The sequence below is a fragment of the Borborobacter xinjiangensis genome (assembly GCF_047739745.1).
In the GTDB taxonomy this organism is placed as follows: Bacteria; Pseudomonadota; Alphaproteobacteria; order Rhizobiales; family Rhizobiaceae; genus Pseudaminobacter.
Genome location: NZ_JBLLVA010000018.1, coordinates 57,672 through 102,118 on the forward strand (window position 1 = coordinate 57,672; position 44,447 = coordinate 102,118).

The window sequence follows — 44,447 nt, forward strand, 5'->3', positions numbered from 1 at the left end:
CGGTGTTATCGTTTGCGTTGTCCTGATCCGCCTGCGGCGCCGCGGCCACGGGCTTCTCAGCATCTATCGGAAAGAACGTGTAGGAGAGCGTGATGGTCTCGACATTCTTCAGCTCCGGGACGTCGACGACATCCGGGTCGACGTAAAAGATCACCGGCATGTCGAGCGTCTCGCCCGGCTTAAGCGTCGTATCGGTGAAGCAGAAGCACTCCACCTTGTTGAAATAGGCACCGGCGATTGCCGGCGTCACGTTGAAGGTCGCGCGTCCGGCCGTCGGCTTGTCGGAAACGTTTGTGGCTGCGTAGTGCGCCTGGGCGGTCTCGCCGATCCGGATCGTGATGTCGCGCTGAACCGGCTCGAAATTCCAAGCCAGACCGCCTGATGTGTTGGCATCGAAGCGGATGGTGATCTTCTTGTCGAGCACCCGGTCCGAATACTGCTCGACGCGTTGCGTGGTGCCGCCATAGCCGGTGATCTGACAGAACATCGCATAGAGCGGCACCGCAGCGTAGGCCATGCCGATCATGCCGCTCAAAAACGCCAGGCAGATGGCGGCGATCAGCTTGTTCGACCTCTGCGTCTTCGCGTCGAGATTCATCTGTTTCATGTCACCCATCACAGCGCCCTGTCCAGAATGGCAGGGCCGAACTTGATGATCGTCGCGATGTAGAAGATGATCACGAGCAGCGCGAGGCCGATGCCTATGGCAATCGACCGGCTGCGGCGCGCCTTCCTCTGCCTTTCGGTCAAGGTGATCAAATCGTCGTCCTCGGGCATAGGCTAAACCCCGGGCGCCGCGAGCACGCGCTCGACGACACTGTCAGCCAGATAGGCGGCGAAAATGACAAACAGATAGAGCAGCGAATAGCCGAACAGCGCCTTGGCCGGCTTCATCACGCGATCACTATCAGGCATGACAAGGACCTTCCACGCATACCAGATGAAGCCAAGGCCCAGCGCCAAGGCGACGATGCCGTAGCCGGCCGTGGTGAAGCCAAATGCCCAGGGAAGCACGCCAACGGGCGCAATCAGCAGCGTGTAGGCGAATATCTGCTTCCTGGTAGACGCCTCGCCCGCGACATTCGGCATCATCGGTATGCCGGCGCGGCCATATTCGTCCGCCTTGAACAGCGCCAGCGCCCAGAAATGCGGTGGGGTCCAAAGGAAAATGATCAGGAACAGGATGACGCTTTCCAGGCTGACCGTTCCGGTAGCCGCGGCCCAGCCGATCACCGGTGGAAAGGCGCCAGCGGCACCGCCGATGACGATGTTCTGCGGTGTCGAGCGTTTCAGCCAGATCGTGTAGATGACGGCATAAAAGAAGATGGTGAAGGCAAGCAGCGCGGCCGACAGCCAGTTGACGATGACGCCGAGCGTCATCACCGAAAGCGCTGAAAGCACAAGGCCGAAGCCCAGCGCCTCGCCGGGCAGAACACGCCCCGCCGGCACGGGGCGGTTCACGGTCCGCTTCATGACGGCATCGATGTCGGCGTCATACCACATGTTGAGCGCGCCTGACGCGCCGGCGCCGATGGCGATCGCCAGAATGGCCACGATGGCGATGAACGGATTGAGCGAGTGGGGTGCCGCGACCAGGCCGACGAAGGCGGTGAACACGACAAGCGACATCACGCGCGGCTTCAGCAGCGCGATGTAGTCGCCAGCAGTCGCTTCCGACATGCGCAAACGGCGATCCACCGAAATGCTCTCGTCAATCAGGGCCATGCCTACACAGTCCACTTTTAATCTTGGCGAAAGCCGCCGACAACCGGCGGCTTCCACTGTTTCCAGCCGTCACTTGATGCGCGGCAACTGCTCCCACTGGTGGAACGGCGGCGGCGAAGGCAGCTGCCATTCCAGCGTCGTGGCGCCCTCGCCCCACGGGCTCGCCCCGGCGACGCGCTTCTTCGAGAAAGCCTCAAGCACGCCGAAAAGGAAGACCAGCACGGCAAAAGCGGAGAGATACGACCCGTAGGAGGACACCATGTTCCAGCCTGCATAAGCATCCGGGTAGTCGATGTAACGCCGCGGCATGCCGGCAAGACCGAGGAAATGCTGCGGGAAGAACACCAGATTGACGCCGATGAACATCAGCCAGAAGTGGGTGTTGGCGATCATCGGCGAATACATGTAGCCGGTCATCTTCGGGAACCAATAGTACCAGGCCGCGAAGATGGCGAAGACCGCGCCGAGCGACAGCACGTAGTGGAAGTGTGCCACGACATAGTAGGTGTCGTGCATCGAACGGTCGAGACCTGCGTTGGCAAGCTGAACGCCGGTGACGCCGCCAACGGTGAACAGGAAGATGAAGCCGATCGCCCAAAGCATCGGCGGCTTCATCGAGATCGAACCGCCCCACATGGTGGCGATCCAGGAGAACACCTTAACGCCGGTCGGAACCGCGATCACCATCGTGGCGAACACGAAGTAGCGCTGCGTGCCGAGCGACAGGCCGGTCGTGTACATGTGGTGCGCCCAAACCACGAAGCCGACGACGCCGATCGCCACCATGGCGTAGGCCATGCCGAGATAACCGAAGATCGGCTTGCGCGAGAAGGTCGCGACAATGTGGCTGATGATGCCGAAGCCCGGCAGGATGAGGATATAGACCTCGGGATGACCGAAGAACCAGAACAGGTGCTGGAACAGGATCGGGTCGCCGCCAGCCTCAGGCGCGAAGAACGCCGTGCCGAAGTTGCGGTCGGTCAGAAGCATGGTGATCGCACCAGCAAGGACCGGCAGGGTGAGCAGCAGCAGGAAGGCCGTGATCAGCACCGACCAGGCAAACAGCGGCATCTTGTGCAGCGTCATGCCAGGAGCGCGCATGTTGAAGATAGTGGTGATGAAGTTGATCGCGCCAAGGATCGACGAAGCGCCGGCGATATGCACCGAAAGGATCGCCAGATCCATGGCCGGGCCAGGCTGACCCATCGTCGCGAAGGGCGGATACATCGTCCAGCCGCCGCCGATGCCCCATCCACCGGCGGGACCGGGAACGAAGAACGACATCAAAAGAAGAATGAATGCCGGCGGCAGGAGCCAGAAGGAGATGTTGTTCATGCGCGGGAACGCCATGTCCGGCGCACCGATCATGATCGGCACCATCCAGTTGGCGAAACCGCCGATCAGCGCCGGCATGACCATGAAGAAGATCATGATCAGGCCGTGCATGGTCGTGAACACGTTGAACATATGCTTGCCGGCATCGAGCGCGGCATCCGCCTCAACGCCGTAAACCATGGCGGCAAGCCCATGGAAAACCTGGATGCCGGGCTCCGCCAGCTCCCAGCGCATCATCACCGACAAAAACCCACCAATGATGCCCGCGAAAATCGCGAATATCAGGTAGAGCGTGCCGATATCCTTGTGGTTGGTCGAGTAGACCCAGCGAACCCAGCCCGTAACCGGCTTGTGGTCGTGGTCGTCATGAACCGCAGCGCCTGCCATGTTCCGCTCCATTCCTAAATTATATATGCCCGGCTCAATTGCCTGCGGCGGCAACCTTGCTGGCGCCCTCGATTTCAGCCATCAGCGCCCTGTTGGCGCCAGTCAGATCCGACTTGGCCGCAGCCAGCCAGGTATCATATTGAGATTGCGCAACGACGCGGATCGCGATCGGCATGAAGGCATGGTCCTTGCCGCACAATTCCGAGCACTGGCCGTAGTAAAGACCTTCCTTGTCCGCCTTGAACCAGATCTCGTTGATGCGGCCCGGCACGGCATCGGTCTTGATGCCGAAGGCAGGCATGGCGAAGGCATGAATGACATCGCTTGCAGTTACCAGCACGCGGACCACCGTGCTCACCGGCACCACGATCTCGTTGTCAACCGCCAGCAGCCGCGGATAGGCGGCGACATCCTCCTTGCCGGCCTCGGCGCGATCCTCATCGGCCAGCATCGCCGAGTTGAACGAAAGCGGCTCGTCAATCTGGTATTCATAGTCCCAATTCCACTGGTTGGCGGTCGCCTTCAGCGTCAGCTTGGGTTCTTCCGGCGGCGAATACTGCGCCGTCAGCAATTGGAACGACGGAACCGCGAGAAACAGCAGGATCACGACCGGACCGACCGTCCAGATCACCTCGATCAGCGTATGGTGGCTGGTGCGGGATGGATTGGGGTTGGCGCTCGCGCGGAACTTGACGATGCAATAGGCGAGCAGCGCAAGCACCAGAAGCGTAATCGCGGTGATGAACCAAAGCGAATAGCGCTCGAACCAGATTATCTGCTCCATGATGCCGGTGGCCGCCGGCTGAAATGACAACTGCCAGGGCGTCGGCTGCGCCGCATACGCACCTGCAGAGGCGAAAAAGGCTGCCGCGGCACCAACACTTGCAAGGATTCTTCTCATCACCCTCTTGTCTCCCAATTCCGCGCTTATGGTCCGGCACGGATATTCGATCGCACCAAGACGGGAATCCCGGTGGCTCTGGCGCAGGTCAAACCACACTCTACTGCGAACCGCAAGAAAGGAGCACCGCAACCCATGCGGCATTTTTGCGCGCAACCGTCGGATGTCGAATATTTCCCGTCGACCATCCACGCAGAACATGTGCACGCACCGTCAATTGGGCTCACAGCCGCAATTCAGGCGAATTTCACTTGGAAAATCGGTCAAACTGCCGCAATTGGCTGGTTCGGCCGCGATCTTGTCTTATAAAATCTGTTAGAATCTGTCGTCGCGGCCCGGATTTTCCGCGATTCGCAATGGAGCCATTATGAAATCTCGGTTTTCGAGAGCACTGGTCGGAATAGCCTTGTGCGGCGCGATGTACGGCCTTGTCGCCACCGCCGGCGCGCAGCAGCAACCGCAGCCGGCTCAACAGCCGCAGCAGACACAGCAGCCGCAACAGCCACAAAGCGGAGCCGTTCGCTCAACCCATGGCGCGTGGTCGATCGTCTGCGACACGCCCGCCGGGGCGACGGCCGAGCAATGCGTGATGATGCAGAACGTGATCGCCGAAGACCGGCCGGAAATGGGCCTTTCGGTGGTGGTCCTGCGCACCGCCGACAACAAGGCCGAAATTCTGCGCGTCCTGGCTCCGCTCGGGGTGCTTTTGCCCAACGGGCTTGGGCTGAATGTCGACGGCAAGGATATCGGGCGCGCCTATTTCGTGCGCTGTTTCGGCGACGGCTGCTATGCCGAGGTCATTCTGGAAAAGCCGTTGCTCGACACGTTGAAGGGCGGCAAGTCGGCGACATTCATTGTCTTCCAGACGCCTGAGGAAGGCATCGGCATCCCGGTCGATCTTGAGGGGTTCGATGAAGGCTTCGCTGCCCTGAACTGACGCTGGCGCATTGCCGAAGCCGATCATAGCTCCTACATCGGGAAGCAGATTTCTCGAAACAGGCGGTGCCGCCATGAACAGCCTTCTCGGTCAATTCGACGCATCCGAAGAGCGTATCCGCGAAATCGTCGCGGACGCCATCAAGGGTGCGGACGACGGCGAACTCTATCTCGAATACAGCGAAGGCGAATCGCTGATGTTCGACAATGGCCGGCTGAAGACCGCCAATTTCAGCACCGACCAAGGGTTTGGCCTGCGCGCCGTGGCCGGCGAAGCAAGCGGCTATGCCCATTCCAGCGAGTTGTCGGAAACGGCGCTGCTGCGTGCGGCCGATGCTGTCGCGGCGGTGAAGGGCGGATATTCCGGCACGCTTGCCGCCGCGCCCGCCCGCACCAACCGGCATCTCTATAATGACGAAAACCCGATCGCCTCACCCTCCTTCGAGGCGAAGGCCAAGCTGCTCCAGGAGATTGATGCCTGGATTCGCGCCGAGGACCCGCGCGTGCGCCAGGTGACGGCGTCGCTTGCCTCGTCCTGGCAGCATGTGGAAATCCTTCGCGCCGATGGCCAGATCGTTCGCGACATCCGCCCATTGGTGCGAATGAACGTCGCGGTCGTGGTCGGCGACGGCGACCGACAGGAAACCGGCTCCTACGGCATGGGCGGTCGCAAGGGCTTCGGCGAATTCCTGGTCGAAGACAGCTGGAAACATGCGGCCGGCGAAGCACTGCGCCAGGCGCTGGTCAACCTCCAGGCCGTTCCGGCGCCCGCCGGCACCTTCGACATCGTTCTTTCCAGCGGCTGGCCGGGCGTGATGCTGCATGAAGCTGTCGGCCACGGGCTGGAAGGCGACTTCAACCGCAAGAAGACATCGGCCTTCGCCGGGCTGATGGGAAGCCAGGTTGCGGCGAAGGGTGTCACCGTTGTCGACGACGGCACGATCGCCGAGCGGCGCGGCTCCCTGACCATCGACGATGAAGGTACGCCGACCAATCGCAATGTGCTGATCGAGGACGGCAAGCTCGTCGGTTACATGCAGGACCGGCAGAATGCGCGGCTGATGGGCATGAAGGCCACCGGCAATGGACGGCGTCAGTCCTATGCGCACCAGCCGATGCCGCGCATGACCAACACCTATATGACCAGCGGCGATTTGGAGCCGGCCGAGATCATCGCTTCGGTGAAAAACGGCATTTATGCAGTTTCCTTCGGCGGCGGGCAGGTCGATATCACCTCCGGCAAATTCGTCTTCGGCTGCACGGAAGCCTACATGATTGAGGACGGCAAGGTGACGCAGCCAATCAAGGGCGCAATGCTGATCGGCAACGGACCGGATGCGATGCATCGTGTGACAATGGTCGGCAACGACATGCAGCTCGACACCGGCATCGGCATGTGCGGCAAGGCCGGCCAAGGCGTGCCGGTCGGCGTCGGCCAGCCGCATCTGCGCATGAACCAGATGACGGTCGGCGGCACGCAGGTGTAGCCCCGCTCACCTTCTGCGGCGCGGTTTCTCCAGCAGAGCCACCGCCTCGACATGTGGCGACCACAGGAATTGGTCGATCGGGGTGACGCTTTTCAGCGTATAGCCGCCGTCGATCAGGATGCGCAGGTCGCGGGCAAGCGTTGCCGGATTGCAGGAAACCGCAGCCACCAGCGGCACGTCCGACTTCGCGATCTGCACGCACTGGTCTTCCGCGCCGGCGCGCGGCGGATCGAAAACCACGCCGTCAAACGCGTTGAGTTCCTTGAATCTCACCGGACGCCGAAACAGGTCGCGCTTCTCGGTGGTGACCCGCTTCAGACCGGAGGCAAATCGAAAACCGCGGTCGAGCGCCGCAAGTGCCGCGCCGTCACCTTCCACCGCATGCACCTCCGCCTTGGCAGCAAGGCGGAGTGTGAACGCGCCAGACCCCGCAAAGAGGTCGAGCACCTTCTTCGCGCGTCTCAGGTGGTCACTCACCAGTTGCGCCATCACGGCTTCAGCCGAGGCGACCGCCTGAAGGAAGGCACCGGAGGGCGGTTCGACCGCCACGTCGCCGAACAGCACCATCGGCTTTTTCGGTTCGACGATGATCTCGCCATCCACCGTCACGCGCGCCAAGCCCTCGCGGATGGCAAAATCAGAAATCGCCATCCGGGCTTTCTCCTCGATCTTGCCCGAACCCTGAATGGCTACATCGAGGCCGGAGGCAGTGTGCGTGACCGTCAGATGGAAGGGCTGAGCAGTATTGCAGGCCAAGCTCGCAACTGCTTTGAGCTTGCTCAACGCACTGACGATCTCGGGAACGGCGATCGGGCATTCCTCGATATCAATGATGTGATGCGACAAGGCGCGATTGTAGCCGAGCAGCATTCGCGCCTCGGTGCGGCGGGCCGACAACACGACGCGGCGGCGCGAATGCGGCAGGCACGGCACCGTGGCTGAAATCTCGGCCTCGATGCCGCGCGCCTTCAGCGCATGCACGAGCTTGTCGCGCTTCCAGTCCAGATAGGCTTGCGTTTCCAGATGCTGGAGCGCGCAGCCGCCACATTCGGTGAAATGACGGCAGGGCGGATCAACGCGCAGCGGTGACGGCTCGAGAATGGCCATCGCCGTGGCGCGATCCTTTTGGCGGGCGGCCGTCACCAACTCGCCGGGCAAGGTAAAGGGGATGAACACCGGCCCCTCGGTTGTATCGGCAACGCCGTCGCCCTGGGCGCCAAGCCGTGCAATTCGTAGGCGTGTCGTCACTTGTCTTTGATCCCTGCCAGGAGAAATTCCCGATTGCCGTCGCCGCCCTCGATCGGCGAAGGGCAAAGACCGAGCGGTCGCCAGCCCGGTATCGTGGCAAGCCACTCCTGCAACGCCTCGGCAATGCGGGGGCCATCTGCCGGGTCCTTCAAAAGCCCGCCCTTGCCGATCGCCTGGCGTCCCGCCTCGAACTGCGGCTTGACCAGAAAAACACCGCGCGCACCCGCTTCCGCCAGGATCAGAGCCGGCGGCAGGGCGAGCCTCAGCGAAATGAAGCTGACGTCGCTGACGATGAGATGCAGCGCGCGTTCTTCCAGATGCGCGGCAGTCAAGTCGCGGGCGTTCAGGCCTTCGATGCAGCGCACGCGCGGATCGGTCCGCATGCTGTCGTGCATCTGACCATGGCCGACATCGATGGCCGTGACATGCGCGGCACCCCGTTCCAGCAGCACCTGTGTAAAGCCGCCGGTCGACGCGCCGATATCCAGCGCGTTGCAGCCCGCCACATCGATGCCGAACCGATCGAGACCGGCGATCAACTTCAGGGCCGCGCGCGAAACGTAGCCTTGTGCCGGATCGTCGACGGCTATGCTTGCGGCAGCGGAGACGCCCTGCCCGGCTTTCGTCGCCACCACGCCGTCGACGCGAACGGTACCGCGCTCGATAGCGTCACGCGCCCGCGACCGGCTTGCAAAATGGCCGCGGCCGACGAGTGCTTCATCGAGCCTGAGGCGTGTGCCTGTTGCGGGTTTGGCGTTCATCGGTCTTCATTGGCGAAAGCCTCGAACGAAGGCAAGCTTGCTCGATCCAGCGGATCAGAAAATGATGATGCGCGACACCTCGCGTTCCGCCATTGGCATCTGGCGATGACTGGACTGGAAAGACTTCTCGACAGCATTCGAACCGTTGGAAGCGGATTCGGGCAGGATCACGAATTCGGGTTGGCGCTCGTAGGAGAACGCGCCGCGTATGTCTCCTATCCTCTGCGCGACGATCGCCATTACCGCTCTTTCAAGCTTGACGTCGTATCGCGGTCCGGCGACGGCCGGCGCCATAAGCGTCGCCAGAACCGCCGCTCCTACAAGTGGCGTTTTCATCGTTTTTGCTCCCTGCCTGGAGCATTGCTAGCGCACTGCGGCTAAAAATCGCCCAAGAGACAGGGTAAGCAAAGGCCGAAACGGCAGCGTAAACAGATAGTTATGCGTGGGCAGCCTGGCTGGTATGGCCAAGCGCCGCAAAGACGGTGCGCACGATGCCGGCGGCGTCAAGGCCAGCGTCGGCATACATCTTCTCCGGCTTGGCATGGTCGGTGAAGGCATCCGGCAGCACCAGCGGCCGTATTTTCAATCCGGCATCGAGCAGGCCCTGCTCAGCCAGGAACTGGAGCACGTGGCTGGCAAAACCGCCGACAGCGCCCTCCTCGACCGTCACCAGAACCTCATGCGACGTGGCAAGCCGCCGCACCATATCCTCATCGAGAGGCTTGGCGAAGCGGGCGTCGGCCACCGTTGTGGAAAGGCCGGCGGCATTCAGTTCCTCCGCGGCCAGCAGACAATCCTGGAGACGTGTGCCGAAGGACAAAAGCGCCACCTTGGTGCCTTCGCGCAAGATGCGGCCCTTGCCGATCTCGAGAACCGAGCCACGCTCGGGCATGTCGACGCCGACGCCATTGCCACGCGGATAACGAAAGGAGATCGGACCTTCGTCATAGGCGGCGGCGGTGCGCACCATGTGGCGCAGTTCCGCCTCGTCGGCAGCCGCCATCACGACGAAATCCGGCAGTGTGGCCAGAAAGGTCGTATCGAACGCGCCACAATGCGTCGGGCCATCGGCACCGACAAAGCCGGCGCGATCGATGGGAAAACGAACCGGCAATTTCTGGATCGCGACGTCATGCACGACCTGGTCATAGGCGCGCTGCAAGAAGGTGGAATAGATCGCAGCGAACGGCTTCAGCCCTTCCGACGCAAGGCCGGCGGCGAAGGTCACCGCATGCTGCTCGGCGATAGCCACATCGAATGTTCGCGCCGGAAACGCCTTGCCGAACAGGTCGAGACCGGTGCCGGAGGGCATCGCGGCGGTAATGGCGACAATGCGCTCGTCCTCGCGCGCCTCCTGTATGAGGCTTTCGGCGAACACCTTGGTGTAGCTCGGCGCGTTGGCCGGCGCCTTGGCCTGCGCGCCGGTGATGACGTCGAATTTGTTGACGCCATGATATTTGTCGGGCGCTGCCTCGGCCGGCGGATAACCCTTGCCCTTCTGGGTCACGACATGGATCAGCACCGGGCCATTTGCGTTGTCGCGCACGTTTCTCAGAACCGGAACGAGATGTTCGAGATTGTGGCCGTCGATCGGGCCGATATGGAAGAAGCCCATCTCCTCGAACAGGGTGCCGCCGGTCACATAGCCGCGCGCATGCTCGACTGCACGGGTGATGGCGCGATCGACGCGGGCACCCAGATAGGAGGTGAGTTTCTTGCCGAAGTCGCGAAAGCCCTGATACGTCTTGCCGGAAGCAAGCCGCGCCAGGTAAGCGCTCATCGCGCCCGACGGCGGGGCGATCGACATGTCGTTGTCGTTGAGGATCACGATCAGCCGCGCGTCCAGCGCACCGGCATTGTTCAGCGCCTCATAAGCCATGCCGGCCGACATGGCGCCGTCACCGATGACGGCAATCACATTGTTCTTGCCGCCGGCGAGATCGCGCGCCACCGCCATTCCCAGGCCCGCCGAGATCGAGGTCGAAGAATGGGCCGTGCCGAAGGGATCGTATTCGCTTTCGGCGCGCTTGGTGAAGCCCGACAGGCCCCCTTCCATGCGCAGCGTCCGGATCTGGCCACGGCGTCCCGTCAATATCTTGTGGGGATAGGCCTGGTGGCCGACATCCCAGATGAGGCGGTCGCCCGGCGTGTCAAATACGTAGTGGAGAGCGACCGTCAGTTCGATGACGCCGAGCCCAGCGCCGAGATGGCCGCCGGTATGCGACACGACATCGATCAGTTCGGCACGAAGCTCGGAAGCCAGCTGCGGCAAGTCGCTTTCCGGCAGCAGTTTCAAATCGGCCGGTGTAGTAACCTTGTCGAGAAGCGGTGTTGAGGGCGGCAATGTCACGTAATCAGCCTGTCTGCACCATGATGCGCTCGGAAATAGAGCCTAAGCCGGAGAAAGTAAACGCGCGTCTATGCCGCGCATTCTTGAGGTTCAACTGCCGGGCAAAGGTATGAATTCCGTCTCGTCTCCCGGCACGATGTCGAAGCGGCCGGTTTTCCACTCCTCCTTCGCCTGTTCGATGCGTTCTTTCGAAGAAGAGACGAAGTTCCACCAGATATGACGCGGCGACCCGAGCGAGGCGCCGCCGAACAGCATGAAATGAGCGCCATTGTCGGCCGAAACGACGATCTCGTCGCCGGGCCTGAACACCAGCAGCCGATCGGAGGGAAAGCGGTCACCGGAGATAGTGACGGTGCCCTCAAGAACATAGATTGCCCGCTCCTCGGCATCCGCCGGAATGCGGATACGTGCCCCAGGGTCGAGCCGGACATCGACATAGAGCGTGTCATGATAGGTCGTGACCGGTGCGCGATGACCCTCGAAGCTGCCGATCACCACGCGGCCCCTGACGCCTTCGGCGCTGAACTCGGGAAGTGCCGCACTTGCCGTATTCTCGAAGACAGGCGCGATCTCTTCCTTGTGATCGGGCAGCGCGATCCAGGTCTGCAGTCCGGAAACCGACATCGGCGCGCCGCGCAGTTCTTCCGGGGTGCGTTCGGAATGGACGATACCGCGCCCAGCCGTCATCAGGTTCACGTCGCCGGGCGAGATCACCATCTCCGTGCCGAGGGAATCGCGGTGCCTGATCTTGCCGTCGAACAGATAGGTGACGGTTGAAAGGCCGATGTGCGGATGCGGGCGAACGTCGAGCGCCTTGCCGGCCCTGAGGATCGCCGGCCCCATTCGGTCGAAGAAGATGAAGGGCCCGACGAGCCGGCGCTTGGCGGTAGGCAGCGCGCGCCGGACCTCGAAGCCGTCAATGTCCTTGGCGTTTGCGATAACCATCAATTCGAGCGCATCGCACGAAAAGGCATCGCCAAGTTCCGGATCGAGTGCGGGAAAAAAGCTCATTTCCGCCTCCTATTGTCGCTCGCCTCAACGGGAAGAAACTGCGCGTCGCCTTCCGGGGCACTCCTACTCGCCGTCGAGCGGCTCTATGCCCGCAGGCTTGCCGTCGCGCGACAGGCGGATTTTCTCCACCTTGTCCTCCGCAGCCTTCAGCAGCCGGTCGCAATGGGTCTTGAGAGCCTCGCCGCGCTCATAGATGCGGATCGACTGGTCGAGCGGCACGTCGCCGCGCTCCAAATCGTCGACAATGCGCTCGAGCGCCTCCAGCGCCTGCTCGAAGCTCATGGCCTTGATATCGTCTGGCGGCTCGGTGGGTTCGGTGGCCATGGCCTATCCTTTCATCAGTCGCTTTATGTGGGCAGCCACGGAAAACGACAGTCCTTGCAGATCGTAGCCGCCTTCAAGCAGGCTGACGAGGCGATTGCCGCAATGGCGCGCGGCACGATCCATCAATTGCCCCGTCGCCCAGTCGAAATCTTCCTCGCTGAGATTGATTTCGGCGAGCGGATCGCGGTGATGGGCGTCGAAGCCGGCCGAAATAAGGATGAGGTCCGGCGCGAATTCGTCGATCGCCGGCAGCACGCGCGCGCGCATGGCTTCGCGAAACAAATCGCTGCCCGACTGCGGCGACAACGGCGCGTTGACGATATTTCCGACACCTCGTTCACTTTTGGCGCCGGTTCCCGGATAGAGCGGCATCTGGTGCGTCGAGCAGTACAATACCGACGGATCCTCCCAGAAGATGTCCTGGGTGCCGTTGCCGTGGTGGACATCCCAATCGACTATGGCGACGCGATCGACGCCGTGCTTCTTCTGTGCATGGCGCGCGGCGATAGCGGCATTGTTGAACAGGCAAAAACCCATCGCCGTGGTCTTTTCGGCGTGATGGCCAGGCGGCCGTGCGGCGACGAAGACGTTATCGGCTTTGCCGGAAAATACGTCGTCGACCGCCGCGTTCGCGGCCCCGATCGCCGTCAGCGCCGCCTGCCAGCTTTTCGGACTGACCGTGGTATCGGCATCGATGCCGCCGATACCCTCCTCGGGGATCACGGAGCGGACACGCTCTACATGACTTTCGGGATGAGCGTAGAGGATGGTCGCCTCGTCGCCCTCCGGCGCCTCGACACGGTCGAGCGTGGCGAAAGCCTCGTCTTCCAGCACCCGCGCGATCGCTCGTAGCCGGTCCGGCCGCTCCGGATGGCCGGGCGGCGTCAGATGCTCAAGATAGATTGGATGCGAATAAAGTCGTGTGACCATGTCTCGATATAGGCGCGCCAAACCGTTTTGACCATGCTCGGCGAAAAGCTCCGTAGACGTTCAACAGAGTTTAGACGGTTGATCGACGGCGGCGCTTCAGAGAATCTCGGTCTTCGAGATCCTTATGCCGAAGCCTTCAAGGCCGATATAGTGGCGCTCGCGCGAGGCGATCAGATCTATCGACGAGATGCCGAGGTCCTTGAGGATTTGGGCGCCGAGGCCGATCTGGCGCCACTCCTCGTCGCGCCGGCGCGCCTCTTCGTGGTCCTCGTGCTCGATCGAGGGGCGGTTGCGCCCCTGACCGGCGACCCCGACCGATCCTTCGCGCAGATAGACGATGACCCCGCGTTTGCGCTCGGCGAGTGTCTTCACGATGCGCGAAAGGCCGTCGCCGGTGCCGAAAACATCGGTGACCACGTCCTCGGTGTGAAAGCGCACCGGCACCTCCTCGCCATCCCGGATGTCGCCGAAAACGATGGCGAGATGGTGCATGACGTCCCAAGGAAGCGTGTAGGTGAAAGCCTTGGCCTTGCCGCCCGGCGTTTCGATGTCGAAACAATCGACGCGTTGGACCAGTGTTTCCTGACGCTGGCGATAGGCGATCAGATCGGCGACCGACACCTGCTTCAGCCCGTTCTGTTCGGCAAAGGCCTGAACCTGCGGGCCGCGCATCACCGTACCGTCATCGTTGACCAGTTCGGAAATGACGCCGACCGGCGGCAGGCCGGCCAGCTTGCATAGATCGACCGCCGCTTCCGTATGGCCCGAACGCATCAGCACGCCGCCCTCGCGCGCGATCAGCGGAAAAATGTGGCCCGGCCGTACGAAATCGGCTCCGCCGACATTGCTGTTGGCAAGATTGCGCACGGTCAATGTGCGATCGTCGGCCGAGATGCCGGTGGTGGTGCCGTGCTTGAAATCGACACTGACGGTAAAGGCCGTCGTATGCGCCGAATCATTGTCGGCGACCATCGGCGTGAGATTCAACCGCTTGGCGTCATCTCGCGTCATCGGCGTGCAGACGATGCCCGAGGTGTGGCGAATGATGAACGCCATCTTCTCGGGCGTGCAATAAACGGCAGCGACGATCAGATCGCCTTCATTTTCACGCCCGTCGTCGTCCATGACCACGACGATCTCGCCACGTTCGAAGGCGCGCAGGGCTTCGACAATCTTTTTCTGGTCGTAGGACATTTGTGCAGTTTATCCGATGGCTGGAAATTAGCGAGTAGGAGATGGAGGGCGAATAGCCTGCTCGCCCTTCATCTTCCGGTCTGGCCGCGATGACGCAGATAGTGATCGGCAATCGCACAGGCAACCATGGCTTCGCCGATGGGCACCGCGCGAATTCCGACGCAAGGGTCATGACGCCCCTTGGTCATCACGTCGACGTCGTTTCCATCGACATCGATCGACTTGCGCGGCGTGAGAATCGATGAGGTCGGCTTGACGGCGAAGCGTGCGACAATCGGCTGCCCGGTCGAGATGCCGCCGAGGATGCCGCCAGCATGATTGGCCAGGAAAACCGGTTTGCCGTCATTGCCGATGCGCATCTCATCGGCATTCTCTTCGCCGGTGATGCGCGCCGCCTCGAAGCCGTTGCCGATCTCCACGCCCTTGACAGCGTTGATCGACATCAGATTGGAGGCGATGTCCTGATCGAGCTTGGCGTAGATCGGCGCACCGAGCCCGGCCGGCACGCCCTCGGCGACGATCTCGACGACGGCACCGACCGATGAACCCGCTTTGCGGATGCCGTCCAGATAGTCGGCAAAAATCTTTACCGACTCGGGATCGGGCGTGAAGAACGGGTTTTGCGGATCATCGACGAAATTCCAGTTCCAGCGCGCCCGGTCAATCTCCTTGACGCCGATCGAAATGAGGGCACCGCGCACCACCATGCCCGGCACCACCTTTCTCGCCAGAGCGCCGGCGGCAACGCGGGCGGCCGTCTCGCGCGCCGAGGAGCGGCCACCGCCGCGATGGTCGCGAAGGCCGTATTTCACGTCGTAGGTGTAGTCGGCATGGCCCGGCCGATATTGCCGGGCGATCTCGCCATAATCCTTCGACCGCTGGTCGACATTCTCGATCATCATCGAAACCGGCGTTCCGGTGGTGATCATTGTCTTGCCGTCGTCCTCCAGAACGAATCCCGACAGCACCTTGACGGCGTCAGGCTCGCGGCGCTGGGTGACGAAGCGCGACTGGCCGGGCCGGCGCCGGTCCAGTTCATGCTGGATTTCGGCCGTGGTGAAGCGAATGCCCGGCGGGCAGCCATCCACCACGCAGCCGAGGGCCGCGCCGTGGCTTTCGCCCCAGGTGGTGACCCGAAAAAGGTGCCCGAACGTGTTGTGCGACATGGAAAATCGGTCCCGTCCGGCGACTGGCCGGTTCAGCCTTGCATTCTAGCGGGCGTTCTATTGGCGTTTTTCGCAGTGGTCAAACGCAGGCTTCGCCGTTTTAGTTTTGACATATTCCTTGGGATATTGCTCTGTCTCACCCACGTGCAAATCTTTCGCCCGCCTGCCCGCGCGGCATGCAAGGAAGAGGATGACCATGCGTACCCTGATCGGCGCCGTTGCCGCTGTTTTTATGATTTCCACCGCTGCCTTCGCCGCTGAGGCGGAGGGACAGATCAAGACCATCGACCGGGACAATCTGACGATAACCCTGGACGACGGCAAATCCTACAAATTGCCCGGTGAGTTCGATGTCAATGCGCTGAAAGAAGGGATGGAGGTGCTGCTCGCCTATGACGAGGTCGACGGCGTGAACCTCATCACCGATATGGAATTACCTCAGTAAAGCGTAACCCAATGTCTTGAAGTCTGGTGATAACTCGCCCCGCCGAGGCAGATGCCCGACAGGGTAGAGTTAGCAGCAGACCTCAAAGCCAGGTCAGCTTCCCACCTTCCAGCCTCAGCACACGATTCTGCCAGATCTCGAGTGCGGCCGCCTCACGGGGCGGCATGTCGTCGACCAGTCTGAAGACGGTGCGGATGACGCCGCCATGGGTGACGCATACCGTCGGCCTCTCCAGTGTCTCGAACCAAGGCCGCACGCGCTCAAGCAGCATTTGATAGCTTTCGCCGGCCGCACCCGGTGGCACGAAGGCCCATTTGTCGCGCGAGCGGGCCGCGGTCGAGCCCATTTGCCGCGCCTCCAGCTCGGCTAAGGTATAGCCCTGCCAATCGCCGAAATGCACTTCGACCAGCCGCGCATCGGTGCTGTAGGCTTTCGGCTCCAGGCCCATGGCAGCGCGAATGCGCTCCATGGTTTCGCGGGTGCGACGCATGGGGCTGGCGATAAAGTCGAAATCGGCGGGGCGCTCGATCAGTTCGGCAAGACGGCGTCCGTTGCGGTCGGCCTGAGCGCGACCGCGCTCGGTCATGTCGGTATCGGCCTGCCCCTGGAGGCGCCGTTCGGCGTTCCAGCCGGTCTCGCCGTGGCGCACGAAATAGACGAGAGGGGACATGGCGGTGCTACGCCCTCCAACAACGAATATGAGAGCCGGTCGGCCGGTTCAGTCCTTGACGGTCGTGATGTCCGGCGCATCCACGGCTTTCATGCCAACGACATGATAGCCCGCATCGACATGGTGAACCTCGCCGGTGACCCCGCGCGACAGGTCGGAGAGCAGGTAAAGGCCGGAATCGCCAACTTCTTCCGGCGTCACGGTGCGCTTCAGCGGCGAATTGTATTCGTTCCATTTGAGGATGTAGCGGAAATCGCCGATGCCCGAGGCGGCCAGCGTCTTGATAGGCCCGGCCGAAATCGCGTTGACGCGGATGTTCTTGGCCCCGAGATCGACCGCCAGGTAGCGAACGCTGGCCTCGAGCGCTGCCTTGGCCACGCCCATGACATTGTAATGCGGCATCACCTTTTCGGCGCCGTAATAGGTCAGTGTCAGCAGCGAGCCGCCATCCGCCATCAGCGCCTCGGCGCGCTTGGCGATGGTGGTGAAGGAATAGACGGAAATGTCCATGGTGCGCAGGAAGTTGTCGCGCGTGGTCTCGACATAGCGGCCGTCGAGCTCGTCCTTGTCGGAAAACGCTATGGCATGAACGAGGAAATCGAGCTTGCCCCATTTGGCCGCGACATTTTCGAAGACCGCATCCAGCGTCTCGGGCTCGGTCACGTCGCAATGGCCGACGACATGCGCACCAAGTTCGGCGGCGAGCGGTTCGACGCGCTTCTTGAACGCTTCGCCCTGATAGGTGAGCGCTATCTCGGCACCCTGGTCGGCGCAAGCCTTGGCAATGCCCCAGGCGATCGACCGGTTGTTGGCCACGCCCAGAATAAGACCGCGCTTGCCGGCCATCAGCCCTTGTCCAACCGTCATTCGATCGCTCCGCACCTCATGAAAATCGAACATGCCTATCGCATAGGCACCCGACGGCTTCAAGCTTTCATGGTCCACCATGGTGCCGGCACGAAGCCACGCGACGTCGTCACTTCGCGCGCTTCCTCATCAGGCTCTCCAGCTCGGGGTCGCCGCCTTCCGGCAGCATCACGCGCACATGAACGTAAAGGTCGGCGTGACCGCCGGTCTTTTCCGGCAAGCCCCTGCCCTTCAACCGCAGCACCTTGTCGGAGCTCGACCACGCGGGGACATTGACCGCCAGCCGGCCGGTCGGCGTCTCAACCGCCACCTTGGCGCCAAGCACCGCATCGGAAAGCGACACCGGCAGATCGGTGTGCAGATCGCGGCCCTCGATGCGGTAGCGCGGATGACGCTTGAAGCGGATTTTCACCAGCGCGTCACCCGGCCCACCGAGCCCCTGTTCGCCCTGGCCCTTGAGGCGAATGGTCTGGCCGTCCTCGACATAGGCCGGCAGCTTTACCGCTATCTTGCGCCCGTCGGGAAACATCGCCGTCACCTTGGCGGCGGTTGCGATTTCCTCGACGCTGACATCCAGCGTGGCGCTGAGATCGGCACCGGCAGGCGCGCGCTGAGCGTTCGCGCCGCCGCGCGAAAAAGCCTGCCCGAACAATTCGCTGAAGATATCGCTGTCGGCGAACGGGTCGCCGCCCGGCGCACCGGTGCGGAACTCAAAGCGCGTGCCGCCCGCGCCCTGACCGGGCCCCTGACGACGAAATCCGGCGAACGGATCGGCGCCGGGACGCCCCCCGAAATCGTTGAACCCCTGGAACTTCTGCTTGCCTTCGGCGTCGATCTCGCCGCGATCGAAGGCGCCACGGCTCTTTTCGTCGCCGAGTATCTCATAGGCCTGATTGGCCGCTGCGAACTGATCCTTCGCGTTCGGATCATCGGGATTCTGGTCCGGATGATATTTCTTGGCGAGCTTACGGTACGCCGACTTTATCTCCTTGGCCGATGCGGTCTTGGCAACGCCCAACACTTCATAAGGATCGCGCATGCTTATGCCTGCCCGGATTTTTCGGATATCAAATCAGCTTCCTATATGCGCATGGCTAGGAAGAAATTCCAGAGACGCTGAAAAGTCCCGGTAGAGTCATATCAAGAGGCCGACTGGAACGCCAGCATTCGCCATGCGCCGGAGCCGACCGAGCAGATTTCGCCATGATAAAGACCGACGCCATCATAGCTTTCGCGCGAGGCGCTGAATTTACGGCAAATCTTGCCGGTGTCCTTGTGCTCGATGAGATTGCTGATGGCGCCGCGCGAACCGGTATCGGCATTGGCCCATGGCAGTGGGCCGGAGAGATTGTCAAGGTCAGCCGAAGAGACCGCATTCCGGATCGTGGCTTCGTCGGACATCTGCTCGGCATCCACGCTTCTTTGCTGGCTGGCAGGCACATTGCTGGTCACCAGCGTGCGGTCGACCTCAGCCTTTTCCAGGCTGAACCCACCGAAAGCGCAGGCAGAAAGCGACAACGAGACCGCAAGCAGCGGCACTGATTTCAGGCAAGCTGACCGGAAAAGGCGCGGCAAACTTTCTCTCCACGCTTGCGCAAGGCGCGACAATAGGCAATCTCCTGCCAGAAGCATCACATAGAGTGGAACTATGACCGAAACAGCGTTAACAAGCGGTGACTTTACCACGAGTCGCGAACCGTTCGCGCTCTTTGCAGCATGGCTTGAAGACGCTGGCAAGAGCGAACCGAACGATCCGAACGCCGTGGCTCTCGCCACAGTCGACAGCGACGGGCTGCCGGATGTACGCATGGTGCTGCTCAAGGGGTTCGACGAGCACGGTTTCGTCTTCTATACCAACTTCGAAAGCGCCAAGGGACAGGAAATCCTGTCCACCATGAAAGCGGCGATGTGCTTTCACTGGAAATCGCTGCGGCGGCAGGTGCGTGTGCGCGGACCGGTGGAAATCGTCAGCGACAGCGAGGCTGATGCCTATTATGCAACCCGGCCCCGCGGCAGCCGCATCGGCGCATGGGCTTCGAAGCAATCGCGCCCGCTTGAAAGCCGCTTTGCGCTCGAAAAGGCCGTCGCCGAATATACGGCACGCTACGCAATCGGCGACATTCCGCGCCCGGCCCACTGGTCGGGCTTCCGCATCGTGCCCCAGTCGATCGAGTTCTGGCACGACCGGCCTTTCCGGCTGCATGATCGACTGGTCTTCACACGCGCGGCTGACGGAAACTGGGAAAAGACACGCCTTTATCCCTGATCGGCAATATTAGATTTTCCTGAACTATAGTTTTCCGCCACCATAGTCGCCGGCATGTTCGATATCGTCCGGCGCCTGATGGCGGCAGGTTTCGTTCGATCGATTTCCGCTTCGTCAAGCTTACCAAAAGTTAATGTTGGCGTTCAGCTTCGGTTCATTGACACATTGCGAAGGTGGGATCAGTCGAATCCAACCCAAGAGGAAGACCGATGAAAAAGATTGTTTCGACCATCTGTGCGGCGGCGATGACGCTGACGGCCGTTGCTGCCACTGCGGTGCCTGTTCAGGCCGCCACGATGCCGCGCGTCAGCCTCGAAACCGGCACCTCGGATGTACAGGAGATCAGGCACAGGCGCGGCTATTACACCCGTGGCGGCTATCATTACTACAACGGTCATCGAGGCCACCGCCACCACAGGCCGGGTTGGCGCCGTCACAATGGCTGGTGGTTCCCGCCCGCGGCATTCATCACCGGTGCGATCATCGGCGGCGCGATCGCCAATCGCCCTGCGCCCGTCTATCGCGCGCCACGCTACGGCAATGCTCATGTCCAGTGGTGTTACAACCGCTACCGGTCGTACCGGGCTTATGACAACACCTACCAGCCCTACAACGGCCCGCGCCAGCAGTGCTACTCGCCCTATCGGTGAGAACTGGCCGGATGAAGAAAAACCCCGCTGGAGCATCAGGCCCAGCGGGGTTTTTTCAGCTCTTCTTGCGATCCATGAAAGCGGTGAAGGCGGCGCGCGCTTCGTCCGACTTGAGCCTTGCCTTGAAATGCTCTCCCTCGTGCCTGATCCGGGCGAGGATTTCGTCACGCGGGCCGCGCATCAGCTCACGCGCGATCTTCAGCGCCTCCGGCGGCTTGTCGGCGATCCTCGCCGCGGCAGCCAGCACTTCCGTTTCGAGTTGATCTTCCTCGACAACCGCATGGATCAGTCCGGCATCACGCGCCTGTCTCGCAGTCAAGCCCTCTCCCAGCGCCAGAAGCGCGAATGCGCGCTGATAGCCCAGGATCGCCGGGGCAAGCAGGCTGGAGCCGGCTTCCGGCACCAGGCCGAGATCGACAAAGGGTGTTCTGAAGACGGTGCTCGGCGTGGCGAAGGTCAGGTCGCAGTGCAGGTTGAGCGTGGTTCCGATGCCGACTGCAATGCCGTCGACCCCCGAGACCAGCGGCTTTTCGGCCTTCGCCAGCGCGGCCAGGAAATCCCAAACCTCTGAGCCGCTTTCACCGCCCATGGCCACCTCCATGAAGTCGGTGAGATCGTTTCCGGCGGAAAACGCCCCCGGAACGCCGAGGAAAACGTGAACGCGTATTTCCGGATCGGCATCGCCGACGGCAAGCGCCTCGGCCATCGCCGCATACATGGCGCGCGTTATGGCGTTGCGCTTGTCGCGCCTGTTCAGGCGGATGATCTGGACGGCACCCCGGCGCTCGACAATGATATGCTCAGTCATGGTCATAACCTCCGATGCGGTGGTCAGGCTGAAATAAGCGTCCTGCCGGCGGCTGCCAGGCTGGTCGCGCCGATCAGCACCCGATCCTTTAACGCCCGCGTTTCGCCAAGCAGGTTTTCGGCGAAGAAGCGGCAGAGCGCGGTGCGCGCCTCGTTTTCCTCCGCCAGCGCACCGCGCACCAGATAGGCGCCGCCGGCGGCGAGCGCGAACAGGCGCAGATAGGGTGTCGCGCCCGCCAACGCTTCATCCGTGCGGCCCTCCTCCAGCAGTTTTTGCAGGAAACCCGTCGCCTCGGTCAGATCGTCCAGCGCGTTGCCGACGGCGTTCGCGGTCTTGCCGAAGCCCGGACGATTGGAGGTGCGCAGCTTGCCAGTCGTCTGCGTCAGTTCGGCGATATAGCCGAAAACGTGTTCACCGCCGCCTTGCGGCAGTTTTCGTGTCACAAGGTCGATGGCCTGTATGCCATTGGTGCCTTCGTAGATCGGCGCGATGCGCGCGTCGCGGTAAAGGGCAGCCGCACCGGTCTCCTCGATGAAGCCCATGCCGCCGTGAACCTGCAGGCCGATCGAGGCGACTTCGACGCCGATATCGGTCGAGAATGCCTTTGCAACAGGGGTGAGCAGATTGGCGCGCTCCTGCCAATGCACTTGCTCCTCGCCTTCGGCCGCGCGGGCGCGATCGGTGGCAGCGGCGCAGCAATAGCTGATGGCGCGCGCCACCTGCGTGAGCGCCTTCATCGTCAGCAGGTTACGCTGCACGTCGGGGTGATAAACGATCGGAGCCATGCCTTCGCCCTGGTAGGCGGCAGCCTTGCCCTGGCGGCGTTCGTTGGCAAAGGCAAGTGCCTTCTGGTAGGCGGTCTCTGCAATGGCCACGCCCTGCATGCCAACGGCCAGCCGGGCATTGTTCATCATGGTGAACATGCAGGCGAGCCCGCGATTTTCCTCGCCGATCAGCCAACCGACGGCGCCGGCCTCCTGACCCTCGACGGCGCCATCGCCGAAGATCATCGTGCAGGTCGGCGAAGCGTGGATGCCGAGCTTTTCTTCCAGCCCGGAACAGAAAACGTCGTTGCGGCGACCGAGCGAGCCGTCTGCATCGACGAGAAATTTCGGCACCAGGAAAAGCGAAATGCCGCGGGTGCCGGGAGGCGCGTCCGGCAAACGCGCCAGCACCAGGTGCACGATATTGTCGGTAAAATCATGCTCGCCATAAGTGATGAAAATCTTCTGGCCGAAAAGCCGGTAAGTTCCGTCGCCCGCGCGCTCGGCGCGGGTGCGCAGAGCGGCAAGGTCTGAACCTGCCTGCGGCTCGGTCAGGTTCATCGTGCCCATCCACTCGCCGGAGACGAGCTTTTCCAGAAACCTCGCCTTCAGCTCCGTGGTGGCGTGCTTTTCGAGCGCCTCGACAGCACCCATGGTGAGCGTCGGACCGAGCGCAAAGGCCATCGATCCGGAATTCCACATTTCGAGAGCTGCGACGCCAAGCATAGCCGGCAGGGCTTGCCCGCCATATTCTTCCGGTCCTTGCAGCGCATTCCAGCCGCCTTCGACCCAGCGCCGATAAAGCTCCTTCCAGCCGGGCGGGGTCGTTACCGCTCCGTCCTTCAGCACGGCGCCATGCTCGTCGCCGATCTTGTGCAGCGGCGCTACCTCTTCGGAAGCGAAACGCCCGGCCTCCTGCAGGATCGCGTCGGCAAGATCCTCGCTCAAGTCTCCAAGAACGCCTTTTTCGATTGCGGACTTCAGGCCGGCCACATGCTTGAGCGTGAACGAAATTTCCTCGACAGGTGCGCGATACATGGCAAACGGCTCCTCAATCGACGGCCCGGTCAGGCTACATCGCAGCCTATCCGGAATCTGATCCCGACGGCTAGTTCGTTTTGACGTTAACGTCAAATTTGTTTGCGCTTTTTCTAAATCACCATCTTGACCAGGCAGCACTTCATTAACCATGAAGCGGCAGGATAAGCCGGAACCTTGGGAGCTTGCCATCTTGTCGAACTGGAGCCGTCGTCTCGGTCGCGCTGCCCTGTGGGCGATCGGCCTGGCTTTTGCTGCACAGCTTGCGCCCGTTGCCATGGCTTCGGATTTTTCAGAGCCATGGAAGAACCCTGAGCGCGCGCTGGTCGTGGACGCCTATGAGTACAATCCGATCGACTGGCGCAAGCTTGCCGAAGACAAGCGCATCGTCGGCTTCATCAACAAGGCTTCGGACGGCCTGCCTCCCGCCTACTCATGCAGCGGCAACGAGACCGAGGTGAAGCTGTGCAGCGCGTTGTGGAAGCGTCACGCCGTTGCCCGCGAGCTCTACCACACCAGGAAGACAGTGGCGAAGGCGCTCGGCTTGCAGTGGGGCGCCTACCACCTTGCCCGGCCCGGCAATCCGATCGATCAAGCCAACAATTTCATCGATTTTGCCGAACCCGAACCCGACGACCTCCTGGCGATCGACATCGAGGAGAACGATCCGGAAAAATGGATGTCGCTGGAGGATGCCGAGGAATTCGTGCGCCATGTGCATCGCCGCATCGGCCGCTTCCCGATCCTCTACACCAACGGCACGACTGCGCAGCACATTGCCGACAATCGCGAGAAATATCCGCTGTTGTCGCGCCTGCCGCTCTGGTACGCCCGCTACAAGCCCGAGATCGGCATCCATTTTCCGAAAGGCAACTGGCAAAGCTATGCGCTGTGGCAGTTTTCGGCACAGGCGAACTGCAATGAGCGCAGTTGCCCCTATCGCGTGCCGGGAACGCCAAACGATATCGACGTCAATGTCGCGCCCATGAGCGCCGCCGAGCTTCGCAAGGCCTGGCCATTTGGCGGACTGCTGGACGTGCCGATCGAAATGATCGCGAAGGTGCCGGTACCGGTCACGCGTGAGGCCGGACTGGCAGGCGAGGTAACGCTGGCCTATGCCTCGGTGCAGGCGGCAAGCCCGATCGTGGCGCTGGAAAACATGTTCCAGGTGCGCGGCCAGCCCTATCCCGAACGCTACGGCTATGCCGCAACCGAAGACAAGGCGGCGTCGCTGTTGCAGCGCGTTGGCGGGTATCTTGCCTCGCTGCGCCAGACTGTGGTTGCCTGGGCGTTTGGCGATCCCGACGCGCCGGCAGGACTGGACCCGATCGCCACGGCGACCATTCCGGCGCGGGCAGAGATACCTTAAACAGAGCGGTGTACCGTCCAGGCTACTTCTTGGCCGGCACGACCTCGCCGTCTTCCTTTACAAAGTGACCGATGTCGCCATTGCTCAAGATATCGAGCACCTTTTCGGACGGACGCGCCAGCACCGCGCCTTTGTCGGTCACGACAATCGGGCGCTCGATCAGGATCGGATGAGCGATCATGAAATCGATAAGTTCGTCATCACTCCATTTCGGGTCGTCCAGCCCCAGTTCGTCATAGGGCGTGCCGCGACGGCGCAGAAGGGCGCGCGGCGACATCTTCAGCAGGCCAAGCAGTTCAACCAGCCTTTCCCGCGATGGCGGCGTCTTCAGGTACTCGACGACTTCAGGCTCCTCGCCCGAGGCCCTGATCATCGCCAGCGTGTTGCGCGAGGTGCCGCAATTGGGATTGTGGTAGATGGTGACGCTCATTCTTTGCGCTCCCGTTCGACGGCGCGATAGCCGATGTCGCGCCGGCAAAAACCTTCCGGCCAATCGAGCCGGTCGACGGTTTCATAAGCCTTCGCCTGCGCTTCGCCAACCGTCTTGCCCATGGCTGTGACATTGAGCACCCGCCCGCCATTCGCGATGATCACGCCTTCGCGCTCGGCAGTGCCGGCATGAAAAATTTCGACGCCTTCGCCGGCCTTGTCCAGCCCCGTGATCACCGAGCCCTTTTGCGGCGCGTCGGGATAACCCTTGGCGGCCATTACCACCGTCAGCGCCGCCTCGTCGCGCCAGCGGGCCGACATATGCGCAAGCTGACTATCGGCGGCAGCGTTCAGCAGCACCAGTATATCGTCCTTCAAGCGCATCATCAGCACCTGGCATTCGGGATCGCCAAATCGGACATTGTACTCGATCAGTTCGGGGCCCTTTGCTGTCAGGATCAGCCCGGCATAAAGCACGCCGGAGAAGGGCGCGCCCATTTCGCGCATGCCGCGCATCGTCGGCTCGATGATCTCGCGCATCGTCCGCTCGATCAGGTCCTCAGTCATCACCGGTGCGGGCGAATAGGCTCCCATTCCGCCTGTGTTCGGACCGGTGTCGCCCTCCCCGACGCGCTTGTGGTCCTGTGCGGTGCCGAACGGCAGCGCCGTGACGCCGTCGCAGAGACAAAAGAAACTTGCCTCCTCGCCGGTCAGGAATTTCTCGATCACCACCTCTGCACCCGCTCCGCCAAAGGCACCTTCAAAGCAGGCGTCCACGGCCGTCAGGGCCTCCTCGATGGTCATCGCCACGGTGACGCCCTTGCCGGCGGCGAGCCCGTCGGCCTTTACGACGATCGGTGCGCCCGCTTCGCGGATATAGGCGGCGGCCTCCCCAGCGCTGGTGAATCGCGCATAAGCCGCGGTCGGAATTCCATATTTCCGGCAAAGGTCCTTGGTGAACCCTTTCGAGCCTTCGAGCTGGGCGGCCCTGGCCGATGGTCCGAACACGCGAATGCCGGCCGCGCGAAGATCGTCGGCAATGCCGGCAACCAACGGCGCTTCCGGTCCGACGACGACAAGGTCGATCGCCTTCTCACGGCAAAAAGCGGTCACCGCCTGATGATCGGTGACTTCGAGCCCAACCAGTTCCGCCTCCCTGGCGATGCCCGGATTGCCGGGCGCGGCATAAAGCCGGGTCAGCATCGGCGAAGCCGCGATCTTCCAGGCCAATGCATGTTCCCGGCCACCCGAGCCGATCAGAAGAACGTTCATGCTTCGCTCCGAGCCCTTTGAAAGTCGATGCCGCCTTCCGGTATGGCGCGACGGCGAGCGGGTCAACCGCGCAGCGCGATTATCAAGGACAATTCGCAATCTTGACGCCCGCCGCGCCTGCTGTCACGTGAAGCCATGGAAAACATTCAGTCGAAAGAGGCGCAAGGCCGCGTCGCCGACGCGCCGAGCAGACACTGGGTCTACCGCGCCCTGCCGCGCAAGATCTGGCCTTATGCACAGCTTGCCCGCTGGGATCGCCCCATCGGCTGGATGCTGCTCTTATGGCCATGCTGGTGGTCGCTGGCGCTGGCGGCAAGCGCCTATGCGCGGCCGGACGATTCACTCTTTTCGCTGCTGCCGGAGCCGTCGAACCTGCTTCTGCTTCTGATCGGGGCAATCGCCATGCGCGGCGCAGGGTGCACCTATAACGACATCGTCGACGAAAAGATCGACGCCGAAGTGGAGCGCACCCGCTCGCGGCCGTTGCCTTCGGGACAGGTCACGCGCCGCCAAGCGTGGCTGTTCCTTCTGCTGCAAGCGCTGGCGGGTCTTGTCGTGCTCCTGCAGTTCAACGACTTCGCAATCCTGCTCGGCTTCTGCTCGCTTGTGACGGTGGCAGTCTATCCCTTCATGAAGAGAGTCACCGACTGGCCGCAACTCTTTCTGGGATTTGCCTTTTCGTGGGGCGCGCTGATGGGCTGGGCGATCGAGTTCGCCGATCTCGATGGGCCGGCGATCATGCTCTACATCGGGTCGATCATGTGGGTGATCGGCTATGACACCATCTACGCCCATCAGGACAAGGAAGACGACGCGCTTGTCGGCGTGCGCTCGACAGCGCGCCTGTTCGGCGAGAACACCAAGGCTTGGCTTACCGGCCTCTATGCCGGCGCGCTGGTCTGCTTTGCGGTGGCCTTCGCCGCCGCCGAAGCACCGATGCCGGCGCTGGCGGGGCTTCTGGCAGCCGGAGCACATATGGCGCGCCAGATCCGCGTGCTCGACATCGACGACCCCGACCAGTGCCTCGTTCTGTTCAAGTCGAACGCAACCGTCGGCTGGCTGATTTTCCTCGGCCTTATCGGTGGCGGCGTCTGGGTGGCTTTGAAGCCGCTGCTTTAGTTTATTGCCGCGCGACAATCTCCTCGCCGCCGACCACGAGCCGCAGCCCCATATCGCCGGATTTGCGACGTACGAGGAAGCGGGGCCGGCGCAGCTTCGTACCCCGTCCCTTGCGGCGCTCATGGGAAGGCCGGCTCTTTATCGCCGCGCCAAGCGAATCCTCCAACGTGCGGGCGACGCCGTCGGCCTCGATCAGCAGCATCGGCAGGCGGTAGGCATCCGCCCATGTGCGCCAGTCGGCGGCGATGTCCTCAAGATCGTCGGCAACCAGCAGCGGCACCGACAGCATCGGGTCGCTGTGCAATAGTTCGAGCGTCACCGTGACGTTGCACCGATCGTCCTCGATCGCCCGCGCGGCGACGCCGAGAAATGCATTGGCGGGAAGCAGAACCGTGGCCGGAAGACCGCTTTTCGGCAGGATGCGCCTGATCACGGCACCTCGCCGGTCGATGGTGAAAGTTGCGTCGCCGAAATCGTCGCGGGTGGCGTAGCTGACCATCTGCGGCAAGCGGAAAGGGTCGAGACGCATGTTGCGTCCCGCCCAGACTGGCATCAGTCCGGTGCTCATGTTCGGGCCTTCTTCCTGTTACTCCTGAGAGCCGGTTTTCCGGTCTCTCCGAACCGGTTTTTCCGGTTTCGCTATGGGAAGAAGCCTAGCGCCCGCTCCTTACCGGCGCGCTTAAGAAAGTCGGTTAAATTTTGCTGATCTATCACATGGTTATCGGAATCCGACCTGCCACAAGATGTTGTAAACCTGTCTGAAGGAGGGGTGAATTTTGGGAGAATGAAGCCCCTCACCCGGCCTCCACTTCGCTCGGCCATCCTCTCCCCAGTGGGGGAAGGTGGCGCGAAGCGCCGGATGCTAAATCATCTTGCCAGGGTTCATGATGCCGGCCGGGTCAAAGGCGCGCTTTACGCGGCGCATCAGGTCGATGGCGACAGGCGGCGCGGTGGCGATGAGTTCCTCGCGTTTCATCTGGCCGATGCCGTGCTCGGCCGAGATCGAGCCATCCAGTTCGCGCACGATATCGTGGACGGCCTTGTTCATCGGCCCGTAGAGGTCCAGAAATGCGCCGCTATCAGCTCCGGACGGCTGCGAGACGTTGTAGTGCAAATTGCCATCGCCCATATGGCCGAAACAGGCAACGCGGGCCTCGGGGCTGACCGTGGCCACAGCCGCGGCAGCGCGCTCGATGAATAGCGGGATCGACGCGACCGGCACGGAGACATCATGCTTGATCGACGCGCCTTCCGGCTTTTGAGCCTCAGGCAGGCTTTCGCGAAGCCGCCAAAGCGCCGCCGCCTGCGCGAGGCTTGCCGCAATCACCGCATCGCCGACAACGCCCTGTTCGACGCCGGCGGCAAGCACTTCTTCCATCAGGCTTCTGGCGTCCTCGGCCGAGCGGCCGGACGAAATCTCGATCAGCACGTGCCAGGGCCACTCGCCCTGAAGCGGCGGCTGTGCATCTGCCATATGGCGGAAGGCAAATCCAAGCACGGTGCCCGATATCAACTCGAAAGCGGTCAAGCTGGCGCCTGCCTGGTCGCTGGCGCGGGCGAGCAGATCGAGCGCCGCCTTTGGAGACGAGAGGCCGACCCACGCAACGTCTCTGCCTTTCGGCCTGGGAAACAGCTTCAGCACCGCCGCAGTGATGACGCCCAGCGTGCCTTCAGCCCCGACGAACAGGTTCTTCAGGTCGTAGCCGGTATTGTCCTTCTTCAGCTTGCGCAGGTCGTCGAGCACCTCGCCCGTCGGCAGCACCACCTCGACACCAAGGCAAAGCTCGCGCGCATTGCCATAGGCCAGCACCCCGGTGCCACCGGCATTGGTCGAGAGGTTGCCGCCGATTTCGCAGGAGCCTTGCGCGCCGAGCGACAGCGGAAACAGCCGATCTGCCCGATCCGCCGCCACCTGCAGGCTCTCCAGCACGACGCCGGCCTCGGCGATGACGGTATTCGACAGCAGATCGATTTCGCGGATGCGGTTGAGGCGAGACAGCGACAACACGATCTGGCGCCCGGAGCGGTCCGGAACCTGTCCGCCGACCAACCCGGTATTGCCGCCCTGCGGCACGATCGGCGTTCGTGTTTCGGTGGCGAGCTTCATGATGCGGCTCACCTCATCGACGCTGCCCGGCCGCAGCACCAGCGGCGAAACCCCGGGATAGCGGCCGCGTGGTTCGATAAGATAGGGTGCGATGTCGCTTTCGGCACGAAGCGCATGACGATCCCCGACGATGGCGGCAAAACGGTCGAGCAGCGCGGCGTCGAGAATTGCCGAATTGTCAGTCATGTCAGAACCTTACGTTACGACGTCGATGCCGCTTCTCGGTGCAGCGGCACGCGCTAGGCGATCGTTGATCGCTTCGCCAAGTCCGTCAACCGGTATCGGCTCGACGGCGATCGTCTTGGCACCGCTGCCGTCAAGCGCGCGCAGATGCGAAAAGAGGTTGCTTGCCGCCTCGCGCAGATCTCCGCACGGGGAGAGATTCAGCATCGCGGCCACCTCACCGGCGCCGGGAACGCGCTCGGGACCAAACGCAAGCAGCGCCTCATGCGGCTCGACATGGGCCGCGTTCAGCCGCACCGCGGCATTTGGCGCATAATGGGAAGCCATCATGCCGGGAGCCTGGATGCCGGATTTCGCCCCGCGCAGCAGCGCCATTCCGACCACCTCCTCGATGTCGGCGGCAGGCACGCCGCCCGGACGAAGCAGATGCAGTCTGCCATTCTCTACCTTGACGATGGTCGACTCCAGTCCGACCGAAGTCGCGCCGCCATTGACCACAAGCTTGATGCGCCCGCCGAGATCGGTGGCGACGGCCTCCACCGTGGTCGGGCTGATCCTGCCGGACGAGTTGGCGCTCGGCGCTGCCAGCGGCCGGCCGAAACGGCCGATCAGTTCGGCGCCGAAGCCTTTGGGCATGCGCAGCGCTATCGTGTCCAATCCCGCAGTGACGAGCGGGTGGATGCCGCTTGTCGCGCGATGCGGCAGCACCAGCGTCAAGGGTCCCGGCCAGAAAGCGGCGGCCAACCGGCGCGCCAGCCTATCGAAGACCGCCACCTGCTCGGCCATCGCCATCGTCGCGACATGCGCGATCAGCGGATTGAAGCGCGGCCGGCCCTTGGCTTCGAAAATGCGCAGCACGGCCTCGCCATTGGTCGCGTCACCCGCCAGGCCGTAGACGGTTTCGGTCGGAATGGCGACGACCTCGCCCGCGCCAAGCAGGGCCAGGGCTCGTTCCATCGCCGCGCTACCGTCCAGAATGTCTGCCGCCACCTGTGACCTCTTGCGGGTAAAGTCCTTCGCGCCCGGATATTAGCCGGCGATCCTGGAAAAGTCCGCGACCTGATCGGTTGCGGCGCGAATGCGCGCCAGGAGCGCCAAACGGTTGGCGCGGATCGCCTCGTTCTCGTCATTGACCAGCACATCTTCAAAGAATGAATCAACCGGTTCACGCAGGCTGCTCAGCGCCAGCATGGCGGCGGAAAAGTCTTCGTTCTGAATCGCTTGGCCGGCTTGCTTCTCAGCCTGATTCACCGCCGCATACAGCTTCTCTTCGGCCTTGTCGTTGAACAGCGCCGGATCCACGGCTTCCGCGATGCGGGTCTTCTTCTTTTCCTCGGCGGCGAGAATGTTGGCCGCGCGCTTGGTGCCGGCCAAAAGGTTCTTGCCATCCTCGGTGTCGAGGAATGAGCCAAGGGCTTCGACGCGGCGGACGATCTGCAGGAGGTCGTCGTTGGAAGCTGAGGCAGCGTTACCGAAGGCCCCCTCACCCGGCTCGCTATGCTCGCCACCCTCTCCCCGCTGGGGAGAGGAAGAAGCCGACATCGCCGCCGCGCTCTTCTCCCCCCTGGGGAGAAGATGGCCCGAAGGGCCGGATGAGGGGGCAGTGCCGCTCGCCAGCACGGCGTCGATCAGGTCATACCGCGCGCCCTGATCGCGCAGATAGACTTTGAGGCGATCGTGGAAGAAGGAGAGGAGGTCAAACCGGAATGCCGGCGAGGTCGACCGATCGGCTTTAGCGCCTTCCCTACAAGGCGATGACAGCGCCGAGATGGCAAATGCCATCAGGCCGAGAAGTTCCGATCTCACCCGATTCTCAACCAAAATCCGGATCACACCCAGCGCCGCCCTTCTTAGGGCAAAGGGGTCCTTGGAGCCGGTGGGCTTCTCGTCGATGGCCCAGAAACCAACCAGCGTGTCGAGCTTGTCGGCAAGCGCCACAGCGACCGATACAGCATCGGTCGGCACACGGTCAGACGGGCCTTGCGGCTTGTAGTGCTCCTCAATGGCCGCGGCGACCGAAGGATGCTCGCCCTGCAGAAGAGCATATTTGCGGCCCATCGCGCCTTGCAGTTCAGGGAATTCGCCGACAATCTCGGTCTGCAGGTCGGCCTTGGCAAGCACCGCCGCGCGGTCGGCCAACTCGGGATCGGCACCGACGAGCGGCGCGAGCTCGCGCGCCAGCCGCCGGATGCGCTCCACCCGCTCGCCCTGCGTGCCGAGCTTGGCGTGGAAGGTGACGCCAAGATGATCGAGTCGGGCCATGCGCTGATCGAGCGGCTTTGCGAGGTCGAGGCCGAACTTCTCCGCCGACGCATTCAACTGGTCGAGATCGGGCAGATTGCCCTGGTCGGTCTTCCAGAAATAAAGCGCGTCCGACAGCCGGGCCCGCACTACCTTGCCGTTGCCGATGGCGATTTCGCGGCCGCCGTCCTTTGCCTCGATATTGGCAACCAGAATGAAGCGATTGGAGAGCGCCCCCTTACCCGTCTCGGTGCTGCGCGCCGATCCACCCTCTCCCCGCTGGGGAGAGGAGGAAGCTGACACTGCCGCCTCGCTCTTCTCCCCACCGGGGAGAAGGTGGCCCGAAGGGCCGGATGAGGGGGTCCTTCGCGTGACGAAACATTTCTGGTTGGCGCGGATGGTGAGCCGAATGACCTCTGCGGGAATTTCGAGAAAGTCCTGCTCGAATTCGCCCATCAGCACGACCGGCCACTCGACCAGACCGGCCACTTCCTCCAGCAGCCCCTCGTCCTCGACCAGTTCCAAGCCGTTGGCGAAAGCGAGATTCCTTGCGTCGGCAAGGATGATTTCCTTTCGCCGGTCGGCATCGATAATGACCTTGGCCGCCTCGAGCTTCGAGACGTAGTCGGCAAAGCGGCGCACCCTGAAGGCTTCCGGCGCGTGGAAACGATGGCCGTAAGTGACATTGCCCGAACGAATGCCGTCGACCTCGAAATCGACCACGACCGGTTCTTCCGTCTCCGGCCCGAAGGTGCAGACGATGGATTGCAGCGGCCGCACCCAGCGCAAGCTGCCGGGTTTGGCCGAAGCCGCCCCCCAACGCATCGACTTCGGCCATGGAAAATCGCGGATAACCGCCGGAACGAGTTCCGCAATTATCTCCTCAGCCGCCCTGCCCGGCCTTGAAATGCGGGCGATGTAGAAATCACCCTTCTTGGGATCGGATTGGACCTCTGCCTGGCTGATATCGGTCAGGCCGACCGAGCGCAGGAAGCCGGCAATCGCCTGTTCGGGCGCCTTGGTGCTCGGCCCCTTCTTCTCCTCATTGACGTCCCGGGAGCGCGCTGTGAGGCCGCGCACATCAAGCACCAGCCGGCGCGGCGTCCAATATTCGCGCGCCGCCTCATAGGTCAGCCCGGCTTCGACCAGCCCGTCGGTGACCATCTTTTTCAGATCGCCGGCAGCCTTGCGCTGCATGCGGGCAGGAATTTCCTCGCTGCGAAGTTCAAGCAACAGATCAGGCATTTATGCGGCCTCGCCAGTGAATGCAAAGCCGCCGGCTTCGGTTTGCAGAAACGCCTCGCCGCATTGGCGCGAGAGGTTACGCACGCGCAAAATGTAGCTTTGCCGCTCGGTGACGGAGATTACGCCGCGCGCATCGAGCAGATTGAAGACATGGCTTGCCTTGATGCACTGATCGTAGGCCGGCAGCACCATCTGGTGCGGCTTGCCTTCCGGGCGGTCAGAGCCTGCCTTCAGCAGCGCCTCGCATTCGGCCTCGGCGTCGGCGAAGTGCTTCAAGAGCGCGCCAGTGTCGGCGTGCTCGAAATTGTAGCGCGAATATTCCTGCTCGGCCTGGAGGAACACATCGCCATAGGTGACCTTTTCCGCACCCTCGCGACCGTTGAAATTCAGGTCGTAGACATTGTCCACGCCCTGCACATACATGGCCAGCCGCTCCAGCCCGTAGGTGAGTTCGCCAGCCACCGGCGCGCATTCAATGCCGCAGACCTGCTGAAAATAGGTGAACTGCGAGACCTCCATGCCATCGCACCAGCACTCCCAGCCCAGTCCCCACGCGCCCAACGTCGGGCTTTCCCAGTCGTCCTCGACAAAGCGGATATCGTGCAGCAAGGGGTCGATGCCGATTGCCGCGAGTGAGCCAAGGTAAAGTTCCTGAAGGCCGGGCGGATTGGGTTTCAGGATCACCTGATATTGATAGTAGTGCTGGAGACGGTTGGGATTTTCGCCGTAGCGGCCATCCTTGGGGCGGCGCGAAGGCTGCACATAGGCGGCATTCCAGCTCTTGGGGCCAAGCGCGCGCAAGGTGGTCGCCGGGTGAAACGTACCGGCCCCGACTTCCATGTCATAGGGTTGCAGAACGGCGCAGCCGTAATCGGCCCAGTAGTTGTGCAGCGTCAGGATCAGCCCTTGGAAAGAACGGCTGGGATGCATGTGGGCAGGCAGATTGGCGGGCACGGGCGGAACCTCGGACGGTCGCGGCGGGAAGGTCGCCCGTCCTATTCCGGCATGGAGAAAGCGTCAAGTTTTGCTCTGATCGACAGTCGCCGCCTCGCTCTGCTCGGCGGCAGGGTGATGTGCCGCCAGATCAATCCGAAAGCGCGGGCAGGATCAGTTCCTGTCCGGGCACAATGCGGCCGGGATCGCCCTGAAGCTGCGGATTGAGATTGAGGATTTCCTGATACCGTCCACCATTGCCGAGCACTTCGTCGGCGATGGACCAGAGCGACTGGCCGCGCTGCACCTTGTAGGCTGCCGGCGTCACCGCGACCTTGCCGGCAGGCGCCGGCGCTATCAATTCGCTTTTCTTGTCCGGGTCTGGGGCAGGCGCCGGCTTGACTTCAGGCGCGACCGGCTTGCTCGGCGCTTCGGCAGCGGCCTTGCCCTCGATCGGCGGCAGTCCCTCGGCGAGCTTCTTCTGAACATTGGCCAGAACGTCAGGTTCCGGCTTCATGTCGCGCGCATGGCTCCACTGGAAAGTGGCCTCCAGCTTGCGGCCGACGCGCCAATAGGCATCGCCCAGATGATCGTTCAGCACCGGATCATCAGGCTTCAATGAAACGGCGCGCTCGAGCTCTGTCACCGCTTCCTCGAAGCGGCCGAGGCGGTAATAGGCCCAGCCAAGCGAGTCGACAATGTAGCCGTCGCTCGGCCTGAGCTCGACCGCCTTGCGGATCATGTCCAGACCTTCGTCCAGGTTCATGTTCATGTCGACCCATGAATAGCCGAGATAGTTCAGCACCTGCGGCTGGTCGGGCATGAGTTCCAGCGCCTTGCGGAAATTCGGTTCGGCCTTCGGCCACTCCTTCAGTCGCTCATAGGCGATGCCGCGCTGGTAGAAAATGTTCCACTCAGCCCTGGTCGGTTCCTTCAACCGTTCGGCGGCGCGGTCGTAGACGTCCGCCGCGTTTCGGTACTCCTCTTTCGAGGAATAGACGCCGCCGAGCGCCAGATAGGCGCGCACATCGTCCGGATCCTGGTCCAGGAGCCGCTTGAGATGCTCGACCGCCTCGTCATGACGATCGAGGTCGGCGAGGTTGAGGCCGAGCTGCAGTTCGGAAGCGCGCTTGAGCGGCGAATCGGCCGGAACGCGCTGGTAAAGCGCGATAGCTTCCTCGGCGTTTTCCTGCTGCTCGGCAACCGAGGCGAGCTGCAGCAAAACCGCATCGCTGTCAGGCTTCAACGCCAGCGCAAATTGCAGGTAAATCCGCACGAACGGTTCGCCGCCGCCGCGGCTGAGCGCGCTTGCCAGGTCGAGCAGGATTTCACTCGAGCCGTCGGCTGGATTGGAAATCAGCGGCGAAATCGTCTCATCCTTCGAGATCTTCTCGCGCAAGGCCGCCAGCGCCAGCCTTCCGGAAGCGAATTCGTCGGCCTTGTCGAGGATCGCCAGCGCCTTGTCCTCCTCGCCCTGCATCGCGAGGAAGCGGGCATAGGCTTCGGCGGCGCGCAGCCAGGTCTCGGGCGCTGCACTTCCCGCCGCCACGTTGTCGATCGTTTCGCTATAGAGCTGGTCGGCCACATCCGTCTGGCCCGCCACATCGGCGATCAACGCGCTGTGGTAGGTGGTAAACAGCGTATACCATTCCGGTCCGGACAATTTCTCGAGATAAGCCAGCGCCGCCTTGCCGTCTCCGGCACCCAATTTGGCCCAGGCGGTCATGACCGATGAAATCAGCCGATCGAGATCGGATTCAGCGGCCAGCTTCAAAAGATGCTCGGCGGCCGGGTAATCCTTCTTGCGGATGGTATCGATGGCAAGGGCGACCCGCGAAAACCGCTCGATTTCAGCGACCGACTTCAATTTTTCCGCATAGGGCAGCGATTCGTCGAAACGTCCCTGCGAAATCAGCGCCAGCATGAGGCTTTGCTGCAACTGCTGGTTTTCGGTGTCGAAGGCCAAGGCGCGCTTGTAATAGGCGATGGCACTGTCGAGATCGTTGTCGACCTCGGCCACGCGCGCGGCAAGATAAGCGCCGGAAAACGAGGTGATTTTTACCGGTTCCTCGTTCTGCCTGGCCAGCACCGGCTGCCCTATCACCATCAGTGCCGCCAGCGCCGACACGCTTGCAAGCCAGCCAAGGTTGATACGCCGCATCCTCATCCTTCCCGCCATGCCACGCTGCCGGCGGCGTTGGTCATCAAAGCTATAGTGGGCAGAAGCATGGCCTTTTTACGGTCGCCATTCAATCCGAGGTGCATCACAATGCGGTCAGCGGCGCACGCGACTGCATTCACGTGACGCGGCTGATGCAGAAATCGATGACATCGAGCAGCGCCGCTTTCTGCGGCGTCGCATCGAGCGGCGCCAGCGCATCGCGGGCGATTTCGCCGAAATGGCGGGCGCGGCCGATCGTGTCGGCGATGGCGCTGTGGCGCGTCATCAGGCCGATCGCCTTTTCAAGGGCACCATCGTCAGCATTGTTGTTCTCGATCGCCTGCTTCCAGAATTCGCGCTCGCCAGAGGTACCGCGCCGATAGCTCAGGATGACGGGAAGCGTCACCTTGCCTTCGCGAAAATCGTCGCCGACATTCTTGCCGAGGTCCTGGCTGCTGCCGCCATAGTCGAGCGCGTCGTCTATGAGCTGGAAGGCCAGGCCGAGATTCATGCCATAGGAGCGAAGCGCAGCGCGCGCCGGGCGCGAGGCGCCGGCAATCACCGGCCCCACTTCAGCCGCAGCGGAAAACAGAGCCGCCGTCTTCGCCTTGATGACGGCGAAATGCTCGTCCTCGGTCGTCTCCAGGTTCTTCGCCGCCGCAAGCTGCATCACCTCGCCCTCGGCGATGATCGAGGCAGCCGTGGAGAGAATGTCGAGCGCGTCGAGCGAGCCGACTTCCACCATCAGGCGGAATGCCTGGCCAAGCAGGAAATCGCCTACCAGCACGCTCGCCTGGTTGCCCCAGATCATGCGCGCCGTCTTCTTGCCGCGGCGCATGCCGCTTTCGTCAACGACATCGTCGTGCAACAGCGTGGCGGTGTGCATAAACTCGACGCTGGTCGCCAGCTTGACGTGGCCCTCGCCCTCATAGCCGAACATCTGGGCAGCGGCGAGCGTCAACATCGGGCGCAGCCTCTTGCCGCCCGATGAGATCAGATGGTTGGCGACCTCCGGAATCATCTCGACATCGGAGCCCGCCTTGGACAGGATGAGCTTGTTGACCCTGCCCATATCGTCGGAGGTCAGGCCAATCAGTTCCTTTATAGAAGCGGTATCGCGCTTCGCGTTTTCGATGTTGAGAACGATGCCCACCAACTCTCTCCGTCCCTGGACGCAATCCTCGCCCTGACGCTGATTTAGGGCGCTGGCGCGTCAATCGGCAAGTGGCGAATTGGCGCGCCGAGGACGCCCGGCCGTCGGCGCCTTCTACAGCGTTTACTTCGCGACCACAAACTGCGACTTTGCCGGCATGATCGAACTCATGCGCACCAACGATGTCGTCATTATCTCCTTTGTCGAATCGCTGCTGCGCGATGCCGGCATCGATGTATTGGTGGCCGACCAGAACATGAGCGTGCTCGACGGTTCGGTGGGCATTCTGCCCAGGCGCCTGCTGGTGAGCGACGACGATGCCGACGCTGCCCGTCGTATTCTGGTCGATGCGGGAATCGGCCACGAGATGCGGAAAAAATAGACGAGTTGCATATGACGCCCGCGTCCGAACGAGGTCCGGAACACAGCATAGATGCATTTCACCGTGGCGATTTCTGGCTCGTTCAGCCACGCAACTCCGGTCATCGCGCAGGCATGGACGCGCTTATCCTGGCGGCGGCCGTGCCGACAAGCTTCAGCGGTCGCCTTGCCGATTTCGGCGCGGGTGCGGGTGCGGCCGGGCTGGCTGTCGGCTCGCGCTGCGCCGATGCGCGGATAGTGCTTGTCGAACAGTCGCAAGAAATGGCGCGCTATGCCCAATTGACGATTTCGCATTCTGGGAACGAACATCTCGCTGAGCGCATCTCGATTGTCGAAGCCGACGTGACGCTGGCCGGCAAGGCAAGGACGGCAGCCGGGCTCGCCGACAATTCCTTTGATTTCGTGATCATGAACCCGCCCTTCAACGCAGCCATCGACCGCTCGACGCCCGACCCGCTGCGCAAGCAGGCGCATGTGAAGAATGACGGGCTGTTCGAGAATTGGCTGCGGAGTGCGGCCGCGGTGACCCGGCCGCGCGGCGGCCTTGCCGTCATTTCACGGCCGGAGTCGCTCGCAGAAATTCTGGCCGCCCTGGATGGCCGTTTCGGCTCCGCGCAAATTATGCCCATACACCCCCGCCCCGATCGACCGGCAATCCGCATCGTCCTGCGGGCGCGGCTTGGAGCGCGCGGTGCGCTGACCCTGCACCCGCCGCTTTACTTGCATGATTCGACAGGCAACCGCCTTTGCGCCCGTGCCGAAGCCGTCAGCAATGGCAAAACATCGCTTTTCGGCGACTGACCGCTTCGGCGGCATTGCGGTTTCGGCGCAAATGCCTACATCGGAACCACGCCGCGCGGAGACCCTGACTAAGTGAGACGCCTGCTAAATCGCCTTCTTCCGAAATCAATGCGCTCGCAAGCGGTGACCATACCGGTCATTCGCCTGCACGGGACCATTATGGCGGGAGGCAGCCAGTTCCGGCCGAGCCTTTCGCTTGCCTCGACAGCGGGCGTGATCGAAAAGGCGTTCGCCTTTCCCGACGCGCCGGCCGTCGCCATCTCGATCAATTCGCCCGGCGGTTCGCCGGTGCAGTCGCGCCTGATCTACAAGCGCATCCGCGACCTTGCCGTCGAGAAGAACCGTAAGGTATTCGTCTTCATCGAGGACGTCGCTGCATCCGGCGGCTACATGATCGCTGTCGCCGGCGATGAGATCGTCGCCGATCCGTCGTCGATCGTCGGTTCCATCGGCGTGGTTTCGGCCTCTTTCGGCTTTACCGAGCTGATCAAGAAGATCGGCATAGAGCGGCGCGTCTACACCGCCGGCAAGAACAAGGCGACGCTGGACCCGTTCAAGCCGGAAAAGCCGGAAGACATCGAACGCCTGAAGGCGCTGCAGCTTGAAGTCCATGACACCTTTATCGACCTGGTAAAAGAGCGGCGCGGCGCGCGGCTGAAGGATGATCCCGAGCTGTTCACCGGGCTGTTCTGGACCGGAAAAAAGGGCCTGGAACTCGGCTTGGTCGACACGCTGGGCGACATGCGAACGGTGCTCAAGGACCGTTTCGGCGCGAAGACGCGGCTACACCTGATCACGCCGCCGCGCGGTCTTTTCGGGCGCAAGCTCGGCATTTTCGGCTCTTCCGAGCGGCCCGCTGCCGCCGAGATAGCTGCCGCTGCGGCAGGCGGACTCCTCGACGTGGTCGAGGAGCGGGCGCTGTGGAGCCGCTTTGGCCTTTGAAAACGGCGGGCGTTGCGCCTATTGTGAGATAGACCGAACTGAACGCCTGACCGGCCGTCAACAGTGGAGGACGTGAACATGCCGCAGCTCATTTTCTTCGCGCTGGTCGGTGTCGTGGCCTATTTCGGATACCGCTCTTTCCTCAAGGAAGCAGAGCGCGTGACGGCCAAGATTCGCCGCGCCGAGCAGCAAACGGCGAATGGCGCGACCGGCACGCTGGTCAAGGACCCGGAGACCGGCGAATATCGGCTGGCCAAGGATTGACCATCACGATCTTGAATTCAGCGGCCTGTATCGAAGACGCGCCGGCAAAGATAAATCTCGCGCTGCATGTCACCGGGCAGCGTCAGGACGGCTATCATCTCATCGAAAGCCTGGCGGTTTTCTCAAGATACGGCGACCGCGTGACGGTGACAGCAGCCAGAGAAGACAGTTTCTCGGTTGCCGGCCCGTTCGCAGCACAGATTCCGCTCGACGCCGGCAATCTCGCGATGCGCGCGCGCGATGCCTTGCGCAGGACCGTTTCGTCTGAGCGAACAATGCCGGTCGCCATTCTGCTTGAGAAGAACCTTCCGGTCGCCTCCGGTATTGGCGGGGGTTCGAGCGATGCGGCGGCGACCTTGCGGGCGCTGGCGCGACACTGGAACATCAAGGATGATCTCTCGGAACTGGCGCTGAGGCTCGGCGCCGACGTGCCGATGTGCCTTGTCGGCCGGCCGCTTGTGGCAAGCGGCATCGGCGAGATCGTGGAGCCTGTTGCCATGTTTCCGCAACTGCACCTGGTGCTGGTCAACCCGGGAGTAGAGATAGCAACCCCGGATGTATTCCGCGCCCTGCAGAACCGCCAGAATCCACCTTTGCCCCCCCTCCCCGAAGACCGCGGCGTGACGGCTGTGGTAAAATGGCTTGGCAAAACCCGGAACGATTTGGAAGTGCCTGCCAGGGCCGTTGCACCGACGATCGGCGACGCGCTCACGGCACTCGGCGGCGCAGGGGCATTGCTTGCGCGCATGTCTGGCTCGGGCGCCACCTGTTTCGGACTGTTCGAAACGCAAGATGCCGCGCGTCGCGCCGCCGGCAAGATTAGAGACATGGAGCCGGGCTGGTTCGTCGTGGCAACGTCCAGCACGCCTTGACGAGGATCATATGACCCAGGACGCACGCCCCTTCATTCCCGTCAGCATCGCGGTGCTGACGGTCTCAGACAGCCGCACGCTGGCCGAGGACAGGTCCGGCCAGACCTTGGCCGACCGCATCGCCGAGGCTGGCCACGTGCTTGCGGCACGCGAGATCGTCACCGACGATGTCGACAAGATCAGGGAGCGGGTCAGGAGTTGGTCGCAGGATCCGAAGATCGATGTGATCATCACCACCGGCGGCACCGGCTTCACCGGGCGCGACGTAACGCCGGAAGCGCTCGAGCCGATTTTCGAGAAGCGCATGGACGGCTTTTCGGAAGTGTTCCACCGCATTTCCTATGACAAGATCGGCACGTCCACCGTGCAATCGCGCGCCACAGGAGGCGTGCTCAATGCCACCTTCATCTTCGTGCTGCCCGGTTCGCCCGGCGCCTGCCGCGACGCTTGGGACGGCATCCTGAAGCCACAGCTCGATTATCGCCACATGCCCTGCAATTTCGTGGAGATCATGCCGCGCCTCGACGAGCACCTTAAACGGGGCGGCGGCAAGTCGGCCTGATCTTGGGGCCAATCGTCATTCAAAGCGGCGGCGCCACGCGAATCTCCGCCCGCAACCTTTTGGTCGCCAGACCACGCGCGATCGCCTCGGCATTTCCGGCATGGCGCGCGGCTGCCGACACCTGCGCCTTGCGGACGAGCAATCCCTCGCTCAGCGCCCGCCGTGAAGAAAATATCCGTGCCAGGAAAGGCGGCCGATCCGCATGCGAGCGCGAAAAGCGCGCCGGCATCGCCATCAATTCGACATGCTCCAGCACCGCCTCCTCCCAGCCGTCGACCAGGCGCGCACCGGGCTCCAACAACAACAGCCAATCGCTTTTGGCCTCGGCTATGCCCGCGGCGATGCCGCCACTTGCAAGGTAGCGGCAACCGGCCTGGTCGGCGACGCCGTCCGTGCGGTCGGAGGAACCGAGATCGCACACGATGACCTCGCGCACCGCGCCTTCCACTGCCGCGCCCACCAGGGATGCCAGCGTGCGGGCGAGCGCCTCTTCGTGATTCGATGTTTCGATGAGAACAGTCAGCATCGGCGGGGCGAATAGCGCAAATGCCAGCCATGCGCCAGTTACGAGCGTCGCGCCGCGAAAGTTCTTGCTTTGTTCACGTCCGAGTAATAGGAATAGTTTCATGACTCGCGGCGATTCGTTCGGAGCATCGGGCCAGAAATTGAAACCCGGCTTTCGGAGAATCCACGTTGGAAACGAGAAATGGAGCGCTTTTGTGCGTCCTTACGGGCACATGGCGCGCCAATGCGGACGAAAAGTCGATGGAACCGATAACACGCGCAGATGTTGCCGCCTTCAGGAGTGGAGGCGTTGCCATGGCCAATGCGATGATCGAGGAAAGTGGCGTCAGGATCCACGACGAGCGGCGCCGAGGGCGTGCCGCCGGCATCAATCCGAGCGGCAGGTTCGAGCCGGTCACGCGCCATGTCTTCGACGATGGCTGGAGCACCTTCGAAGACTTGCCGCCCTTCAAGACGGAGGTCCAGACGGAAAAGTCGCGCACTATCATCACGCGCAACAATTCGCCCGATATCTCCTTCGATCGATCGATCAACCCTTATCGCGGCTGCGAGCATGGCTGCGTCTATTGCTTCGCGCGTCCGACCCACAGCTATATGGGCATGTCGCCGGGGCTGGATTTCGAATCGAAGCTGTTCGCCAAGCCGGATGCCGCGCGACTGCTCGACAAGGAGTTGTCGAAGGAAGGCTACCAACCGCGCACCATCGCCATCGGAACGAATACCGATCCCTATCAGCCGATAGAGAAGCAGTGGCGCATCATGCGCGAGATTCTGGAGGTTCTGGAGGCGCGCCAGCACCCGGTCGGCATCGTCACGAAGTCGGCCCTGGTGGTGCGCGACATCGACATACTTTCGCGCATGGCCGAACGCGGACTTGCCAAGGTGGCGCTGTCGGTAACGACACTCGACCGCATGCTGGCCCGCACCATGGAGCCGCGGGCCGCAACCCCGACGAAGCGGCTGGAGGCGATCCGGCAGTTGAGCGACGCCGGAATTCCGACATCGGTTATGGTGGCGCCGATCATTCCGGGGCTGACCGATCAGGAGGTCGAGCGCATCCTCGACTCGGCCAAGGCAGCCGGTGCGCGCGAAGCCGGTTACGTCATCCTGCGCCTGCCGCTCGAGGTCAGTCCGATCTTCAAGGATTGGCTGCTGCGGCACTATCCGGATCGCTATCGCCACGTCATGTCGCTGGTTCGCTCGATGCGCGACGGCAAGGACTACGACGCCGAGTGGGGAAAGCGCATGAAAGGTACAGGCCCGTATGCCTGGCAGATCGGACGCCGCTTCGAGATTGCCGCGCGCCGGCTTGGGCTGAATGTCGAAAGGAGGCAACTTCGAACCGACCTGTTCGTCGCTGCGGCCAAGAAGAACGAACAGCTCATGCTGCTCTAGCGTCAGGAGAATTTGCTCGAAATGGTGTGGGGACATCGGCTCGGATGCGCGAAGCAAAGACGCTGACGATATCCACCGTTTTCAAATCCTTTGCGACAAGGCCCTGTTGCGCGGGAGTGTGAAAGCCCAAGGCATCGGGCAATTTTTGGAAATACATGCACTGAACAAATCCATGCACTGAACAAAGTACGCGTCTTTGCGCAATTGATAGCGCGCGGCGCTGACGCGATCCCGTCCGGCCTTTCCCCGACCGCCGACGGTGCCTTCCCGGTCTCCGCCCCTGAAACGGTCGGGAAGGACTTGCGGAGAATCGGGGCCAATGCGAGCATTGCCGCACTATGGCTCGCGCGCGCTCCGATTCTCCGCCCCTCATCGAAATCATCGAAAAGCCCGACTTCTCGATTGAAGCGAGAGCGATGGCGCGCGGACAATGGCCGGTTGCCGGCATGGACGAAGCCGGTCGCGGTCCACTCGCCGGACCGGTGGTCGCGGCGGCGGTCATTTTGAATCCTGCGCGCATTCCAACCGGCCTCGACGATTCCAAGCGGCTCACGCATATCGAGCGCGAGGAGCTTTTTTCAGCGATCCTCGCCACAGCACTTGGCATCTCAATGGCTTCGGTGTGCGCCGAAGGCATAGATCGCAGCGACATCCGCAAGGCGAGCCTCGAAGCGATGCGCAGGGCCCTCCATGGGCTGCCGCTCAAGCCGCAACTGGCGCTTGCCGACGGCCGCGACGTTCCGCCCGGCCTTTGCTGCGAAGGACAGGCGCTGATCAAGGGCGACCAGCGGTCGCAATCGATTGCCGCAGCGTCGATCGTCGCAAAAGTGATGCGCGATCGCATGATGGCGGGGTGCGGGCGTACAGATGCGCGCTATGGATTCGAGTTTCACATGGGCTATGCGACGCCTCGCCATCGGGCGGCGATTACCACCCATGGCGCGGTCGCGCGTTGGCACAGGGTATCTTTCTCCCCGTTCCGGCTCGACGCGCCGGAGATCGACGACGAGTCCTTGCTATAGAGCCGACAAGCGGTTCCCGGCCGTGATTGCTCGACCGCCGGCGCACGAACCGGCTCCTACTCTCGGAAATGCCCTGATCGTACTGCCGCCTCAGATGTTTCGGCACGTCGGATTTCCGAAGCAACCTCGAGCCTTTCAGGTTTTGACGGAAGCGTAACCGGCGTTTGCGATGTAGTTTGCGCATTCGGCGGGTTCGATGGTTGCGACG

Annotated in this window: 45 protein-coding genes (1 of these 45 only partly in view); 15 read left to right on the forward strand and 30 right to left on the reverse strand. The window is 62.4% G+C overall.

The annotated features are described in order from the left end of the window. The 5 genes from ACLKMW_RS17990 to coxB form a co-directional block, all read right to left on the reverse strand. A protein-coding gene (locus ACLKMW_RS17990; protein ID WP_415725868.1) for a cytochrome c oxidase assembly protein crosses the window boundary here: on the reverse strand, positions 1–616 show its 5' portion. Its footprint begins 20 nt before the window's first position; only the first 616 of its 636 coding nucleotides appear in the window; the start codon lies at positions 614–616; its stop codon lies off the left edge, out of view. After that, entirely contained in the window at positions 616–777 is a 162-nt protein-coding gene (locus ACLKMW_RS17995) for a hypothetical protein (protein ID WP_415725869.1), read from the reverse strand. Before ACLKMW_RS17995 ends, ACLKMW_RS17990 begins: the two co-directional genes overlap by 1 nt. A 3-nt stretch (positions 778–780) precedes the next feature. Then, the gene (gene cyoE / locus ACLKMW_RS18000) at positions 781–1,725 is read right to left on the reverse strand and encodes a heme o synthase (protein WP_415725870.1); all 945 of its coding nucleotides are present in this window, start codon (positions 1,723–1,725) and stop codon (positions 781–783) included. 69 nt (positions 1,726–1,794) lie between these two features. Continuing rightward, a complete protein-coding gene (gene ctaD / locus ACLKMW_RS18005) occupies positions 1,795–3,447 on the reverse strand; it encodes a cytochrome c oxidase subunit I (protein WP_415725871.1) in 1,653 nt (550 codons plus the stop codon). A 34-nt stretch (positions 3,448–3,481) separates the two neighbouring features. Further along, positions 3,482–4,348: a cytochrome c oxidase subunit II gene (coxB, locus tag ACLKMW_RS18010; RefSeq protein ID WP_415725872.1), complete on the reverse strand. Its 867-nt coding sequence runs from the start codon at positions 4,346–4,348 to the stop codon at positions 3,482–3,484. A gap of 367 nt (positions 4,349–4,715) precedes the next feature. Between coxB and ACLKMW_RS18015 the strand changes: the two genes are divergently transcribed. Next, entirely contained in the window at positions 4,716–5,285 is a 570-nt protein-coding gene (locus tag ACLKMW_RS18015; RefSeq protein WP_415725873.1) for an invasion associated locus B family protein, read from the forward strand. Positions 5,286–5,358: 73 nt separating this feature from the next. After that, positions 5,359–6,771 (forward strand): metalloprotease TldD, encoded by a 1,413-nt coding sequence (gene tldD, locus ACLKMW_RS18020; RefSeq protein ID WP_415725874.1) that lies wholly within the window; start codon positions 5,359–5,361, stop codon positions 6,769–6,771. A 6-nt stretch (positions 6,772–6,777) separates the two neighbouring features. Here the strand turns inward: tldD and ACLKMW_RS18025 are convergent, their stop codons facing one another. From ACLKMW_RS18025 to aroC, 9 genes are all read right to left on the reverse strand, one after another. After that, positions 6,778–8,019: a class I SAM-dependent RNA methyltransferase gene (locus ACLKMW_RS18025; RefSeq protein WP_415725875.1), complete on the reverse strand. Its 1,242-nt coding sequence runs from the start codon at positions 8,017–8,019 to the stop codon at positions 6,778–6,780. Then, positions 8,016–8,780 (reverse strand): TlyA family RNA methyltransferase, encoded by a 765-nt coding sequence (locus ACLKMW_RS18030; protein WP_415725876.1) that lies wholly within the window; start codon positions 8,778–8,780, stop codon positions 8,016–8,018. The genes ACLKMW_RS18025 and ACLKMW_RS18030 overlap by 4 nt, the downstream gene beginning before the upstream one ends. Before the next feature lie 54 nt (positions 8,781–8,834). Then, the gene (locus ACLKMW_RS18035) at positions 8,835–9,116 is read right to left on the reverse strand and encodes a hypothetical protein (protein WP_415725877.1); all 282 of its coding nucleotides are present in this window, start codon (positions 9,114–9,116) and stop codon (positions 8,835–8,837) included. Between the two features lie 100 nt (positions 9,117–9,216). Next, positions 9,217–11,130 carry a 1-deoxy-D-xylulose-5-phosphate synthase gene (gene dxs / locus ACLKMW_RS18040; RefSeq protein WP_415725878.1) on the reverse strand — a complete coding sequence of 638 codons (1,914 nt, stop codon included), beginning with the start codon at positions 11,128–11,130 and terminating at the stop codon, positions 9,217–9,219. Positions 11,131–11,220: 90 nt separating this feature from the next. Beyond that, on the reverse strand, positions 11,221–12,141 hold the full coding sequence (locus tag ACLKMW_RS18045) for a pirin family protein (RefSeq protein WP_415725879.1): 921 nt from the start codon (positions 12,139–12,141) through the stop codon (positions 11,221–11,223). 63 nt (positions 12,142–12,204) lie between these two features. Further along, on the reverse strand, positions 12,205–12,465 hold the full coding sequence (locus ACLKMW_RS18050; RefSeq protein ID WP_415725880.1) for an exodeoxyribonuclease VII small subunit: 261 nt from the start codon (positions 12,463–12,465) through the stop codon (positions 12,205–12,207). A 3-nt stretch (positions 12,466–12,468) separates the two neighbouring features. Beyond that, positions 12,469–13,395 (reverse strand): histone deacetylase family protein, encoded by a 927-nt coding sequence (locus ACLKMW_RS18055; RefSeq protein WP_415725881.1) that lies wholly within the window; start codon positions 13,393–13,395, stop codon positions 12,469–12,471. 96 nt (positions 13,396–13,491) lie between these two features. Further along, positions 13,492–14,589 carry a 3,4-dihydroxy-2-butanone-4-phosphate synthase gene (gene ribB, locus ACLKMW_RS18060; RefSeq protein ID WP_415725882.1) on the reverse strand — a complete coding sequence of 366 codons (1,098 nt, stop codon included), beginning with the start codon at positions 14,587–14,589 and terminating at the stop codon, positions 13,492–13,494. Positions 14,590–14,657: 68 nt separating this feature from the next. Then, the gene (aroC, locus tag ACLKMW_RS18065; RefSeq protein ID WP_415725884.1) at positions 14,658–15,755 is read right to left on the reverse strand and encodes a chorismate synthase; all 1,098 of its coding nucleotides are present in this window, start codon (positions 15,753–15,755) and stop codon (positions 14,658–14,660) included. A gap of 196 nt (positions 15,756–15,951) precedes the next feature. Here aroC and ACLKMW_RS18070 point away from each other — a divergent pair, with 196 nt between their 5' ends. Further along, positions 15,952–16,200 (forward strand): DUF1344 domain-containing protein, encoded by a 249-nt coding sequence (locus ACLKMW_RS18070; protein WP_415725885.1) that lies wholly within the window; start codon positions 15,952–15,954, stop codon positions 16,198–16,200. An 82-nt stretch (positions 16,201–16,282) separates the two neighbouring features. On the opposite strand, the gene ACLKMW_RS18075 is transcribed toward ACLKMW_RS18070, so the two are convergent. From ACLKMW_RS18075 to ACLKMW_RS18090, 4 genes are all read right to left on the reverse strand, one after another. Then, positions 16,283–16,870, reverse strand: coding sequence for a histidine phosphatase family protein (locus ACLKMW_RS18075; protein ID WP_415725886.1), 588 nt, complete (start codon positions 16,868–16,870; stop codon positions 16,283–16,285). A gap of 48 nt (positions 16,871–16,918) precedes the next feature. Continuing rightward, positions 16,919–17,737 (reverse strand): enoyl-ACP reductase FabI, encoded by an 819-nt coding sequence (gene fabI / locus ACLKMW_RS18080; protein WP_415725887.1) that lies wholly within the window; start codon positions 17,735–17,737, stop codon positions 16,919–16,921. Positions 17,738–17,846: 109 nt separating this feature from the next. Next, complete coding sequence (locus ACLKMW_RS18085; protein ID WP_415725888.1) at positions 17,847–18,776, reverse strand: DnaJ C-terminal domain-containing protein; 930 nt, start codon at positions 18,774–18,776, stop codon at positions 17,847–17,849. A gap of 101 nt (positions 18,777–18,877) precedes the next feature. Further along, on the reverse strand, positions 18,878–19,312 hold the full coding sequence (locus ACLKMW_RS18090; RefSeq protein WP_415725889.1) for an RT0821/Lpp0805 family surface protein: 435 nt from the start codon (positions 19,310–19,312) through the stop codon (positions 18,878–18,880). 73 nt (positions 19,313–19,385) lie between these two features. Between ACLKMW_RS18090 and pdxH the strand changes: the two genes are divergently transcribed. Continuing rightward, a complete protein-coding gene (pdxH, locus tag ACLKMW_RS18095) occupies positions 19,386–20,003 on the forward strand; it encodes a pyridoxamine 5'-phosphate oxidase (protein WP_415725890.1) in 618 nt (205 codons plus the stop codon). Between the two features lie 209 nt (positions 20,004–20,212). Further along, complete coding sequence (locus ACLKMW_RS18100; protein WP_415725891.1) at positions 20,213–20,653, forward strand: BA14K family protein; 441 nt, start codon at positions 20,213–20,215, stop codon at positions 20,651–20,653. A 55-nt stretch (positions 20,654–20,708) separates the two neighbouring features. Here ACLKMW_RS18100 and ACLKMW_RS18105 read toward each other — a convergent pair whose 3' ends face one another. Then, the gene (locus ACLKMW_RS18105; protein ID WP_415725892.1) at positions 20,709–21,461 is read right to left on the reverse strand and encodes a crotonase/enoyl-CoA hydratase family protein; all 753 of its coding nucleotides are present in this window, start codon (positions 21,459–21,461) and stop codon (positions 20,709–20,711) included. A 23-nt stretch (positions 21,462–21,484) separates the two neighbouring features. Beyond that, complete coding sequence (locus ACLKMW_RS18110) at positions 21,485–23,263, reverse strand: acyl-CoA dehydrogenase (protein WP_415725894.1); 1,779 nt, start codon at positions 23,261–23,263, stop codon at positions 21,485–21,487. Between the two features lie 277 nt (positions 23,264–23,540). Here ACLKMW_RS18110 and ACLKMW_RS18115 point away from each other — a divergent pair, with 277 nt between their 5' ends. Then, positions 23,541–24,632 (forward strand): glycoside hydrolase family 25 protein, encoded by a 1,092-nt coding sequence (locus ACLKMW_RS18115; RefSeq protein ID WP_415725916.1) that lies wholly within the window; start codon positions 23,541–23,543, stop codon positions 24,630–24,632. 22 nt (positions 24,633–24,654) lie between these two features. On the opposite strand, the gene arsC is transcribed toward ACLKMW_RS18115, so the two are convergent. Both arsC and purD read right to left on the reverse strand, forming a co-directional pair. After that, positions 24,655–25,062, reverse strand: a complete 408-nt coding sequence (arsC, locus tag ACLKMW_RS18120) for an arsenate reductase (glutaredoxin) (RefSeq protein ID WP_415725895.1) — start codon at positions 25,060–25,062, stop codon at positions 24,655–24,657. Then, positions 25,059–26,333 carry a phosphoribosylamine--glycine ligase gene (purD, locus tag ACLKMW_RS18125; protein WP_415725896.1) on the reverse strand — a complete coding sequence of 425 codons (1,275 nt, stop codon included), beginning with the start codon at positions 26,331–26,333 and terminating at the stop codon, positions 25,059–25,061. Before purD ends, arsC begins: the two co-directional genes overlap by 4 nt. 135 nt (positions 26,334–26,468) lie before the next feature. Here purD and ubiA point away from each other — a divergent pair, with 135 nt between their 5' ends. Beyond that, positions 26,469–27,452, forward strand: coding sequence for a 4-hydroxybenzoate octaprenyltransferase (gene ubiA / locus ACLKMW_RS18130; RefSeq protein ID WP_415725897.1), 984 nt, complete (start codon positions 26,469–26,471; stop codon positions 27,450–27,452). A 1-nt stretch (position 27,453) separates the two neighbouring features. Here the strand turns inward: ubiA and ACLKMW_RS18135 are convergent, their stop codons facing one another. The 7 genes from ACLKMW_RS18135 to ACLKMW_RS18165 form a co-directional block, all read right to left on the reverse strand. After that, the gene (locus ACLKMW_RS18135) at positions 27,454–28,020 is read right to left on the reverse strand and encodes a DUF6101 family protein (protein ID WP_415725898.1); all 567 of its coding nucleotides are present in this window, start codon (positions 28,018–28,020) and stop codon (positions 27,454–27,456) included. Positions 28,021–28,314: 294 nt separating this feature from the next. Beyond that, entirely contained in the window at positions 28,315–29,745 is a 1,431-nt protein-coding gene (locus ACLKMW_RS18140; protein WP_415725899.1) for an FAD-binding oxidoreductase, read from the reverse strand. 9 nt (positions 29,746–29,754) lie between these two features. Then, positions 29,755–30,699 (reverse strand): L-threonylcarbamoyladenylate synthase, encoded by a 945-nt coding sequence (locus ACLKMW_RS18145; protein ID WP_415725917.1) that lies wholly within the window; start codon positions 30,697–30,699, stop codon positions 29,755–29,757. 72 nt (positions 30,700–30,771) lie between these two features. After that, positions 30,772–33,228: a glycine--tRNA ligase subunit beta gene (gene glyS / locus ACLKMW_RS18150; protein ID WP_415725900.1), complete on the reverse strand. Its 2,457-nt coding sequence runs from the start codon at positions 33,226–33,228 to the stop codon at positions 30,772–30,774. Next, positions 33,229–34,182, reverse strand: coding sequence for a glycine--tRNA ligase subunit alpha (locus ACLKMW_RS18155; protein WP_415725901.1), 954 nt, complete (start codon positions 34,180–34,182; stop codon positions 33,229–33,231). 130 nt (positions 34,183–34,312) lie between these two features. Next, positions 34,313–36,322, reverse strand: a complete 2,010-nt coding sequence (locus tag ACLKMW_RS18160; protein WP_415725902.1) for a tetratricopeptide repeat protein — start codon at positions 36,320–36,322, stop codon at positions 34,313–34,315. Between the two features lie 136 nt (positions 36,323–36,458). After that, positions 36,459–37,475 (reverse strand): polyprenyl synthetase family protein, encoded by a 1,017-nt coding sequence (locus tag ACLKMW_RS18165; protein ID WP_415725903.1) that lies wholly within the window; start codon positions 37,473–37,475, stop codon positions 36,459–36,461. Positions 37,476–37,632: 157 nt separating this feature from the next. Here ACLKMW_RS18165 and ACLKMW_RS18170 point away from each other — a divergent pair, with 157 nt between their 5' ends. The 6 genes from ACLKMW_RS18170 to moaB all read left to right on the forward strand — a co-directional run bounded on the left by ACLKMW_RS18170 (position 37,633) and on the right by moaB (position 41,297). Continuing rightward, complete coding sequence (locus tag ACLKMW_RS18170) at positions 37,633–37,857, forward strand: putative signal transducing protein (RefSeq protein WP_415725918.1); 225 nt, start codon at positions 37,633–37,635, stop codon at positions 37,855–37,857. A gap of 11 nt (positions 37,858–37,868) precedes the next feature. Next, entirely contained in the window at positions 37,869–38,657 is a 789-nt protein-coding gene (locus tag ACLKMW_RS18175) for a tRNA1(Val) (adenine(37)-N6)-methyltransferase (protein ID WP_415725904.1), read from the forward strand. Between the two features lie 72 nt (positions 38,658–38,729). Then, complete coding sequence (locus tag ACLKMW_RS18180) at positions 38,730–39,599, forward strand: S49 family peptidase (protein ID WP_415725905.1); 870 nt, start codon at positions 38,730–38,732, stop codon at positions 39,597–39,599. Between the two features lie 78 nt (positions 39,600–39,677). Then, positions 39,678–39,863 (forward strand): hypothetical protein, encoded by a 186-nt coding sequence (locus ACLKMW_RS18185; protein ID WP_415725906.1) that lies wholly within the window; start codon positions 39,678–39,680, stop codon positions 39,861–39,863. Further along, a complete protein-coding gene (locus ACLKMW_RS18190) occupies positions 39,860–40,735 on the forward strand; it encodes a 4-(cytidine 5'-diphospho)-2-C-methyl-D-erythritol kinase (protein WP_415725907.1) in 876 nt (291 codons plus the stop codon). Before ACLKMW_RS18185 ends, ACLKMW_RS18190 begins: the two co-directional genes overlap by 4 nt. 10 nt (positions 40,736–40,745) lie before the next feature. Beyond that, positions 40,746–41,297 carry a molybdenum cofactor biosynthesis protein B gene (gene moaB, locus ACLKMW_RS18195; RefSeq protein WP_415725908.1) on the forward strand — a complete coding sequence of 184 codons (552 nt, stop codon included), beginning with the start codon at positions 40,746–40,748 and terminating at the stop codon, positions 41,295–41,297. Positions 41,298–41,316: 19 nt separating this feature from the next. Here moaB and ACLKMW_RS18200 read toward each other — a convergent pair whose 3' ends face one another. Continuing rightward, positions 41,317–41,823: a glycosyltransferase gene (locus ACLKMW_RS18200; RefSeq protein WP_415725919.1), complete on the reverse strand. Its 507-nt coding sequence runs from the start codon at positions 41,821–41,823 to the stop codon at positions 41,317–41,319. Between the two features lie 239 nt (positions 41,824–42,062). Between ACLKMW_RS18200 and ACLKMW_RS18205 the strand changes: the two genes are divergently transcribed. Beyond that, on the forward strand, positions 42,063–43,217 hold the full coding sequence (locus tag ACLKMW_RS18205; RefSeq protein ID WP_415725909.1) for a PA0069 family radical SAM protein: 1,155 nt from the start codon (positions 42,063–42,065) through the stop codon (positions 43,215–43,217). A 338-nt stretch (positions 43,218–43,555) separates the two neighbouring features. Further along, the gene (locus ACLKMW_RS18210; RefSeq protein ID WP_415725910.1) at positions 43,556–44,239 is read left to right on the forward strand and encodes a ribonuclease HII; all 684 of its coding nucleotides are present in this window, start codon (positions 43,556–43,558) and stop codon (positions 44,237–44,239) included. Positions 44,240–44,447: the final 208 nt, after the last annotated feature.

Excerpts from the sequence above, each read along its gene's own strand:
- ACLKMW_RS18050 (WP_415725880.1), bottom strand. The coding sequence starts at position 12,465 with ATGGCCACCGAACCCACCGAGCCGCCAGACGATATCAAGGCCATGAGC.
- ACLKMW_RS18035 (WP_415725877.1), bottom strand. The coding sequence starts at position 9,116 with ATGAAAACGCCACTTGTAGGAGCGGCGGTTCTGGCGACGCTTATGGCG.
- ACLKMW_RS18030 (WP_415725876.1), bottom strand. The coding sequence starts at position 8,780 with ATGAACGCCAAACCCGCAACAGGCACACGCCTCAGGCTCGATGAAGCA.
- ACLKMW_RS18210 (WP_415725910.1), top strand. The coding sequence starts at position 43,556 with ATGGCTCGCGCGCGCTCCGATTCTCCGCCCCTCATCGAAATCATCGAA.
- ribB (WP_415725882.1), bottom strand. The coding sequence starts at position 14,589 with ATGTCCTACGACCAGAAAAAGATTGTCGAAGCCCTGCGCGCCTTCGAA.
- ACLKMW_RS18145 (WP_415725917.1), bottom strand. The coding sequence starts at position 30,699 with ATGGAACGAGCCCTGGCCCTGCTTGGCGCGGGCGAGGTCGTCGCCATT.
- glyS (WP_415725900.1), bottom strand. The coding sequence starts at position 33,228 with ATGCCTGATCTGTTGCTTGAACTTCGCAGCGAGGAAATTCCTGCCCGC.
- ACLKMW_RS18205 (WP_415725909.1), top strand. The coding sequence starts at position 42,063 with ATGGAACCGATAACACGCGCAGATGTTGCCGCCTTCAGGAGTGGAGGC.
- ACLKMW_RS18105 (WP_415725892.1), bottom strand. The coding sequence starts at position 21,461 with ATGACTGAGCATATCATTGTCGAGCGCCGGGGTGCCGTCCAGATCATC.
- ACLKMW_RS18110 (WP_415725894.1), bottom strand. The coding sequence starts at position 23,263 with ATGTATCGCGCACCTGTCGAGGAAATTTCGTTCACGCTCAAGCATGTG.
- ACLKMW_RS18140 (WP_415725899.1), bottom strand. The coding sequence starts at position 29,745 with ATGACTGACAATTCGGCAATTCTCGACGCCGCGCTGCTCGACCGTTTT.
- ACLKMW_RS18175 (WP_415725904.1), top strand. The coding sequence starts at position 37,869 with ATGACGCCCGCGTCCGAACGAGGTCCGGAACACAGCATAGATGCATTT.
- ACLKMW_RS18055 (WP_415725881.1), bottom strand. The coding sequence starts at position 13,395 with ATGGTCACACGACTTTATTCGCATCCAATCTATCTTGAGCATCTGACG.
- ctaD (WP_415725871.1), bottom strand. The coding sequence starts at position 3,447 with ATGGCAGGCGCTGCGGTTCATGACGACCACGACCACAAGCCGGTTACG.
- fabI (WP_415725887.1), bottom strand. The coding sequence starts at position 17,737 with ATGACGGTTGGACAAGGGCTGATGGCCGGCAAGCGCGGTCTTATTCTG.
- arsC (WP_415725895.1), bottom strand. The coding sequence starts at position 25,062 with ATGAGCGTCACCATCTACCACAATCCCAATTGCGGCACCTCGCGCAAC.
- ACLKMW_RS18200 (WP_415725919.1), bottom strand. The coding sequence starts at position 41,823 with ATGCTGACTGTTCTCATCGAAACATCGAATCACGAAGAGGCGCTCGCC.
- ACLKMW_RS18170 (WP_415725918.1), top strand. The coding sequence starts at position 37,633 with ATGATCGAACTCATGCGCACCAACGATGTCGTCATTATCTCCTTTGTC.
- ACLKMW_RS18075 (WP_415725886.1), bottom strand. The coding sequence starts at position 16,870 with ATGTCCCCTCTCGTCTATTTCGTGCGCCACGGCGAGACCGGCTGGAAC.
- ACLKMW_RS18070 (WP_415725885.1), top strand. The coding sequence starts at position 15,952 with ATGCGTACCCTGATCGGCGCCGTTGCCGCTGTTTTTATGATTTCCACC.
- ACLKMW_RS17995 (WP_415725869.1), bottom strand. The coding sequence starts at position 777 with ATGCCCGAGGACGACGATTTGATCACCTTGACCGAAAGGCAGAGGAAG.
- ACLKMW_RS18045 (WP_415725879.1), bottom strand. The coding sequence starts at position 12,141 with ATGAGCTTTTTTCCCGCACTCGATCCGGAACTTGGCGATGCCTTTTCG.
- cyoE (WP_415725870.1), bottom strand. The coding sequence starts at position 1,725 with ATGGCCCTGATTGACGAGAGCATTTCGGTGGATCGCCGTTTGCGCATG.
- ACLKMW_RS18115 (WP_415725916.1), top strand. The coding sequence starts at position 23,541 with ATGGCTTCGGATTTTTCAGAGCCATGGAAGAACCCTGAGCGCGCGCTG.
- pdxH (WP_415725890.1), top strand. The coding sequence starts at position 19,386 with ATGACCGAAACAGCGTTAACAAGCGGTGACTTTACCACGAGTCGCGAA.
- ACLKMW_RS18100 (WP_415725891.1), top strand. The coding sequence starts at position 20,213 with ATGAAAAAGATTGTTTCGACCATCTGTGCGGCGGCGATGACGCTGACG.
- moaB (WP_415725908.1), top strand. The coding sequence starts at position 40,746 with ATGACCCAGGACGCACGCCCCTTCATTCCCGTCAGCATCGCGGTGCTG.
- coxB (WP_415725872.1), bottom strand. The coding sequence starts at position 4,348 with ATGAGAAGAATCCTTGCAAGTGTTGGTGCCGCGGCAGCCTTTTTCGCC.
- ACLKMW_RS18160 (WP_415725902.1), bottom strand. The coding sequence starts at position 36,322 with ATGCGGCGTATCAACCTTGGCTGGCTTGCAAGCGTGTCGGCGCTGGCG.
- ACLKMW_RS18085 (WP_415725888.1), bottom strand. The coding sequence starts at position 18,776 with ATGCGCGATCCTTATGAAGTGTTGGGCGTTGCCAAGACCGCATCGGCC.
- tldD (WP_415725874.1), top strand. The coding sequence starts at position 5,359 with ATGAACAGCCTTCTCGGTCAATTCGACGCATCCGAAGAGCGTATCCGC.
- ACLKMW_RS18185 (WP_415725906.1), top strand. The coding sequence starts at position 39,678 with ATGCCGCAGCTCATTTTCTTCGCGCTGGTCGGTGTCGTGGCCTATTTC.
- aroC (WP_415725884.1), bottom strand. The coding sequence starts at position 15,755 with ATGTCGCACAACACGTTCGGGCACCTTTTTCGGGTCACCACCTGGGGC.
- ACLKMW_RS18135 (WP_415725898.1), bottom strand. The coding sequence starts at position 28,020 with ATGAGCACCGGACTGATGCCAGTCTGGGCGGGACGCAACATGCGTCTC.
- ACLKMW_RS18015 (WP_415725873.1), top strand. The coding sequence starts at position 4,716 with ATGAAATCTCGGTTTTCGAGAGCACTGGTCGGAATAGCCTTGTGCGGC.
- ubiA (WP_415725897.1), top strand. The coding sequence starts at position 26,469 with ATGGAAAACATTCAGTCGAAAGAGGCGCAAGGCCGCGTCGCCGACGCG.
- purD (WP_415725896.1), bottom strand. The coding sequence starts at position 26,333 with ATGAACGTTCTTCTGATCGGCTCGGGTGGCCGGGAACATGCATTGGCC.